Raw genomic sequence first — 57671 nt, 5'->3', positions numbered from 1 at the left:
CTGCAGCGCCAAGGATGGCTGATCGCCGCGATTGAAAGCTATTGCCGCACCGTGGAACTGCTGCGCGATGAGCTCGCCGACACCCCCATGCGTTCTTCGGGTCTGCGCAACTTTGCTGAACACCTCACGGGCTATGTCGATAGCGAGGTTTTCACCACGCTGGTCGCCGAAACCCAGACGATGCGCGAGCAGCTGCACACCGTGCGCTACCTGGTGCACATCGAGGGCCTGCAGGTACACGTCGAAAAGTTCGACGAACAAACGGATTACAGCTCCGCCATCGCTGAAACGTTCGAACGTTTCGCCACCGAGGTCAGCAAGGACTATCGAGTGGCCCTTCCCGAATTCAACGACATGAACCACATCGAGGAGCAGATCCTCGAATGTGTGGCCAAACTGCATCCGGAGGCCTTTTCCGCGCTGGATCACTTCAGCCGGCGACACGAACACTTTATCGAACCGACCATCGCACGGTTTGAGCACGAGATTCACTTCTATCTGTCCTATCTGGCCTTCATCGGCCGCTTCCGCGCGGTCGGGCTTCGGTTTTGTTACCCGGAGCTGACCGACGATCCCGGCGTGATGGACGTCGCCGATGCGTTCGACGTGGCGCTCGCCATCAACGCCGTGCAAGAGGATGATCGCCCCGTCACCAACGACTTCTATCTGTCGGGATCCGAGCGCATCTTTGTTGTGACCGGCCCAAACCAGGGCGGTAAAACAACTCTTGCCCGAACCATCGGCCAAAACGCCTACCTGGCCTCGCTGGGCTGCCCGGTCCCTGCCAGTAACGCCAGGCTGACCTTGCCCGACCAGATCTTCACTCACTTTGAGCGACAAGAAGACCTCTCGACACTTCATGGAAAGCTCGACGATGAGCTGGTCCGCATTCATGACATCCTCTCGCGCGCAACCGATGCCAGCATCATCGTCATGAATGAAAGCTTCTCGTCGACGACCGTCAACGATGCCCTGTTGATTGGTCGAGAGGTACTCGAACGAATCATCGCGCTGCGCTGCATCGCGGTCTATGTCAGTTTCCTCGATGAGCTTTCCGCACTGGATCCGGTGTGCGTGAGTATGGTAGGCGACGTCGCGCAAGACGATCCAACGCAGCGAACGTTTAAGTTCACCCGCCGCCCCGCGGACGGTCTGGCGTATGCCGCAGCGCTCGCCGACAAATATGGGCTAAGCTATGACGCCCTGGGGCGAAGGATCAGCCAATGAGAGTACGACTTCTCCACCCACTCCACGACCCCGATCTCTCTCCACGACTTCCGTGGCGATTGCAAGACCTCGTCGATGACGACTTGGAGCTGCGGCGCGTCTACCAAGCCATGGCTGGCGGTGATGAATTCTTACTTGACACCGCGAAAAAGATCGTGCCGCTTGCGGTTACCGATCCCGACGTCATCGTCTACCGTCAACAAGTCCTGGCTGACTGCCTGGCTAATCGCGCTGTGGTGCAGCAGATGTACGATGTCGCCGTCGACGGCGTCGAGGTTCGGCGCAAGGTGTTCCTCGGCGGGTTGATGTCGCGTGACCCGCAAGTTATCCTGCGCCGCTCGGTCAGAATCCTGGAACTGCTGGTAGAGAACCTGCGGCAGATGCGGGCTCTGTGCGACGAACACGGCGACAGATTTAGCTCGCCGGGGTTTCGGCAGCTGCTGGACATGATTGCCACTCAGATCTGCAACGAGTACCTCGACCAGCTCGATGCCGACCTTCGGGAGTTGCATCTACCACGCGGCGTGATGCTCAGCGCTGCACTGGGGCCGGGCAATAAGGGCACCGGCTACCTCCTGCACCAGCCGCCCCGCCGCAATTGGTGGGACAAATTAACCGGAAGTCACAGTGGCAGTTGTGGGTTCGTCGTTGACGACCGTGACGAGAACGGCGCCAAAGCGCTCACCGAGTTGGCCGGACGCGCCATCAACGATATCGCCAACACCGTCACTCGATCCGCCGATCACGTCGAGGGATTCTTCGGCCGGCTACGCACCGAACTGGGCTTCTATTTGGCATGCAGCAACCTCTACGAAAAGCTCACGACAGCGGGTGCGCCTACCTGCTTTCCGATTCCCACACCCGTGGTCCCGGCGCAGTTCTGCTGCCGCGACCTGCGCGACGTGGCGTTGTGCTTGACCGCCGCGCAACCGGTGATCGGAAACGATATCGAGGCGCAAGGGAAAGCATTGATCGTGATCACTGGGGCCAATGAAGGCGGAAAGTCGACGTTTCTGCGCAGCGTCGGCGCTGCGCAGGTGATGATGCAAGCCGGCATGTTCGTCACCGCCACCTCCTTTCAGGCCAACATTCGTGACGCCGTCTTCACGCACTTCAAGCGCGAAGAAGACGACACCCATGCCCACGGCAAGCTCGACGAGGAACTTGCCCGCATGAGCGACATCGCCGACGTGGTGGGCTCGACATCACTGCTGTTATGCAATGAGTCCTTCGCCTCGACCAATGAGCGAGAAGGGTCGCAGATCGCGCGAGATGTCATCCGCGCCATGGTGGAAAGCGGAGTTAAGGTCGTGTTCGTGACCCACCTCTACGATCTCGCGCACCAGCTCAGCTCACAAGACAACCCGAGCTATCTTTTCTTGCGTGCCCAACGCCGCGACGACGGGCAGCGGACCTTCCAGGTCGCGCCGGGACAACCGGAGCCCACCAGCTATGGCCAGGACTCATTTCTCCGGGTATTCGGCGACACCGCGGGCCGCAACATCCGTCACCAAACCGTATCGTCCGGCTGACTCCTTTGCGTCAGGAACGCGACGGGCGCAACATACCCGCAACCACGACGGCGAGCACCATCCACACGGCGGCATACACGAAGGCAGCTTCTGCGCTCACCACGGTGTAAAGCACCCCGGCCACGACTGTCGCCACCACGTCGCCCACCGCTTGAACAGCCCCAAGCACGCCGAATCCCGAGCCGCGCAGATGATCTGGAAGGAGCTGGGAAACGACGGCTGACTGCGTCGGTTCGGCCAGCCCGATACCGGCACCGGCCAACGAAAAGGCCAGCCCCACGACGAGCGCACTGTGTGACCCGACCGCAAACATCAGATAGGAAACCACGTAAACTCCTGCACCCGCGGCAAAGACCGTGCGCGGCCCAGTCCTGTCATACCATCTGCCCGCCGCCAGCGATGCTCCCGTGGCCACGATGTTGTGGGCGGCATAAACCAGAATTGCCAGCGACGCCGCGGCGGTGATGGTGCGTTGCGGCGAGCTCAATAATTGGGTGGCGCGAAGGATCAGCAGCGTGGCCGTGAGGTTCCCGAACTCAAACACCGCCACTGGCAACAGCGCCCGCAGCATCCCGGCGTCGCGTAAAGCGGCGAACTCCAATCGTCGCCCGGCGGAACGACTGCCCGAAGAGATTGTCCGCCGAGATTGCCGGGCGGCCACCGTGATCGCCACGGCGGCAAACAAACCGGGAATAGCGGCGAGAAAAAGCGCCGGCCGTACGCCGAGCCAGGCCACTAACCCCGCGGCCAATAAAGGACCTGCGACCGCACCGAGATTGTCGCCCGCGCGTTCGAGACCAAATGCCCGCCCATGCGCGGACTCTGGGCTCAGCGACGCCAACAGCGCGTCACGCGCCGGGGACCGCAGACCACGAGACAGCCAGGCAAAAGCGCGCAGCACGCCGACCTGCCACACCGTCATGGCCGCCCCGATCGCGCCGGTCGCCAATGCGGTACCGAGGTAACCACCCGAGGCGGCGCGTCCGCGTTTGTCGGGATCGTTCGCGAGTGGGCCACCCACCAATTTCATGATTCCGATTAAGGCGTCACTGATTCCGTCGATGATGCCAAGTGCGGCTGCTGATGCGCCTAGCGTGCCGGTCAGGAAGGCGGGCAGGACCGACGTCGTAATCTCGTGACCGGTGTCGGAGAAGAAGCTGGACGCACCGACCGCACCGACCCCGGCGGTGAGCCAATTTTTTTGGGCTTCGTCGTCTCGTTCACGGCGGCCGTCGTCGGCGTCAGCGGTCATATCTTGCAGGTAAGCATGTTTGGGCCCTCAGGACAACCCGATCGACGGGAGATGCGGGCGGTCGGGCGCTATCGGGTTGTCGCAGCGAAACCTGGCTGCATGGTGGGCGTGCGGCGCTGCGGCCCGTCGGCGTTGTTCGGGGCAGGTTAGTCCCCTCGGGGCGAAGTCGCTTTGGCGCCAATACAATACGGTCGCGTCGAGCATGCATAAAAACCTCATTCGTCCGTGAACAGTGCTTACCAAATCGGGCTAGGCGACATGGGCCACTCCGGCGCGGCCGACGCGACCAGCGATGCTTACCCAGCCGCGGGAACTCCAGCGAGTATGGATGACTGACCCTTTGCCTTGGGTGATGGTCAGATCTCGGCTGAGCTGTTCGCTCAGGCGGATAGCCGCAGTACCCGTGGCTTCGTCTTCCTGAACTCCAAGCTCGGGGGCAAACGATCGCGAGCGCAGCTGCCCGGCGTCGCGGTCGATCCATGCCCACACGTAGTGCGGGAAGTCATCGAAATAGTCACTGGGGTCGGCGTCGATGACGTCCTGAGGTGAAATCAGTTCGTGCATCACAAATTCAGGAGTCCATTCAGCGAAGGCCCGGATCACCGCAAGTTGTGCGGTGTAATCGACTTCGACGACGCCGACTGGGAGCCGCAGGCTTCGAACGGGGGTCTCGCGGTCTCGCAGCCACCATGCGGCCCCCACGACAGGATGGCCAACGAACGGCGATTCAACCGTGGGGGTGAAGATGTGAGCTGTAGCTGTCGGATGCCCCGCCTTAGGCAGATCAACGAAAATGGTCTCGCTGTAGCCTAGTTGGGCAGCAATGCGTTGACGGTCGGCATCTGCCACGCTCGCCGCGTCAACCACGCCGAGTAGGTTGCCGAATTTGCCTTCACTGTCGGTGAATACCCGCAGCACGGTCACGTCGATAGGCATCGGCGCCAGCCTCCTTCCTTCTGTGCTTGCTCTTACCAGCATGCAGTTATTGGGTACCGAGTGCGCCGAGTAGGTAGGCGATCAGCACAACCAGGAATACGTACAGCAGATACACGTTGACGTCGCCCGACTGGATGGGGGTTACCAGATGCGCGCAATACTGCACGGCACGTGTGATGGGGCGATAGAGATAGCGTTGGAATAGCGGAGTGACCTCGGATTCGTAGTGCACTGGCCCGGAGCGCCCGGCAGGTTCGTCGGATGCGCGCTGCACAGTGATGCTGGGTTGATAGAGGCGATCGAATGTCACTCTGACCGGCGCTGCGAATGTCATGGCCGAGTACTGCATTCGTGGCTTGAACGCGATGATCCCGCCGTCCCACACCGGAGTTTGCCGACTGGGCGTTTTAGGACGGCCCGCCGCATGAATTGCCATCGGCACGATCAAGGTGGCGAGTAGGAATGCGGCAAGGTAGGTGGGGGAGGACGCCGAGAAGTTGGTGTTTGCCGGAATAATGGTGAGTTTGCCGATCAGTACGCGGGGCAGTAAGTCCACCGAGGTAACACTGACTACAGCGCTGCCCAGCGCTGTAATCACCAGGGGGGCACCGACTCCGAGCGCCACACAGCCTGACGCCAAAAGCGCCGCGCCGAATACAGGCTGGGCGGATTCGGTGGCGTCGGCCGCGTCCGCGGTCCGGGGCATGCCCAAAAAGGGGATCCCGAAGGCGCGGACGAAAGCGCACACGGCCAGGCCCCCGGTGAGTCCCAGACATGCGGCGGCCACGACAATCAAGATGCCCACAAGGTGACTCGGGATCCGAAAGCCCTGAAACAAGCCTTGAAAAATCAGCCATTCAGAGACAAAACCGTTGAGCGGGGGCAGAGTCGTAATGGCGAGGGTGCCGATCATGCTGAGGATCGCGGTGCGTGGCAGCCGATGGATCAGGCCGCCGAGGCGATCCATGTTGCGGGTGCCGGTGGCGTGCTCGATCACGCCGGCTTCCAAGAACAGCAGCGTTTTGTAAAGGCCATGGTTAACAACGTGATAGAGCGCGGCCAGCAGCAAAAACGCGCCCAAGGCGGTTTGCCCGTAGGAGGTGAACGTCATGCCGGCCCCGACCGCGATGGCAATGACGCCGATGTTCTCAATCGTAGAGTAGGCGAGAAACTTCTTGATATCGCGTTCGGTGAGTGCGTACAGGATGCCCAGGACCGCGGTGAGAGCGCCCAGTCCCGTGGTGACCAGACCCCACCATGGCGGCCCACTTTTAAGTAGCGTGGTGGTAAACAGCAGGATGCCGTAGACGCCCAGTTTGACCACCATTCCGGACAAGAAGCCCGACCCGTCGGCAGGTGCCACCGGATGCGCCTCGGGCAGCCACACATGCAGCGGTACGAGACCGGCTTTGAACCCAAAGCCGGTCAGCGCCAGCATAAATACGGCGTCTCGGATTCCTGGTGAGAGGTGCATTGAAGATGCCGCGATCACGGCGAAATCGGTGCTGCCGGCGTGGGCGGCGAGCAGCAGGAAGGCCGCGACGATCAGTCCGAAACCGATCTCGGAGAGCGCCAGGAACCAGAATGCGCCCGCGGCGACGTCGTCTCGATGGTGATGGCGCAAGACCATCAGGTAGCTCAATAAAGCCATCGATTCCCATGCCACCAGGAACACCACGACCGTGCCGGCGAGCAGTACGGTCAGGGTGGCCAGCAGCGCCAGGTGATAGATCGCGAGATACAGCGAGGTGCCTCGGCCGCGCGGATGGTATCGAGGTACATAGCAGGCGATTGCCATCGCGACGGCGCCGAGCACTACGACGAACACACCTGCCAGCGGGGTTAGTCGCAGCGTCACCGCGCCCACCATGTCGTTGCCGCCCAAGGTCTTCGACACCGACCCGGACTGCAGGAACAACATTCTGACCCCGCCGATGATCGTGGCCAGGCCACCCACACCACCCAACGTGGGCGAAATGCGTCGCGCTCCCGGACCGGAGAACACCGCCGTGATCGCCGCCCCAGCCCACAGCAGGGCGGCTGTGCCGAACATGACCCATGCGGTCATGGCGGATCACCGTCATCCACAAATGACATCGTGGACACCTTGTCGGCGAGCCGACCCACCGCGACCAGCAGCGCGTGGAGCAGTGCCAGGGGACTGGGTGGGCAGCCAGGCACATAGACGTCGACGGGCAGCACGGCATCGAGTGCTCCGTGAACGATCGGATCTGAGGGATAGACGCCGCCGAGGGCGCAGGCGCCGACGGCCATCACGAGCTTGGGCTCAGGCATGGCCTCGTAGGTTTTGTGCAGCGCGACGTCGAATGCGCGCACGGCGGGACCGGTCACCATGAGAATATCGGCGTGGCGCGGGGCAGGGGTAAAGAAAAATCCCAGCCGGTGCAAATCGTAATGCGGTGCGCTCAACAGCCGAATTTCTTGTTCGCACACCGCGCATGAGCCGGTGTCGACGGTCCTGATATGTAAACTGCGGCCAAACATCTCGCGGACACCACGGCGCAGATTCTCCGCGGCCCTACCGATGTCCGCTTCGGTCAGCGGGTCTGGGCCTCCGCTGCGCGTCGGTGCTGCCATGAAAGAGCCTTTCGTGGGTGGCGATCTGCGTTAGGGGATATACGGGATGTACTGGCCGATGGTCCGGGATATTTCGATATAGAGCGGGATTCCGATGGTGACGTTGTAGGAGAACGTCAAACCCAGCGACGCCGCCAAAGGTAGGCTCGGGCTGGCCTCGGGGATCGCCAGTCTCTGGACAGCCGGAACGGCGATATAGGATGCCGCACCACACAGCACCGCGAACAGCACATAGGTGCCAGGTCGAAACTCAGTGTGAGTGAAGTAGGCATACCCCCGGGCGACCACGATACCCAGCGTCGCGAAGATGTTGGGCGCCACGAGACCGAAGAAGACAAAGCCAACACCGGCGGACTTGAGATCCTTCAACGTGCGTGAGGCCGTCATCCCCATCTCCAGCAGGAACAGGCACAGCGCGCCCTGAAAGGCTGACACGAAGAAGGTGTCGTCGTCATGAATGACCTTCTGGCCCTGCAGGCCACTGATGAAGCCGACGATGACGGCGCCGATCAGCAGACACAGCCCCGGGTTGAGCAAAACCTCCCGCAGTGTGGCTCTATTGCTATGTCGCACAGAGTCATCGCCGTCCGGTGGCCCCGCGGGATGATCGCGTCGTCCCAGGGATGTTTCTCGCTCTAGGCCGATCCCGCGTGGCTGCCCGGTCTCCAGGCTTTGGCCCAGGGATGGTTGGGCCGCCGTGCCAGGCCCCGGGCTCACGGGCGCCGGCGTGGTGTAGCCGGCTTCACCGGGCATGTTTCCGTCGGCGTCCATTCCCCGGTTGCGCAGCCGCGCCACCAAATACAGCGCCACCAGGCAGCCGGGAATCTCCATGATGGCCAACATGACTGGCATGTAGGCGTCAAAAGCGATGCCAATGCTGGTGAGCACGGCCACGCAGGTGGCGAAGGTCCCCGCCGAGTCGGACCCGTAATAGCCCGCGACCGTTGCGCGGTCGATCCGGCGCATCCCGGTCAGGTGGTTGAGCAGGAAGTACGCGATGGTTCCGATGAGGAAGTTCAAGATGAAGCCTGCCGCCATGAATCCCGCGATGCGCCCGACGCTCGTGGGGTTGATCTCGGCGAGCTCTTCGCCGCCGTGCCAGCCGATGGCTATCAGCAGGTACATGGTCAGCCCTTGGTAGATCACGTAGGGGAATTCGAACCGCACCTTCAGGATGGGGATCAGAAACCCGAAGTAGAAGAACAACAACAGGGGCTTGAACAGGTTGTGGGTAAAGTTCTGCCAGAACTCGTAAAGCATCGGTTGCTCCTCGTAGCTGCCGTCCTGAACCAGTCATCTGTGGGCGCCGGCGCCGTATGTCACCTCACGGGTCTCCGCGCGGTGCTGGGATCCGGTCGCGGTCACCGCCTACTTCGTGTTGACGGTGCCGATGGCCTGGGCCATGGCCACCGCTATTGCTTATGCGAGGCCGGACCAAGTGGACGTCGGGAATAGGCACAAGGGTGTTTGCCCATCGCAGCGATCCGCGGCGGTCTAGTGGGTGATGGGGGTGGCGGCGCGCGGCGCCTGAGACGGTCATCGCTTCGGTCATGAGAGTTCCTCCCTTACAGCAGGTTTAGGTAACGTAATGCGCTTAACAAGGTGTCCGCGGGCGGTGGCCGACAGTTCGAAAACCCTGCTGGGCTGCACCGCGGCTGGTGCCGCAGTCCAGCAGCGCCCGCAGGCTGTGCAGGCACCGACGTCGTAGATCAGCACCTGTCCGTCACGTCGCAGTGCCGAACTCGGACATAGTTCGACTAGGCGCTCGGCCAGCGCGGTATCCAGCAGCGAGGCGTCAAACACCGGCGGGGTGGGCAGCTCATGTGTCCAGGGTTCTGGCGCGTCGCGCGGATAACGGGTAGTCGCCACCCCACGGCGCAACCCCCGAAGAAACCACAGCGCCATCAGCGTGCCCTGCCGGCTGCGGTAAGCCAGAAGCTGGCCTCGATGATCGGAATATCGGTGAACACGTTTTGGGAGCGCGCGCCATCTCCGAAGGCGCGCCAATTACGCACGGCTGCTGGGCGTAGCCTGCCCCGACGAATCCGTCCGTCCGAATCGAGTTCGACCCACGCCAGTGCCTCACCCCGCGGCGATTCTGCCCAGCCGAGCCCGGATCCCGCGCTCACCGGGATCGCCGCCGGTTGAACATCAAAGCCGCAATCGGGTACAGCGAGGTCCTTGATCAGCCGTACTGCTGCGCTGATCTCAGCCAAAAACACGTGATAGCGGGCCCGCACGTCACCGCTGTCGGCACAGGCAACGTCGACGGGATACTCGTCATAGGGGGGCTGCAGATGATCACAGCGTGTATCTACAGCCAGCCCGCTTGCCCGCGCTACCGGGCCGACGAGGCCCAGCGAACTCGCCTGGGACGTGGTGATGAGACCGGTGGCCTCTAAACGGTCGAGAAAGGAGTTGGTGCTGTTGAGCGCGTCGGTTGCATCCCGTAAATCGGCACACACCGCGCGGGTTTCGGTGCTGAGTCCGCGTAGATCGACTCCGCGGGTAACTCCGCCGATATCGATCACGCCGAACAGATAGCGGTGTCCGAAGAATCGTGCGCCTATCCGCAGGAGCTGTTCGAGGATGACTTCGATCTGTGCTTGGGCCACCGCCAGGCCGGTGGACTGACACAGCGCTGCGATCGCAGCGACGTGGTTGTAGATCCGTTCGAGTTCTACTGCTGCAGCGCGGATTCTGCTGGCAGCGGGTGCGACGGAGATGCGAAGCGCCTTTTCGATGGCAGCCGCGAACGCCCACGCATGAGACGCCGCCGAGAGGCCTTCGGCTCGTTCCACTAGAAATAGCGCTTGGCGTGGCTGCATTCCGCGTATTCGCCATTCGATGCCGCGATATTTGTGCCAGGTGAATAGGTAGAGGTCGACCACTTCTTCACCGCTGGTGACCAAGCCGTAGTACAACGATTCGAAGCCCGCCGCGCGTACCGGCCCGAAGGGGAATTCGAACGCTGCTCCGCCGACGGTATGCGGGGCGCGGATATCTGCGGCTTCGCGGGGGGGCGTTCGACCCAGTCGCGGGAAGTTGGCATCGGCGTGGGGAGGCAGCGCTACTCGGTTCAGCGGTCCGCCATCGGCTGGCCGTAACCCGAATTGCTCGTAAATCTCGCATTCCTCCACGAATGCCGCAGGCTCGACCGAAGACAGCGAAGGATATTCTTCGGTGGGGCAGTAGGTTTCGGTCACTAAGTACCGGTGTGCATCGACATCGAGTGCCCACACCAGACGCACGACTGGATCTGCGTGCGGCTGGTGGTCGGCGAACATGTCGGCCAGCCGGGCACTGGCACCCAGCTGTTGCACGGTGGCGGGGAGTAAATCGATGGGCACAGTGACGCGAACGACCCCGTTTGCCTGCACTACCCGTATTTGGCTGGGCAGGATGGCCTGCCAGGTGGCGCGATCAACATCGGTCATGTCAGGACCCCGATTGATGCAAGAATTGCCGTGTGTAATCCGGCAGGGATCCACAGACCAAGTACCAGCAGGGCACTCGTGCCGGTCACGAGGGGTACTGTCGCCAGCACCCGCTGCTCAGTCCCGCTGTAAGGGGCGCACACCGGAGTTTGTTCCGGCGGCGCTCCGACAACCATGGGCACCGTCCGACGAGCGAAAGCGACGAACGCAAGGACCAGTAACAGCAAGAGTGCCAAGGGAAGCCACGGCGGGCGGCCGACTAGACCCGCACGCAGAATGGTTAACTCGGACAAGAACAGTCCGAACGGGGGTGAACCGAGGATGGCGAAGACGGCAACCATAAGCACGGCTGCAGTCAGCGGTAGCGTCGCGAGCAGCCCGCGGACTTTCGTCGCATCACGGGTGCGATAGCTGAGCACAATGTCGCCGCTGGCAAGAAACAGTACCGCCTTACCAATCGCGTGATTCAGCGTGTGCAGCATGGCGCCATAACAGCCCAGTTGCCCGCCGAACCCCACCGCGATCGCGATGATTCCCATGTGCTCCACCGATGAGTAGGCGAATAGACGCTTGAAGTTCGTTGTGGTTACTAGGAATAGCGCCCCGATCAGGACGGAGGCGAACCCAAACGACAGCATCACCACCTGCACGTAATGGGCGCCCAGGCCGATGCGGGAGATGGCCAAAAAACGAATGATTGCGTACATACCGGTGTTGAGCAACGCCGCTGACAGCATCGCGCTGGTGGGGCTCGGGGCTTCCGAATGCGCGTCGGGTAGCCAGGTATGCATCGGCGCCAGGCCCACCTTGGTGCCGTAGCCGACCACCGCGAGCAGGAACGCCAATCGCAGTGCGGGATGGGATAATTCAGATGCGTGCTGGAATAGGTAAGGCCAGGTCAGCCTGAGGTTGTCGGTGAGCGCCAGGCCGGTGCCGGAGTAGAAAAGAAACATAGTGCCAACCAGGGCGATGGTGACGCCGAGAGAGGAGATGATGATGTACTTCCACGCGGCCTCCAGCGAGCTGGCTTGTGCCTCCAAGCCGACTAGCGCCGCGCTTGCCAGTGTGCTGGCCTCGATGAGTACAAACAGCATGCCCAAGTTGCCCGTACTCAGCGAGGCCAACATCAGCGCTGCGAAGGCTCCGAAGAATCCGAAGTACATGCGCACCTGCAGCGGGCTGAGCTGGCCCGAATTCTCCTGCGCCCGAAGGTAAGCAGCTGATCCGAATGAGGACAGCACCACCACCACCGATACGGTGAACACAAAGAACACGCTCGTGCTATCCAGGTAGACAAATCCCGAGAGGGCAGAAACGACGTGGTGGTGGCTGATCCACCAGAGCAGCCACACCGACAGACCGAACGAACCGCACGTGGCGCCGATAGCGACGTAGCCTGCCAACCTGGCCTTAGCGCCGGCGATAGCGGCTGCTGAGGTCGCCAGCGGTAATGCGGCGAGCAACACCACGATCGCGGTCATCCTCGTAGCTCCCTGAGTTCAGCCGAACTGGCCTCGGCGAGTTGGCGAGTCAGGCCGGAGACAAAGACGACCATGATGAGTACACCCGCGACGATGTCGAGAAAAACGCCGGCTTCGACAATGAACGGGAAGGTGGCCACCAGTGTGATCGCGCCCAGAAAGACTCCGTTTTCTACCAGTAGCCAGCCGATGAGCTGAGCGACGGTGTGGCGGCGCACCACCATGACCTCGCAACCGAGCAAAATCATCGCGGTCGACAGTGGGACCACCGCCGAGGCCACCAGGCCCTGAGGTAGTAACTGGGGTCGAATCACCAAGTAGGAGAAGGCGGTCAGCGCACCACCGAGGATGATGGCCGTGGATAAACCGGTGGACATCGCGACGTCGCGTTGAAGCTCGAGCCGCTCGATGAGGAGCCGTCGTGCGGCTAGCGGGATTCCAATCCCTTTGACGATTAAGGTGATGACCGCCAATACCCACAGTTCAACGCGGCCGAAATTGTACGCGACTACCGCGCAGGCGATCGCCAGCACAAATGATTGCGCGCCGTAATACGTGAGGTAGCGATTGAACAGCTTGGAGCCCAGACATGCGAACGCGCACAACAGCATTACCACGCCACACAGGTCAAGCAGCACACCCGCGCCCGAGGTGGCAGTCAGGCTCTCCACGCTCATGCTCCGATCACATAGGAGGTCGCGATGCCGACCAAAGCCAGCAGAAACGAGGCGCCGAGGAATTCAGCGATCCGGAAGAACCGCAACTTGGCAAACGAGGTATCGATGATGACGATCACCAGACCACACACCGCGAGCTTGGCCAGCAACGCGATAACCGCCAGCAGGCCACTGCTGATCGACTTGGCATCACCGAGGCCCCAAGGAAGCACGAACACGTTCATGAAGATCGTCGACAGCACGAAGAGCTTCATCCAGGAGCCCCACTTCACTAGGGCATAGCGCCGGCCCGAGTATTCGAGCACGCGGCCTTCCTCGATCATCGAGATCTCAATCGAACCTGTCGGGCTGTCGATCGGGATACGTCCGTTTTCCACCAAGACCAGCAAAAAGAAGGCGACCGTGCCCAGTAGATGGGTGGGCAGCACAAGCACATAGGGGGAGTTGGCGACCGCGTGATTCATCAAATACGGGTTGTCCGAGGCGGATACGGCCCCGACGGTAAAGAACACCAGGATCAGCGCGGGCTCGGCCAGGCTGCCAATCCAGCTGGCGCGGCTGGCCCCCAAACCGCCCAGCGGGCTGGCCGTGTCCAAGCCCGCGAGCGAGACAACAAACGATGCCAAGGTGAGGACAAACGCGCCGCCGATCAGGTCGGCGAGAAAGGCAAGGGGCAAAGGCTCATTGGTGATGATCGGAACGATTGCCGAGACCGTGAGGTAACAAGCGAACGCCACAAACGGTGCTCCGCGAAATACCCACGATGCCTGATCACTGACCGCGCTGGACTTGCGTAGCCACTTGGCGAGATCTCGGTAGGGCTGCAGGACGCTGGGACCGCGCTTTGACGCCACCACCGCCTCGGCGCGCGCAAGCGCCCCCGAATACAGCGGTGACAGGGCGAGGACAACCGTGCTCTGCAGGACCTGCAAGAACACAGCGGGACGCATGACCAGCTCCTACCCTGTCGGGGCGGGTTGCGTGTGTCGACAACCCACGGGTAGAAGCCATTAGCGTCATCGGGCCGGCCCAAAAAAGCCGAGCAATGAGCGCGTAGAGCGAGCCCCATCGCTTTATTGCATGTACATCAGACTCTACACACATACCTGAATCGAAAACAGCGAGACGGCCCTATTTGCTGATCGGCGCGTCGCCCGTTCACTGACAGGGGTGTTCGCGATCCTGGCCCTGTGGTGCGTTCTTTGCCCGCGCGGATGGGCGGGACCGTTTGCTGATGTGCTCGCGACGTCTGCGTGTCTCGGTCGCCGCCAACCGAGCCGTCGCACGACGAACAAACACACGACCGTGCGCACGCAAAACTGCTTCGAACAGTGTTTGCGCTGCTGGCCCAGTCGCGGTGTCGCCCAGAGGTTCACGTTTTTGAGGCTGGCCCACCGGTGGTGTTGCTGCTACCGTGAAAGCAGTCGCCATTCGCAGTTGGTGACCGGCGATGAGGCTCGTCGTTATGTGCGCTCTTGAGAGCGTTAATGGCTTCTACCCATAGTGCAGTTGGCTGGCGGGGTCTGCCTTCCAACCAGGCCGGGGGAGGAGCCGCCCGATGGACATCCGTGAGTCGCTGCACACCCGCGCCACCCAAGGTTCCGACCCAGACCGGGGAATAGTTCTCATCTCGCAGCGCCCCGCATGCTGGCGGGCAGTCGGCTCCTCGCACCGCGCGCCTCGGCGGTTGCAGATCGGCACAGCGATTCGGGGAGCAGCCGCTGCGGTCGTCATGCCCGCACCGGCCTTGACCGCTGTAACGGGATCACCACTATGCGGGTCGGGGCGAGTCCGTCGAGACCCACGGCACCAATCACCGTCTCGGTGTTGGCGCGCGACTCTTCCTGCGGTGTGCAGCTGGCTTGTGTTCGGCGGCCGGCGGGCCACCCACGCACCCCCAATGTCGGTGCTTAGTCACCGGCTTCGCCGGACAAGCCTGTTTATGTCGGCGAAATCCACAGAAGGCGAGTCGCTGTCGGCGTTCATCTCGCGGCAGCAGTGCGAGAAGACGTTTGTGCAGTACGCCCGCCGGGCACCGCCGGCATCAGGGCAAGAGCACCGAAATTTGTTGGCCTTCAGCGGATATGTGGGGCAGCCCTTTCGAGGGATGCCACGAAACGACTATCGCAGCTCTAGCAGCTTAGGGTCGATGAACTTTGCGACGGCGCGCGCAAACGACGGGAGACGCGGGCGCCGTGGGTTCTGTCTTGGTGTCGCCGGGGTGAATTGATGTTGTCTTAATGGGAGGGTGCGTCGATGGGAATCGCAGTACATGTTAAGGGCCTGACCAAAGCATTTGGTAGACACCGAATCTGGGAAGATATCACGCTGACCTTGCCCGAAGGCGAAGTCAGCGCGCTATTGGGTCCCTCAGGCACCGGTAAGTCGGTGTTCTTGAAGGCGTTGGTCGGACTGATACATCCCGAGCAAGGCAGCATCCTGATTGATGGGACTGACATCGTGAATTGTTCAGCCAAAGAACTTTACGACATCCGCACCCTATTCGGGGTGATGTTCCAGGACGGTGCGCTGTTTGGTTCGATGACCCTATACGACAACACCGCCTTTCCGCTGCGCGAGCACACCAAGAAAAAGGAAAGTGAGATCCGCAGGATTGCGATGGAAAAGCTGGACATGGTCGGTCTGGCCGGCGATGAACATAAATTTCCGGGCGAGATCTCCGGCGGGATGCGCAAACGAGCGAGCCTGGCCCGCGCACTGGTGCTCGAACCAGAGATCATCCTCGTCGATGAGCCCGACTCGGGCCTAGACCCGGTCCGGACTGCTTACCTAAGCCAGTTACTGATCGACATCAACGCTCAAATCGACTGCACACTGCTGATTGTCACGCATAACGTCAACATTGCCCGGACCATGCCCGATAACATCGGCATGCTCTTTCACCGCAAGCTGGTCATGTTCGGACCCCGCGAGGTGTTGCTGACCAGTGATGACCCCGTGGTGCAGCAGTTCCTCAATGGCCGGCGCATCGGCCCGATTGGAATGTCAGAAGAAAAAGACGCCGCAACAATGGCTGAAGAACAAGCGATGGTTGATGCCGGCCACCCCGACGGCGGCGTCGATGAAGTCCAGGGCGTCCCACCGCAAATCACCGCCACACCGGGCATGCCGCAACGCCAAGCTGTCGCGCGCCACCAGGCGCGCGTTCGCGAGATCCTCCATACGTTGCCCCCACGAGCGCAGCAGGCCATCCGCGAGGACCTTGAGGCCAACCAATTCCCTGCCGAGAGAACCTAATACCTATCCAAGCTCACAGGCCGACGATCGGTGCGCTGTTAAGGCGGCGTGGCGCGCGCGCCCAGTAGCTCGTCGCGAGTAGGCGGCATACCGCTGCCACCGCGCGCTGTGGGCTTCACTGCCAGTACCTGATTGATCCCGATCCGATTGGCCGCGAACGCAAGCGCCGACCCGGCCATGTAGAGGCGCCAGATGCGTGCGCGTCCTGCTGTACTTGCCGCGACGGCGGCGTTCCAGTGGGTTTCCAGATTCGCCACCCATGCCCGCAGGGTGAGCGCGTAGTGCTCCCGCAGGGACTCAACATCGCGAACTTCTAAACCCGCACCCTCGAGCGCCTCGATCATCGTTGCTAGGGGCACGATTTCGCCGTCGGGGAATACGTAGCGATCGATGAAGGAGGTCTTCGAAAAGGATGTGGGTTTACCGGGTCGGCGCGAGATGGCGTGATTGAGTAACCGGCCCTGCGGACGCAATAACGTGTACAGGTGCCCCGCGTAGGTCGGCAGCATCGCAGACCCGACATGCTCGGCCATGCCGATACTGGCGATGGCATCGTAGGGTCCGTCGGCGACGTCGCGATAGTCCTGCACACGAATCTCCACCAGGTCACCGACACCGTCATTAACCATGCGCTTGCCGGCATGGTCGGCCTGCTCACGGGAGAGCGTGACACCAACCACCTGTACTCCGTAGTGACGGGCGGCGTGGGCGGCGAAAGTCCCCCAGCCGCAGCCGACATCGAGAACCCGCATGCCCGCGCTCAGGCCTAACTTGCGGGCCACCAGATCACACTTGGCATATTGAGCGGTGTGCAGATCGCCATCTGGTCGCGCCCAATACCCGCACGAATACGTCATGGTTTCACCTAACACCAGCCGATAGAAGTCGTTTCCGACGTCGTAATGGTGCCGGATCGCGGCGGCGTCACGCCGCTTGCCATGCCGCCGCCCACCTGCCAGCCTGGCTTCCTCGGGAGGTGATTTCGGTGGCAGACCGATGATTCCGAGCCGCAGTGCCGCTTTGACCAGAGCGGTTTTCATCTCGGAATCGACACGCACCCCAGGGCCACGGGCAGGGTCTGACAGCTGCTCGAGGATGGTCAGGCCGGCGAGCAGATCTCCGACGATTTCGATATCACCCGCGACGTAGGCGCGTGCGAAACCGAGCTCGTTGGGCGCCCACAACAACCGCCGTAAGCCTCGTCGGTTGTTGATCTTCAACCCCCACTGTGCATCCGCGTGCCCCGCGCGGCTGCCATCCCACCCTTGCACTGCCACGGGCGCCTCCGTCCCCAAAACCGCACGCACCAAAGGCATCACAGTGTCGGCGACCGTCACGACCGTCCCCTCTGTTCGACGTGGCTCATTGCACACTCAAGCAGCACGTGACCGCAAATCAATGACAACCGCATTCGGCCCCTGTACTCGTTGCCGATGGCGGTAACAACGATGGTTGGCCGATGAATTGGGAAAACTCGCTCACGACCCGTTTGGCCAAAGCCGCGCCCACGGTAAAGGTGTGCGCCGCTTCGGCGTCTATACACAGGTGGGGCCCTGTCGCGCTGAGGGCGCGCAGGTTCCTTCGCGGAACGGCAAGGATATCGTTGCCGACCTCAGCCACTGGCGGGACCGCAGACCCACGCAACACCAGCAATTCACGATCGTTGACTGCCACCGTGCGCCACACCCGGTGCCTGGCATGCTGCCACCTCGTTCGCGTCGAACGTCCACATGCACTCAACGACAACATCGCTCGCGAGCTATGACGCCCCACCGGTAGCCAGGCTGCCTCCCGTGCGCAGGGATCGCTACCGTCTCCTCCAAAGTCTTTCGATAGCCCGGCTGCGCCGAGCCGAATCCGCACCAACAGGTCCGTGAGGCGCTGGTGCGAGCTCGGCCGCCACCGGCGTCGGTAATGCACCGTAAACCGACGAGTGGCACCGATCACCGTCAGGCGCGCGGACTCGGTATCGCAGGCGTGCTCGACCATACGGATGTCACGGTAGGCAAAGATGGCAGCCACCCTGTCATACGGCAGGTCATCTACCCATAAGGCGACCCCGCGTTCACCGGCAGCCAATACCTGTGCCGGCCAGTAGACGTCGGCGCCCTGCACTCGACGCAGGCGAGAAGGAACCACGAGCAAGTCATGCGGTTGGCTGACCGATACCAGCTCGCTAAGCGCCTGTGTCGCCGCGTCAGGGGCCAGCCCCCATCGGGAAGGGACATAGGCCTCTCCGTCGTCGCCCCACGGGTCCAGGTGTACCGCTAGGTCATGATCGAGAGGTATCTCCCACGGGCAAATCGGGTCTGGAAGGCCCGCGCCCTGTTGCAGATCGCGCTGGGGGTCATCACGCAGATTCGTCAAGAACCGTGGGCGCTGCATTACCATGTCCTCCCTACCTTTCAGCCGTCCCGAAAGGTAGGGACCGTTGGCGGATACGCCCGCGATTTCGTTGGCGAGCCCCTCCGCCACGCGTCTGTTTATCACTGTACCGCGGCGCGCTGGCAGGCGAACGCTCAGGGAGGCCAATCCTGGTCGTAAATCGGGGGCGGTGGCACTGTTGCGCGCTGGCGGGACATCGGCTTATCCGCCGATTACAGGGATGTTGATTCGGACACGTTACGCGGGGTCGGCGCCGATCAATGGCGCCGCAGCGCAGCCGCGCCGTAGGGCGCCCGGGATCGGGTTGTGCCGCTGTAGAAGATGCAGTTACACCGATTTGCCGCCATTCCGCAGACGGTGGTCGCCTCGTTCGAGTTCTCAACCGCGTCGCGCTAACCATTGCATGCCCAAGCGCCCATATCGGCTACGGTAACTATCGGCGATGGATGTCCGCCTGGGTGAACACTCGTCCGAACCGCCTCGTATCGAGGCTGATGGCTCCTGCTGCATTTGACGAGGAGACTTTGATGTTCGCAGTTGGTAAGCGGCCACGGCCACTGTGCATCCGCCACAGTCTTCGTCGCCGGCGGATCGACGCCCGAAGTACTGCACGCAAACGCGTGTGGTTCTGCTCGGGTGACGTCGTTATCACCGTGCAGGCACGGTCATCACGAAGTTCGCGTCCGCGTGAGGGTCTCCGCGACGTGACGGCAGCCGAGGCGCCGCGACGCGGAATCGGGTTTCGTCAGCCTCACCGTGGCATGCGCGCATCATCGGGACGAGAAGCCCTTCAGGCGCGCTACTCGGGACACCCAACGCTCATGGGGTGGGTGGCCGAGAGCACCCCATGCTAGGACACGACCGCCGCGAACTGGCTGCCATTTTCGTTGGCGGAGGTTTAGGCACGGTGATCCGCGCGGCATTGTCCACCGTCTTGCCTGCCGTCAACCCCGGCGATTGGCCGTGGGCTACTTTTATCGTAAACATCGTCGGCGCGTTCCTGTTGGGCTACTTCACCACTCGACTGCTCGAACGACTGCCCGTGTCGTCATACATGCGGCCGGCCCTTGGTACTGGACTGTGTGGGGGTTTGACGACGTTTTCGACTATGCAGGTCGATATACTGAAAATGCTTGAGAGCCACCACTATAGGCTGGCGTTGGAATACACGATCGCCAGTGTGGTGGGCGGGCTGGTCGGGATCTTTGTGGCCGCTGCCGTTGTGAGGCGCGTGCGAGCCGCAGCGTGAACGTCCTGACGTGGACAGCGGTCCTTCTCATTGGTGGTAGCGGTTCGGTGCTGCGCTTCCTTGTCGATCGTGCGGTCGGCGAACGCTTCGCCCGTTCCTTTCCGCTGGGCACCCTGACGGTGAACCTGTCGGGCGCAGGGGTGCTCGGCATCATTACCGGTCTGACGTTGAAGGGCGATGCCGCTTTGCTTGCGGGTACCGCAGCGGTCGGTTCCTACACCACCTTCTCGACATGGATGCTCGAAACGCGGTCGCTAACCTCGGAGCGACAATGGTGGAGCGCGGTAGCTAATGTCGTATTCAGCCTGATCCTGGGCGTCAGCGCCGCTGGCTTCGGTCAGGCCCTCATCGAACGTCTGTGATGCCAACGCGGCGATTCTGGCGCGCAAAACGAGGTTCACCCCTTGAGCGACACCGAACCTGCCGCCGAGGCGGAAACCCCATGCTGCATATGGAGTACTGGAGCTTTTCTCGGGTCGCGGTCGACCGATTCGTGACTTGTCGTGGGTTGGGTGTGACTGTTGCGCGGCGGCGTAGGTCGGTGGTGTTGATACCTGCCGACATCAACAATTCACTGCAGCGAGGGTGCTGACCTCGTGCCGTGATCGCTGAAACGCCACTGGTGCATACGAACTATTGAGCTGGTGGTTTCGGCTTCCTCAGTGTTGGGTGGTGCGAAATCGGTCGAAGGAGCGCTGCACCTCGGCTTCGGCGGCTTGCAGGCCCACCCAATCGCCCGCCTCGACATACTTTCCTGGCTCCAGGTCCTTGTAATGGACGAAAAAGTGCTTGACGGCATCCAGTTCGAACGACGACACATCGGTGACGTCAGTGATGTGGTCGTAGCGCAGATCCCCTGCTGGCGCGCAGAGGACCTTGTCGTCGCCTCCGGCCTCGTCGGTCATGTGCAGCATCCCCACTGGTCGTGCGGTGACGATGACGCCGGGCAACACCGGTTCGGGTAGCAGCAGCAGCGCGTCGAGTGGGTCGCCGTCCTCGCCGAGGGTGTCTTCGATGAAGCCGTAGTCGATGGGATATCCCATCGAGGTATACAGGTAGCGGTCCAGGCGGATGCGTCCGCTGTCGTGGTCGATCTGGTATTTGTTCCGTTGCCCTTTCGGGATTTCTATGGTCACGTCCACATGCATGGTCATTTGCTTCCCTCATCTTTGTTTCGCCGTCTTCGCCGAGCTATGGGGGGGTTGGTTTCACGGGTGGCGATCGAGTGCCGTTGGGGGCGCCGCCGCGGGGCAATCTGCGGAATTGGAGGTAGCGCAGCCGGGCCATCGTTATGCAATGTCTGTATCAGCTGCACCGCCGATTGGGCTAGCCGTCGTTCATCGGCGAATGCAAGCCGCGACGACAGCGTCTCGAGTGGCACCCATGCCACGTCGGTGACCTCGTGGTCATCGGCGGCGGTTGCCTGACCGTCGCGGAATCGCAGCAGGTAATGGTGAACGGTCTTGTGCACCATGACAGCATCGGCGCGAAACCAGTAATCGATGGTGTCCAGTGGGGCCAGCACGGCGCCGCGGATGCCGGTCTCTTCGGCGATCTCGCGGACCGCGGTCTGTTCGGGTCGTTCACCGATTTCGATGTGTCCCTTGGGTAACGACCACTGGGTGCGACCGCGACGATCGACCCGCGCGATGATGACCGCGAACTGTCGCGCGGCGCCGATGCCGCGGATGACCAGTCCACCAGCAGAGAACTCACGCACTGTGGGTAACCGCCTGGACGCGGCGTCGGTTCCGCTCCCACTCGGGCGGTCGTGTCCTCTTGACCGGGGTGGCTGTGCGTCGGAGTTACTCATTGGAGGTGCTCTCTGCCGCGATGCGGGCGACATGATCTGCGGCTTGAGCGCCCTCGTAGGCGCCGACGACGTCTTCGACGCTGCCGGTCATCTGGATTTCGCCGTGGTCGATCCAGATCGCGGTCGTGCACAGCCGCGCGAGGAAGTCGTTCGAGTGGCTCGCCAGGACGAGGATGCCTGCTCGTTCGACGAGCTTGTGCAACTGGTCCATTGCTTTGCGCAGAAAGTCGGTATCGACTGCGCCGATGGCCTCGTCGAGCAGCAGGATTTGGGGATCGATACTGGTGAGCACTGCGATCGCCAGACGCACCCGCATACCGGTGGAATACGTGCGTAGCGGCATGGCCAAGTAGTCGCCGAGTTCGCTGAACGCGGCGATCTCGTGGGTTTTGGCCCGCATTGCCTGGCGGGTCTCCCCGAGGAACAGTCCCCGGATGACGATATTTTCATAGCCCGAGATCTCGGGGTCCATACCGACGCCGAGATCGAAAATCGGTGCGATGCGACCGTGGATAGTGGCCGTACCGCGGGTCGGTTCATAGATACCCGATAGCAGCCGCAGCAGCGTCGACTTGCCGGCCCCATTGTGCCCGACGATCCCCACGCGGTCACCGACGTTGAGTGAGAGCGTGATGCCACGCAGCGCTTCGATGACGGGTACCGTGGACGCGCTGCGTCCGACGGCGCCGCCGGCATTGCTCAGGAAGGTCTTTTTCAGCGACCGTGTCTTGGCGTCGAAGATCGGAAACTCCACCCAGGCGTCGCGGATCCGGACACTCACCGGCGACATCAAATGTATTGAGCCGCAGGGTATGCGCCGGTTGCTTAGCCAGCTCGATATGGGCACTATGTCCTCACCTGACTATGAATGCGGTGTCGTTCAAGCGGTTCGGCGTGTACAAGCGAAACTCTTTCCCTGACCTAATGAGTTCAGCCGATCCGTGACGTGTCAGGGCCGAGCAGCTCAAGCAGGCGACCACATGGCCACCGCGCTCGGCGGCGCATCGTCTCTTCCAGGGTTTCCTCCAGGCTGAGGCGATAGTCATCGGGTTCGCTCCACCGTCCACAGTGCGCGTAGAGCGGACAGTTGCTGCTCGGCGGTCGGCCCCGCGGTGCACAGCCGGGCGTCTTGCCCGAGCGAAACTGCCGCAGGGCGCGCCACAGCAGCAACACTTCGGACTCGTTGACACCGGGCATCAGCACGTCCCCATTCGCCAGTCGTGACGCCGATGCCCACCCGCGGCCACCTGCCCAGCAAGCGCCGTGGCGCTGCATTTCACCGCGGTCGGAGCCACGAGGACGCGAGTGGGGCCGTCGACGACTCGAATCCCCCCTACCCCGGGAATGCGGCGCGGGCTGCGAGCCTTGAGCCGGGCTGGCGCGACGCCGCCGATGGCGACCGGCTGATGCGTCCATTCCCGTGACGACCTGTGTGCATCGGGCCGAGTCGCAGCACGCATTCCGGGCGCTAGCCTTAGCCCCTTTTGTCGGGAGCGGATATACGTGGCATCTTTGATCGCTTCGGTATCAACGGGATTGCGGAAATCCATGGCTTCTCCCTCGCGTCAAGCACAGAAGAGATCTGCGCACAGCATCGTCGTGCGGGGTAGAAGCCATCAGCGTCAGATGACGCGAAGGGGGCGGAGCCTCATCGCCGACCGCTAAACCAGTGATTTCGCGGCTGGGTTTGACACTAGCAGACCCGCAGTGCGCCCGTACTCGACGCCGTGAGCCGCACATATCGGTACCGTCTGCCGTCGTAAAGCTGAAACCGACGGGTAATCAGGCCTCGCAGACAGGTCGGTCTAGTGAAGAGGTGGCAGGGGCTCGGCCGCAGACGCCTCAATCCCTAAACGGCCAATGGTCACCATGAGATGGTGCAGCATCGCCGCGAAAGTCACCGCCCACACTGCTAGCGCGACCCAACTTTCCACCGCGCCAATAGCCTCGACGATGGGCAAGTGATCGGCCTGCCCAAGGTAGTCGCTGCCAACCCCGTACATGCCCAGCGGGAACACCACGCTCCACAGCGGCGCTTCATAACGTAGCGGCACCCGATGAATCGCATGGCGCCAGATTCCGGCCCCCAGCAACGGCGCCAGCAACCAGGTGCCGAAAGCCCAGAACACCACTGATGTTCCGGCGACTACACCCCGAGTATCAGCGACCATCGGCGCGTTAGCCATCTCGACGATCCGGGCGCCGGCGAGCACGGTGATCGCGGTGGCGCCCATGGCGACCCAGTAGGGCGGGGTGAGGTCCTGCGGGGCCAGCGGGTAGATCAGTAATCGGGCAGCGACCAAGATGCCGACAACTGCGTAGAGAAACACGCCCACCGACCAGGAGAACACGGCGAGCAAGGCCAGCTCCCGACGCCCTTGCTCGAGCGCGGGTTCCAATGTGGCGGCGAGCACGGCGATCGATTGGCTGGCGACAACCCAGATGAACCAGGTTCCGTTCGCCCGTCGTAACGCGGGCCGCTGCGGAGTCTTCAGGGCCGCCGTCCACGGCACGAGATAGCCCAGGACTAACCAGGTGAGCCAGGCGATCGCCAGCAAGGCGAACGCAACGGCCCAGTGGGTGTCGGTGGCTAGTCGGGTGCCCAGCACATCGGCAGCGGCCACAAAAGTGAACGTGCCAAACGCACGACTGGGATCGACCAAGTCGCGCGCAAACTCGTCGTGAAAAACGGCTATCCGTATGACGGTCAAACAGAGCAACACCACGAACGCCACACCGGCAAGCCAGAGCAGCCCGACGGAAAGCACATAGGCGCGTTGGTGATACATCGCCGTCGAGAGGATTCCGGTGGCCATCACCAGCGCGAAATAGCCGGGATTGAGGGTCGCCACCGCGTCCAGTCGACGTGGACCACATCGCTGCATCCCGGCTGGGGTGGAGTTCTTCCTCAACTGGATGCCGCCGGACGCGGGTTTCGTTGTCTGGTCCGATCGCCGGTCACGGCCGGCCTGGCACCGGCGGCTGCGCACGCACTCGCGGCCTGGTGGGACGGCGACGGTAACGTATGCCGACCGGAACTATCGCAGTGCCCGCCACCTAAGCACCGCGTCGGTTCGCCATGCGCGTGCAATAGCTTGTTGCCGTTACAGTTTGGCGGCGTGGGTGCCTCTGGACTCTGTCGCCAAGGCCTCGACTGCGGCGCGAAAGGTACCGCAATCGGCGACCGGGCCCCGTTGCCCGACCCCGGTAGCGATCCACCGAGTGCGGTGGCGTCTGACTTGCCCTATCACGGCGCCGTTGATGGCGACCACCTGAATAACGGGGCTGTCGGGGAAGAGCCGAGTCCATGCCAGCGACGACGTGTGTGCGAGCTGCTGGGCTGCACGTTCCTCGTGGATCCGCCACTTTTCGCGGTAGAGGATGCGCTCGGCATCCTTGATGACCTCGATGTCGGGGGTGCGACGAGTATCCATGGCTTCTCCCTCGCGTCAAGCACAGACAAGAGCCTGCGCACAGTGTGTGGTGCGGGGTAGAAGCCATCAGCGTCGGGCGACGCGTAACGGGCGGAGCCTCATCGCCGACCGCGAAAAACTGCTATCGCGGCTAGTTTTGACGCTAGCAGAACATGGGCGCGACCGACTAGGCTTCGGCAGAAGTTGGCGGTCGGACTCGGCTCTTGAGCGCGGTTCACAGATGGTGGGCGGCTGCCAGTGGTTCCTGAAAACGAGCATCGGCTCGTAGCAGGGGTGGTGTCTCCCAGACAATCACGAATCGCATTACGGTTGCGCAAGTGTTGGTGGGCCGCCCATTGGGATGCGTGAATGGGTTGTTCGACGTTACGTCGATGGCGTGGGCCCTGCTGACGCCCCGCGGATCCGGCGGTGGCATCAGCGCACCACCTCGCGAGATTCCTTCCAGCACAAGTACTTTCGATAACGACCGGGGTGCGGAAGAACCCGTCACATGCAGACCGCTGTTTTCTCAGCTACAGGGTCGCTGTTTAGGAACTTCGGGATGCTCGGTGTACCAGCGGTCGGCGATCCTTCGTATCCGACGGTGTTCGGCCGCCAGCCACGCCAGGCCGATCACCGTAACCACAACCGCCGCCACCGCGGCGGCCGTGCCTTCATGGTGATGCCCGGTCCCAAAGGCTGCGAGGCTGCCCACAACACCGAACACTTCGGCTAAGACCATTATGTAGCCGGGCCAGTGCAGTACATCGATCAGTGATTCCCCGGCCAGTGGTCGCGTGGTCCTGAAATGATCGATGGGATCGCGATAAGTGTCCCCCATGGCTACTCCATAGCTATGATCGCTGGCACGATACCGAAGCGGCGCCGGCAGTCGGATGGCAGCACTTGTATCGGGATATGTAAGCGGCGTCACTTTTTCTAACCAGATAGTGAAACGCAGTGTTTACCCCCGCGAGCAACGCACAGCAGCGTACATACAGGAAACTGTCAGCTGGCTGATTGCGCCTTTGCAGGTTTTGTCGCACGGCGTGAGCTGAGCACGCGACATGGCACACGCCGTCTCGGCCTGTGCCACCCAAACCTAGGAGGTTGCGCCGTTGCTCACCTCGCCTTGGCGGGCGCCAGAGTTAATTCCCAGTGCCAGAAGGCAAGTGCGTCGTCCGTCGTTTCGGCATCGACGGATCTTGACTCGCCGGCCGCAAACCCCGCTAGCGCGCACAGTTGCGGCCACTGGCAGGAGATCGGCGCGACCGGTTAGGCTTAAGGCAAACGTTGGCGGTGGGACTCGCCACCTAACCGCGGTCACCGGGATCAGTGGCCGCCGATGGTCCCTGCACATGCAGCATCAACCTGCGGCAGGAGGCCATTGTGGAGTGGATCTATCAACTCAATCGGGCCCGTGTGGTGCGTGGCGACAAGGTGATCCTCGATGATGTGACGTTGTCGTTTTTGCGGGCCGCCAAAATCGGTGTTGTCGGCCCTAACGGAGCGGGTAAATCGACGCTGCTGGCAGTGATGGGTGGATTCGAGCAGCCGTCGAACGGCGACGCGCGGCCGGCGCCCGATGTTTCGGTAGGACTACTCGCACAGGAGCCGGTACTCGACGACACCCAGGATGTGCTGGGCAATATTCGGGCGGCAGTTGCTGGCACCGAGGCGTTACTGGCTCGCTTTGGCGACATCACTGCCCGGTTGGCCGATGAGTTTAGTGACGAGTTGATGGCTGAAATGGGTGCGCTGCAGGAACAATTGGACCTCCTTGATGCCTGGGATCTCGATGCTCGTCTCGAACAGGCCATGGATGCGCTACGGTGCCCCCCGCCCGAGGTCAGCGTGAACGAGTTGTCCGGCGGAGAGCGGCGCAGAGTGGCGTTGTGCCGCTTGCTATTACAGAAACCTGACCTGCTGTTGCTTGACGAGCCGACCAACCATCTTGACGCCGAGAGCGTGCAATGGCTCGAACAGCATTTGGCCGCCTACCCAGGAACGGTCGTGGCAGTCACGCATGACCGCTACTTCCTGGATAACGTCGCCGAGTGGATTCTCGAGCTTGACCGCGGCCGCGCTTACCCATATGAGGGTAACTACACAACCTATCTGGACACCAAGGCCGCCCGCCTGCAGGTGGAGGGCCGCAAAGATGCCAAACAGCTGCGCCAGTTGCAGCGCGAACTGGAGTGGGTGCGCTCAGGCGTCAAGGCGCGTCAGGCCAAAAGCAGCGCGCGGCTGACTCGCTATGAAGAGATGGCCGCCGCAGCGGCCAAAACCCGTCGCCTGGACTTTGAGGAGATTCACATTCCGCCCGGCCCACGGCTGGGCAGTCTGGTCATCGAAGTCGAACACCTGAGCAAGGGCTTCGCCGACCGCGAGCTCTTTGATGATTTGTCGTTTTCGTTGCCGCGCAACGGTATTGTGGGCGTGATCGGGCCAAATGGTGTGGGTAAGACCACTTTGTTTCAGATGCTTACCGGCCAGGAGGAGCCCGATGGCGGCGCAATCCGTATCGGTGAGACGGTGCGGATTTCCTACGTGGATCAGAACCGCGCTCACATCGATCCTCAACAGACTGCCTGGGAAGTCGTCTCCGGCGGCGATGATGTTTTGCAAATCGGATCGGTGCAGGTGCCCTCGCGCGCCTACCTCGCCGCCTTCGGTTTCAAGGGTGCCGATCAGCAGAAACCTGCGCGTCTGTTCTCTGGCGGTGAACGCAACCGACTCAACTTGGCGCTCACTCTCAAGCAGGGCGGCAACGTGCTGCTGCTCGACGAACCGACCAACGATTTAGATACCGAAACCCTTGCGTCACTGGAGAACGCCATCACGGAATTTCCGGGTTGTGTCGTCGTCACTGCACATGATCGGTGGTTTCTCGATCGCGTTGCCACCCACATCCTTGCCTGGGAAGGCACTGAAACACCTGGCGCGCAGTGGTATTGGTTCGAGGGAAACTACGCCGGGTACGAACAACACAAAATCGTGCGCCTCGGTCCGGAGGCGGCCCGCCCCCACCGCGTCACCCATCGTCGGCTCACTCGCGACTGACCAAAGGTAATCAGAGATATGTCGGACCTGAACGTGCACAACCACTACCGAACCATGACCCGTCAGGAGGTGGCGGCCGAACTGCGTCAGCTGGCTATCCAACTGGAATCCCGCGGCCACATCCCCTACGCAACGGGCACCATCACTGTTCCCGACCCTGTCGAGCGGGAGTTCGTAATTGACGCAAGCGGTGACAACACCACATGTGCCTTCGCGTACAAACTCAAATGGCGGGCCGGCGAGGATCCGTTTTAGGACGCAACCAGCGGCCGCGGCGCATAGGGCACCGACATCGGCGACACCGCGCAGCGGGAGCCGAGTGTGTGCTGTGTGTGCTGATCTTGATTGGGGCTCTGGCGGGTGGCCGGACCGATATTTTGTCGTGCCATCGACTGCGACTCAACAATTGCCCGGCGTACCCACTTTTCGGGTCCTCAAGGATCGCGACATCGCTGGCCCTCACGTGGCCTCAGCTCGACGCTCACGTGCGGCGTGAGGCCTAACGCACAAGCAGCCGTGATGCTGAGCGAGACAAACATCACACCGCGTGTGCCAAAGTCAATCCGTGGCGACATGGACCGCTGAATAACCTGAAAGCTACTGTGCCTCAGTAGGTGTGGGTTCATGAGCCACAGAAGTTGGTGTCTGCCTCTCGGGCCATGAGCACAGTTGTTGCAGCCACATGTTCTGCAACACCGTAAGATGGTTACCGCGTGGTGGCGGTGGGGCTCGCCATAATCTGCGCGTCATACGCTGACGGCCAACGGTCCCTGCGGAACACATCGTTATGCGGCTGGACGATGGGTGCAGCCGATGTGACGCGGAGGAACATACGTGGCCACTGTTTTGACAGCGCTACCAACTGTCGCCATCTTTAATCCGCACCGCCCTGCGCGCCCGACGAAATCGACACCCTGGGCCAATGGCCGGTCGATGCGCGGGAATCCCCAGCTGCGAGGTCATCACACGAGTCAGCGCTGCGAGGGCCACCTCGAGTCCGATGCAGGGACTGCATACATCGACTACTGCTGCTGCGGCGGTCAAACGCGCCGGCGGACATGTGTGGTCGCCCTGTCCCGGTCAGCGTCAAGGGCTGCTGGCCACGACAAAGGCTTCCTGACGGTAGAAGGACCAAACCGATGATCGCGTCCACCACCGAAGGTCGACTTCGTCGCTGCCTCAAGGGTCTTCGATTTCCCGCAAACAGGGAGGATTTGGTAGCCGCGGCGATCGACAATGGTTGCGACCAGCGCACCGTCGATGCCCTGCGCGACATGGCGCCGGTGACGTACGTGAACCTCAGGCAAGTCCTTGCCTCGATCACCATTGTCGATACACCAGCCGGCGATGCCAGCGTGCTGAGTCGCGACGACGGGGACGCAGATGACACAGTCAACTGAAAGCCGGCGCATCGGGCGGTGGACGTGAACAGGCCACCGGTCGACGCCGCCTCAAAGGCTCGCATGAGTGAACATGTTGTCCTGCACGGTAATTGGGTCGTGGCCCGCTGGATTGCGGCTTTAGCCCTGGTGGGCGCGGCAGGCTGGCTCACCACCGTCCTTGCCCGCTACTACCGTGACCCGCACTGGCATGACTCCGGCCGGATTGGCTGGTCTGTGACCGCCGTGGCGGCAGCGGCGTTGATCGCGCGCGGCGTCTATCTGGGTCGCCCAGTGTCGGTCCCGCACGCAACCGTTGCGGGCTTCTGGCTGTTGGCGGGACTGAGTGCGCACACGCTGTCTTGGGGCCTTCTCGGCAAGGTGCTGGTCATCGCGTCGGGGCTAGCGCTGATGTGGCCGACCTCGGCGCGCCCGCGACCCGAAGATTTACCCCAGGTGTGGGCCTTGATCCATGCGACCAGCGACGACCCGCTGGCGCCGTTCGCCATGCAAACAGGCAAGTGCTATCACTTCAGTGCCGACGGTCGTGCTGGTCTGGCGTATCGGACCAGGCTGGGATTTGCTGCTGTTAGCGCAGATCCCATTGGTGATGAAGCAAAATTCGCCGAGCTGGTCGCCGACTTTGCCGGGATGTGTCATGCCCGCGGCTGGCGAATCGCGGTGGTGGGATGCAGCGAGCGGCGACTCGAGCTGTGGACCGACTCCACGGTGATCGGTCAGTCGTTGCGGGCCATCCCGATCGGCCGCGATGTCGTGGTCGACGTGTCCGGATTCACCATGACGGGACGCAAGTTCCGCAACTTACGTCAGGCGGTGCAGCGCACCCACAACGCCGGCATCACCACCGAGATCGTGGCAGAGCAGCAGCTGACCGATGATCTTTTTGCCGAACTAACCGACGTGGTGCGCGCCTCCCCAAGTGGGGCTCACACCGATCGCGGCTTCTATATGAACCTTGACGGCGTCCTAGAGGGCCGGTTCCCCGGCATCGAGCTGATCATTGCCCGCGACGCCTCGGGCCGCATCCAGGGCTTCCATCGCTACGCGATTGCGGGAGGCGGAACTGATATCAGTCTCGACGTCCCGTGGCGTCGACGCGGGGCCTCTAACGGGATCGATGAACGACTAAGCGTCGACATGATCCGGGCCGCTAAAAACGCTGGCGCACAACGAGTATCGCTATCGTTTGCGGCGTTCCCCGAGATCTTCGACGAGAAGCATCGTGGTTGGCGCCAGCGAGTATTCTACCGGCTGATCCACATCCTAGACCCGTTGATCGCACTAGAGTCACTGTACAGGTACGTGCGCAAGTTCCACGCATTGAACGCCCGCCGCTACGCATTAATTTCGATGACTCAGCTTATTCCGTTGGTATTTGTGCTAGTGACGCTGGAATTCATGCCCCGGAGACGATCCGCGGCTAAAGCCGCCAAAGCCCGCTGGAACCAGAGCCGATAGCGACACTGTGCGGTTGTCCGTGTGCGGGTTTGACCATATTGAACTTCAGGCAAGGAGTCGCAATTATCAAACCACGGCCAGACCAGCAGAGGAGTTGCAATGAACATCCGTCGTATGCAATTGGACGTCGACAAGGCCATTACAAGACCAGATCTGTTGGAATTGGCCGCAGCAATCGACGAGGTTTCTGGCGTGGAGGCGCTCAACATTACCGTCGCCGAGATTGACCTGGAAACGGTCGGACTTGAGGTCACGGTCGAAGGCGAATCCATCGACGCGGCGCAATTGATGAAGCAGATCGAAAAGGCCGGCGCGGCAGTACACAGCATCGATGAGCTCGTTGTGGGCGAGCGCATCATCGAGCGAGTACCGCGTACCCGGTGAATACACGAAGGCGCCGCCAGCCGACGCGCCTGCGGCGCACGGGAAGGCTTGTTTTCGCAGCGGCGCTGGGAATCTCGGATGGAATCCTCAATGCACTTACTCTGGCAGCGGCATCGGTGCTCCACGGTGTCGGGCTGAGCCTGCGCTTGAGCCTACGCGTCGGCATTGTCGCCTTCGTCTCAGCAACAGTGACGCTATTCGTCGCCGAATACACGCAAAGTCGGTTGGAGTTATTGCGGGCTGAACGTCAGCTGATGTTTACCCAGTCCGGTCGATTGGCGGCCACCAGCCTGGGTAGGGCGGTCTTTCGCGAATCGACTGTCGCCGCCGCAGTGGCGGGGGTGTCCAGCTTCGTCGGTGCCGCACTTCCGTTGGTCATCGGGACACTTGCGCCGCGACTGTCCTGGGTTGCGCTGGTCGTTTCTATCACTGCGTTAGGGGGCCTTGGTGTGGTCCTAGGAACTCATGTGGGCGGTCGCCGAATCGTGTGGGTCGTCGCTCTCGTCCTCGCCGGCATCGTGGTAACGATCATCGGCGTGCAGGTTGACCTTGTCTGAACACTGCCTAGTAGCCCCTTCACCACAGGCCCGGCTCGCTGAGGGGAAGCAATGACTCCGGCGGTGCGGGTCTGGCGAGAAACGCTAAGACCACACATTACTTAGGGCTAAATACCGAGCCCAAAAAGGGGTGGCCGCGAAACCCTTTGGGCTGGAAGGGGCCGAGGCCATCCTCTTTCGACCCTAACTGCTTCGCCTCTGCTGCGTAAGCGATCTCGCCCGCGGCGGCTCAGCCCGATTGGTTACACCGCCACATCGGGCCCGCGTTAGCCCTGTTTGGGCGCTTCTCGTAAAACCTCCGACCCGCACGATCTGGCGCAGCGAGTCGTTGCGCTGCTACCATGACGACGACCGCACGTTTTCCCGCGGCTGGCGATGAGGCTCGCCACTCTCGCGTCTATGGCGCTAATGGCTTCTACCCCGCACCACATGCACTGCGCAGATCCATGTCTGCTTGCAGGCGAGGGAGGAAGCCGTGGACACTCGCAACCCTGTACTGGCGAGGCCGACAAAAACACCTCACGCAGTCCGCAGCGTCAATGGCGGCAGGGGAGGAGGCCCTGCGCGCGCTCCAGAAGCAAAACTGCTCGAGGATTTGAACTTTCCTGGCTCCAAACATTCCTACCACGTCAGCGGCGTGCGCCTGGCTAGCGGTACAGACTTGTCGCGCGCGCCTTTGCCGACACCAACCAGCGTCGGCAAACCCGCAGAGTGGCCGACGTGTTCGCTGCGATCACCAATCCCGATTCCGCGATGGTGTTGTCCGGCTCCGGTTTTGGGGCAGGAGTACGGCCATGGATGATCGGTTACCCAATAATCGGTCGCAGGACCTCTCACGGCGAGTGCTGTCGGCGATCGGCCGTCAACAGTGGATGGATCGACCCAGTTATCGTTTGGAACACCTTCTCAGCTTCGGCTACAACGGGCTAGGCCGGGCGCGTAACGGCATCACGAACGCCCTCAACGGTGTGTGGCTCGGTCATCCGGTCCATCCGCCGCTGGCGTCGCTGACGAGCGGAGCGCTGGCCACAACGGTCCTTCTGGACGCTACGAGTTTGCTGCCGGCCCAGCCGGTTACCGAGGCGCGCGACGCATCGCGATTTGCTTCTCGCGCGCTCGGGGTGGGGATCCTGGCCAGCGTCTGCTCAGCTCTGACCGGCGCCACCGATTGGCAGCACACCCACCAGGAGCAGCGCCGGGTGGGACTGGTGCACGGAATAGTGAACGTGGCTGCCACAGCCTTATACATGCGGTCATGGTGGGACCGCCGCCGTGGACATCGCGGCCGCGGAATCGCCCTGACTGCGTTGGGCTATGGCCTCACCGCCGGCGGCAGCTACCTCGGCGGAGTCCTGGTGTTCGACTCGGGTATCGGGACGGATCGGTCGGGTCGACGGTTGCACAGCACTGAGTGGACACCGGTATTGTCCGAGAACTCACTGAACGGCAAGCCGATTCGGGTTGAGGTCGACGGAGTGGGACTAGTGGTGTGTCAGTCCGAGGCCGGGGAGGTGTTCGCCTTCGGTGAGTTTTGCCCACACATGGCGGCACCGATGGCCGACGGCTGGCTCGATCGAGGCCGACTGGTGTGCCCATGGCACGGTTCGTGGTTCGCGGCCGAAACCGGCCAGGTCCTACGCGGCCCCTCGACCGCGCCACTGCCGTGCTACCAGGCCAGATTGGTCAACGGGATGGTCGAAATCCGCAATGGCGAGCAGTGCGGCGAACGGCAAGGAGGAGCGAAGTGAACGCATATGACGTGTTGAAAGAACACCACGTGGTGATCAAGGGGCTGGGCCGCAAGGTTAGTGAGGCACCGGTGAATACCGAAGAGCGGCAGGCACTCTTCGATGAAATGCTGATCGAACTCGATGTTCATTTCCGCATCGAGGACGACTTGTACTACCCGGCGCTAAGCGCGGCTAGCTAGCTGATCGCCGTTGCCCACGCCGAGCACCGTCAGGTCATCGACCAACTGTCGGTCCTACTCAAAACCCCGCAGAACGCACCAGGATACGAACAGGAATGGAACTCGTTCAAAACCGTGCTCGAGGCGCACGCGGACGAAGAAGAGCGCGACCTGATCCCCGCTCCTCCCGAAGTCAAGATCAGCGAAGCTGAGCTTGAGGAGCTGGGCAACAAGATGACCGCCGAGATCGAGCAGCACCGCGGCTCTGCGTTGTACAAGTTGCGCACCAAGGGCCGCGCCGCAGTGGTGAGGTCGCTATGAGCACCGCAACACCTTTTGCAGCCGGTGCCGAGCACCGAAACGCAGCGCTCTTGGGGGCAACGACCTTGACAACAATATCCCACCTTGGTGAAGCGCTTGAGGAGCCACCCGACGTAGCTGCCCCAACAGCGTCAAGCAGATCATCTGCCAATATTTTCGTCTGGTGTGGAAAGCATTGGATGGCAAGGTTTTCTCGCGCCTAGGGCGCGAGTAAGGCTGCAAGAGGCGCACTTTGATCCACCTAACTTTGCTCGAGATCTTTTGGGACAACACGCCCTACGTTGTCCTCGCGATCGCGTCGGTCGGCATCTGGTGGCGCTACCGTTACGACAAATTCGGGTGGACCAGCCGTTCCTCGCAGATCTACGAGTCGAAGCTGTTGTCGATCGCCAGTCCGCTATTTCACTTCGGCAGCCTGATGGTCATCATGGGCCACCTCACCGGCCTGTTTGTTCCGGCTTCGTGGACCGATGCGTTGGGAATGAGCGATCACCTGTATCACTTGCAGGCGCTGCTGCTCGGCGCGCCGGCCGGTTTTGCCGCTCTGCTCGGGATCGGACTACTGATCTACCGGCGGTGCACACACAGGGTTGTCTTCCTAGCTACAACCCGCAACGACAAACTCATGTATGTGGTGCTCGTTTGCGCCATCGTGGCCGGTTTGAGCTGCACCCTGATGGGGGCTACGCCCTACGGTGAAGCACACGACTACCGCCAAACGGTGTCCGTCTGGTTCCGGTCCATCTGGATCCTGGAGCCCCGAGGGGACCTGATGGCACACGCAGCGATGTATTACCAAATACACGCGCTCATTGCGCTTGGCTTGTTTGCGCTGTGGCCATTCACCCGGCTGGTCCACGCTTTTAGCGCCCCGATCGCCTATCTGTTCAGGCCCTACATCGTCTACCGCAGCCGCGAGGTGGCAAGTAAGGATCAATTGGTCGGCTCAGCGCCCCGCCGTCGTGGGTGGTAATAACCAGTAGATGCTGTGCAGCAGTTGGCATTACAAAACCGAATCCCCACTCGACCACACCGTTACGTCCTGAGGAGGGTCGCAGATAAAATGTATGTCTTGACCATCACGAATTTCGCGGACACCTGTACGGGCCGATCGCGCACCATCTCGGTCTATGAAAGCTACGAGGCCGCGCTTGCGGCTGCTCGAGGGTCTGCTGCCGTAGACAATCTAAAGGTTGACACACGACGCCGGTCGAGTGTGGGCTCGGACATGATCTTCGCTGATGGTGTATTCAGCGATGTTGATGGGGTGGCGCTGTTCGGGTTTCGTATCATGTGTGAGGCGTGAATTGCCGACGCAAGAGGCGCCGATAACCGCGCCATATAATCCGTCGTCTCCGAAGGCCGACGTACCGATGTGGGTACAGCACAACATGTTCACTGTCGGTTGGTGGCGATGGTGTCAAATTCGGCTTTGACAATGTCGTAACATTCGCAGGCCGCATCGTGGAGTCGTTGACGATCTACGATGCTGATCGTTCCTCGACGATATCGGATGAGGCCCTGGGCCTGGATTTTTTGGGCGATCTCGGAGACCGTGGGCCGGTGCACTCCAAGCATTTGAGCGAGGAATTCTTGGGTGAGCGCGAATTTGTCGCGGCCGCCGACGCGGTCTTGGGTCATCAGTAGCCAGCGCGCCATGCGCATTTCGGCGGGATGGCTACGGTTGCACACCACATTTTGGCAGACCTGCACCATTGTGGCTTGGGTGAAGCGGTTCAGCAGTGCGTGCAGGGCACCGTCACGGGACAGGGCGTGGCGGAAACGCTCGGTGGTGAGATGGGCGGTCTCGCCGGGGATTTGGCAAAATGCCGTTTGCGGGCTGCTTGTCGCTCCCAGATACACCGGAAGTCCGACAAAGCCTTCCTTGCCGATGGTGGCCACCTCAACCGCCATTCCGCGGTCGGTTCCAGCCACGAGCGAATACACCGCCGATAACGGAAAGTACACATCGTTGATGGCGCCACCTGGCCGGTAGGCGGTTTGTTTCATGTCCGCATGCTCGAGCTGCAGGTGTGGCCTCAGCTGGGCGTACTCACCATCAGGCAGCTGTTGAAGGATGGCGTTGCGTCGAAACGGGTCCTCACTCATCTGTCGGTTCCTCGTGCTCGTGTTATCGAATGCGAATGATTAAGGGTTATTCGGCCCCTCGCTGACCCCGCAGCCTGGGCCTGAGGTGCTGACTACCCTGATCGCCGCGCTTTATGTCAGCAACCCGACGCAGCGCGGTTACCCTGGTCCTATGTCTGCTACCCGACGGAACAGTCTCGCGGGACCGTTCGGGTGGGTGGTGCTGGTGGCCTCCCAGGGGGGCATGAAAGCTCTTTCGACCGTGGTGGCTGGTCTGCCAGCCAGTTTTCCGCTCCCCGTGGTGGTCGCACAGCATCGCCGGGCCGCGCCAAATGCCCCCGATGTGCTAGCTGAGGTGGTGGCCCGCCGCTCGAAGCTGCCGGTGCGGGTCGCTATCCACGGCGACGCGACGGAGAGACCAGGTGTGGCGGTCGTGCCTGCTGGCATGCTCGCGACGATCGGCGTAGGCGGCGGGTGGTCGCTGACCGCACCGACATCCAATGTCGGTGTCGGAGATGCTTTTTTGATGAGTTCGGCTAAGTCGGCTCCCACCATCGCGGTCGTCCTAACCGGCCGGTTGACTGACGGCGCTGCAGGCTGCCGGGCGGTCAAACTCGCCGGCGGGCGCGTGCTGGTGCAAGACCCGTTCACCGCTGAGGCCCCGAGCATGCCAGCCACCGCGATCGCCACCGGTTGCGTTGATTTCGTCTTGCCGCTGGATCGGCTTGCCACGGCGATCTTGGCGCTGAGCACCGCACCCGGTGCCGCCGAACTGCTCACCGTTCCAGTCCCACCCTGGGCCGCCCTGACCCACTAGTCGGCCCGGAGGCCACGACCAAGGAAGGTTCCGTATGCCTGCCCAACAGCTGCACAGGCCGCGAAGGTGACATGTCAGAGCCGATAGAGCGCGACGATGCCCTCGCTCAGCTCGATCGTGTGGTGGGACTCGGTGAGCCCCAGCGGGTGGGCTGGTTCCGGTTCTTACTGGACGGCCAGCGCTGGGAATGGTCCGATGCGGTGGCCCGCATGCACGGCTACGAACCCGGAACCGTCGTTCCCGACACCGATTTGCTGATCAGGCATAAACATCCCGACGACCGCGAGCGGGCCATTGATGGGATCAAGCGAGTGCTCGCCGGGGAACCATTCAGCAGCCGCCACCGCATCATCGACACCGCGGGGCACACACACTGGGTAATCGTCGTCGGGGGCCGCATGCTCGATGAGACCGGAACCGTCATCGGAACCCGCGGATTCTTTGTCGATGTCACCGAGACCCTGCAATCCGACATCACCCACGCCGTCACCCAAGTCGCGGCCGCGCGCGCCGACATCGAACAAGCCAAAGGCGTCCTCATGGTCACCTACGGCATCACCGCTGAACGAGCATTCGACATCTTGGTTTGGCGCTCCCAGCAAACCAACATCAGAGTCCGTGAATTCGCCCAACGGTTTTTGGCCGCCATGGCCGGCAACATGCCACACGAAACAACCAGCCAGGTCGACCACATCCTGCTCACGACCGAATAACTCTATGCGGCGACAGAACACGGCCTCTCGCGCCACCGGCGCATTCGCCTCACACAACCAAATCTACTCATTTCAATGCTCGCCGCCGCCCCGTGCCGCCCAGGTAACTGCCCGTCGACCTTGACACAGATTTCGCCGACTTCATGAAATCGACAGTTGTTATGCGCCGTCAAACGGCGGCGCAAAGGGCATGGAAAGTGCGCGTTCTGGACAACGTGTGATTGCCCAAACAGCCCGCATGCGAGCTGATCTCGCTGAGGTGAGGACGCCCGAAGATCTGGTCGTGGTGCTTGACAGCCCACCGACTATTGAACAGATGTCATGGCTGATTCGGCGCGCGGCATCAACCGGCTGCGGTCACTATTGGGCTCGATTTTCCCTGGCTTGGAAGCGCCGTTCGACTACGTCACCTGTACACCGTTGATTCTGGTGGCCGGGCCCGGCGCCCAGCCGAGATCCGAGCCGGTGGCGGGCCGGCGTCACGGCTCACCTGCAGGCCCATAGGGGCGTGGGCATCTCGGGTCGGGCAGGGCCGCGGCCACCGCCGTGGCTCTGGCGAACGCGCAGGAGCTGGCATATCCAGCGGCGATACCCGTAGGGCTGCTCTGGTGAAGCGGATGGCGGCCAAGCTGTTCGGCCTCGACTTTGAGATCAAGGACCTTGACAAGACGATCGCCGAGCGTCTCCGCGACTACCCTTATGCCCGGATCATCGAATCGCTGCCCCAGTTTGGCCCCAACCTGGGGGCTGTGTTCTTGGTCGTCATCCGGGGTGATCCGGCGTCGTTCACGATGGCGGGACGGTCGGCATCCTACGCGGGAGTGTTCCTGTGCCAGGCGGATTCGGGTCGGGCCTGCGGCAAACTACGCCGGCCGAAGCGCTCCAATGGCGGCCTACGACGGGCGTTCTATCTGGCCGCGTTGTCGAGCCTGCGCACCGGCGGACCGTCTCGACAGTTCTATGACCGCGAATGCATTGAACGCCTCGTGCACGGCCAAGCCCTGCTCGCACTGGCCCGCGCCCCGTCGACTTACTGTGGGCCTTGCCACGCGACGGGCGAGAGTTCACCGCAGTCAAGCCCATAACAATCGCGGCTTGAGCTAGCTCCAACGCCGTCACCCGTCAGGGTTCGCTGGGCCTTCACGTCGGCTCATCATGCTGAAGGCGGCCGACGGTCAATGACACGCAACACCTGGCTGGGCTGGTGCCCGGGCCAGAATGAGTGCAAAGCCCACGTGGCTCCCGCGGACGCCAACGTTCCCGAAAGCGTGCTGCTGGACTACGGCAAGAACACCGCGCGCGCCTGCTGGGGCGACTTGGACGACGTGTTTTGGTGGGCGCAGGCGCGTGAGAAGGACGCCCTGAAGCTATCTACAAAAGACCTTCGTCAGTACGTGGCTTTGTTGCGTGGACGAAAGTACAGCGAAAGCACGATCCGCCGTCGCGTGACGCCCTTCGCAAGTTCTATGACGAACTCGTCGCTCGCCGAGTGAATGAGTCGAATCCAGCCGCCGCAGTGGTGATTCGGCGTGCGCGGACCTAGCGAACGCCGAACTAGGAGGGCAGCAGCCAATTCCCTAATTGGGTCTATCGGTGGCGGCAGTCACGCTCGGCGCTGCCGAGGCATTCCTATGCTGGCTGATTCATCGCGGCCAGTTTCCGCGTTCCGACCCGGGCATCGTGATGATCGGCGAGATCGACTCCGGACTCGAATCCATCACCGCCGCCACGGACAACGGCACCGTCACCCTCAGCACCGTCGATGATTGACCAGGAACAAACAATGAGGAGGATTTACTAATGAACCCGACCGATGAATTCTCCGGCCGCGTGGCCTTCGTCACCGGCGCCACCAGCGGCATCGGCCAAGCAACCGCGGTCGCGTTCGGCGCCCGTGGCGCCGCCGTGGTCGTCGCCGACATCTCCGCAGACGGGTGCCGCGAAACTGCAGAAATGATCAACCGAGTCGGTGGACGGGCGGTGGCGGTGACCTGCGACGTGACCAAGACTCGCGACGTGCAGGCGGCGCTGAGCACGACCGTCGAGACCTTCGGCCGTCTGGACTTCGCGTTCAACAACGCCGGCGTGGAACAACCGGTCACACCTCTCGTCGAGGTTTCCGACGACGAATGGAACCGGGTGGTCGATATCAACCTGCGCGGGGTGTTTCTGTGCATGAAGCACGAGATCCCGTTGATGTTGGACAGCGGTGGCGGCGCGATCGTGAACACCTCTTCGGGCGCCGGTGTCAGCGGCTTCGCCGGCCAGGCCGCTTACGCGGCAAGCAAACACGGCGTCATCGGGATGACCAAGTCTGCTGCCTTGGACTACGCCAAATCCAACATCCGGATTAACGCGGTGTGTCCCGGCATCATCGAGACCCCCATGATGGACCGCTTCTCCGGCGGCACACCCGAAGGACGCCAGCGCGCCATCGACCAAGAACCGGTTGGGCGTATGGGCCGCCCCGAGGAAATCGCCTCCGCGGTCCTATGGCTCTGTTCAGACAACGCCGCATTCACCATCGGTCACGCCCTCGTCGTGGACGGCGGACAAACCGTCGGCTGAGCAGCACACAAGCCACCCAATTGAGAAACGTAACTAGATCGCGGGCTACATACGACCTCAAAGACCAAGGTGTGTCTCAATTTTCGTACACCTTGTACTCTGGGCGAGCGCTAATTCGCTGAGTGCTGGGCGAGGATGAACTGCGCCGTCTCCTCGCGGACCTCGGGGGCGAAAGCGTGGCGGACGTGGCTACCCGTGTGCCAAGAGGCGGGGCCACCACAGTGGTTGTGCAGCTGCCGGGCTGGACGCTCGAAAGGCGTATCTCGACGCACCGTCGTAAGCGGCATGATGAGTGCCCAGCTGTGCACCGCACTGCAACTTCCGATCTCAAAGCCGTTAGGCGGGAGCCAGAAATGATGGATAATCACGATTACCCGCAACAGCATCAAATTTATCGGCGCACAGCCGCTTTCGTTATCGCCAACAGCCGCATGACGTATTCGGGTGTTATCAGTGGCGAACTGCGGCGTCGTCGTCGTAACGGCATATCCGCGGACGCTCAGCCGTTTAATCGTCCACCAAGAGACCCGGACCTCAAACGCGGGTCCGCCAGCGCGTGCGGGATCGTCCCAATGGCCAGACGTCGCAGACCGACTTGTGTGGGGTTGACTTCCGGTCAAGGGTCACCGACTCCGCCGCTGTCATAAGGCTGGGCGTCTCCGGTGATGGGGAACCGGATGTTGCCGTTTGTCTGTTGTAGCCACATCACCCCATGGACGTGAAGCGCAATTTCCTGGGGGGCGTGGTCCGATGAGGTTGCGTCGAGCACTGCCTCGCCCACGACGCAGGGCTTTCCTGCTTTGCGTAGCTGTCGGTCGATGGCCTCCACAACCCATATGAATCGCGGCAGGCGGGCCAGGCGGTATTCGGTTTGGATCGTTGCGGATATGCCCCTGGCGGCGAGTTTGGCTTTGAAGTCGTTGGAACGTATGGCGTACGTACGCAGGGCAAGCTGCTTGAGGTTAATGAGATCCTGCAGCGGTGTGAAGGGGAGGGGATCGCCTGCGGCGCTTGCTATTTGGTTGGAGGCGTTGAGGAGGAACTGCCCGCCTTTTCGCTCGGCCGCTTCGGGAGCCAGCCAGAGCTTGTCGGGTACAGGCACATGCATAGTGCGCCAGTGCCCGTAGGTCTTGCCCGTACGTTGGTCGACGTCATTGAGGACATCGTGGACGACGAGATAGGGGCCGGCTTGGTCGTCGTGGCGAATAAACTCGATCCAGCCGGGCTGCGGTCGGTCGGCTCGGCGATAGCCACACAGAATGAAGGCGTGATTGTGAGTACCGACCAAGATGGGGTTTCCGGAGTTTAGGTGCCGGCATGCGACGGCGACGATCCGATGGTCCCAAGTTCCAGCCAGTTGAGGCGGGCCGGTGGGATCGGGTGACTGCCAGGGCAGTTGTGGGCTGGGTAAGTCGCCCACGAGGTAGTACATCGCTGGAACTTCGAATGTGCGAAATAGTTCGCTGAGTTGGGTCACTGTGAGTCCGCCACTAGGGAGGGCGCGGTTCGGTTGCAAGCTGGCGTCGGCCTTCAGTGAGAAGTCGGCTTTCGTCCGCCTGGACGTGTCACCGCGCAGAAACGCAGTGAAGTGGCACATCCATGCAGCTGCCTGCGCGCAGGCGCCAAGTTGGGCGTCTTGTTGTGCGAACGGCACTCCGCGAACCGGCAGTTGCTGCCCGAAGAAGTTCACGTGTTCGGTTACCGACGTGCGGACCGCTGACTCAATGTCCGGTGGGGGCGGCAGGAGGGCTCGCGAGACCAAGCCCGTCGCTGCAGGACGCACGACCACGTAGCCGATGTAGTGGTGTTCGGCGTCCAGTTGCCAAAGCGACTGTGATTCAAGGTGTTTGCCGAAGAAGTGTAAGCGGTGGGCTGAGTCAGGAACGTCGGCGAACTGGCGTGAGTAGTACGCGGAAAATTCGCTGCGGTAATCGAAGTCCAAGTATCTGGTTTCGATCACGAGGGTCGCGGCTCCGTGCGCGCGTGCGACCTCGACGCAGCGCTGTAGGGGGGCGTCGTTGAGCGATCTCAGGTAGCGGGATAGTGCCGCGTCCCATTCGGCATCTGTGGTCGGGTGATGGACCTCGGCTGGATCGGGGTCGTTCCAGCCCGTCTGCTGCACAGTTGGTCCTCGGTCAGGCTAATCGCAAACTTGCCGAGGCGGTTTCGGCATCGCGTCGAAGGTCAGCGAGCTTCGCGAGATCCTCAGTGAGCTTGTTCTTCTCGCTGGCACTGAGCAGATCGTTCGGATCAGAGGGCAGCTGAGCGGTCGTGTCATTGGTGGACAGTTGCGGTAGCACTGCTTTGGACATCGGTTTCCTTCTCCGGCTTACGTTGTTCGAGCGTACGGCATGTAATCACGTGGGGCTGACATCTTTGTGGCCGTCGGATCCGTCGCTGGGGTGAGCTGTGGAACTAGATTGATCGGGCGATGGCGTAACCTCGCCACTTCAGCCCACCACAAGACGTGGCCGAGCCCGGTGGCGTGCGATGAACGATTCCTTACTCGGCAGCCAGAGCAGCACGAATACCCGGTAGGTGTTGCTAAACGACTGAACCTTCACCGTCGTCATCTCGGCATTGCAGTCATGCAGGCCCCAGGAGAGGTTAATGTCAGTCGACCCCGGCAGCCCCAGGGGAGCCAAGAATCCATGCCTGCTTGAATCCATCCGTGCGGGAAACCGGTTGGGCCCGTAGCGTCGCGTCCACGACTCGGATTCGACCAGTTCGTAGCGGCGGTATGTCGGCGGAGTATCGATCAAGGGTTTGGGATCGATCGCTAGCCCGCACACGGGGCTGGCGGAGCTTTCGACCCAGCGCCGAAAAGTCGCGTGGATTGAGGCGCCGAATAGGGCGGATAATTGCACGGGGGTCGAGATGTCGATCGGATAGTCGCGCGCCACTCGTGTCAGCAGATCGAGCTGAAACAAGAGTTCAGCGCCACCCTGGTTGGCTTCGCGCTCGAAGGTGAACTCGATATCGGGAGCCAGTGTGCGTTTGGTGTCGCCCAGGACCAGCAGATCGCGTTGCCAAGGGAGCGCATCGTGCATCGCCTCGTGGCATCGCACGAACTGTCGTTGCGCTGGATGGTCAACCGATGGGCTGACGTGTAGCACTCGTTCCCGCCGGTCGAGCGCCCCGCGGATCTTTCGTCCTGCCGCGCGCAGTATCTTGCGTAGTTCGCGAGGGGCTTGCGCGATCTTGCTCTCCGACAACACGTAGTCATCCGACTCGAGCAGTCCGCAGCTGGCGATGATGTCGTTTACCGGCGTCGGGAGTCGTTCGGCTATATCCGCTTTGCGCAGCACCGTTTGCGCGACGCCACGAATGTCATCGAGGTTCTCCAGCGGCCTGATCATGGTCCTCCAGTACTCACTAGCGTTGGTCCCGCAGGAGATTGATGAACGCGGCGACGGCCTTACGTTCTTCATCGCTCAGGTCTGAGCTGCTCAGTGCGTGGTCAAAGGTGTTGGCCGCCAGCAATCCGTCTGCCTCCGGCACGACGTAGCCGGCCAGCTCCATGAGCAGGGCATAAGGCACGTCGAGGACCGCCGCGAGGCGGTAGAGCACGTTTGGATTGGGCTGTTGAACGTCGCCGCCCTCAAGTTTCTGCAGATAGGCGATCGAGATCTTCGCCGGCTCGGCGACTGCTTTTAGCGACAACCCGCGAACTCGTCGGACCTCGCGCAACCGGTCGCCCAGCGGATTTCCCATCTCAACCACCCTTTCTTTATACCACTATAGTGGAGCACCACCACAGTGTTGACAGAAACCGCAGCCTTCCACTACGGTTTAGTTCAGATACCAGAGTAGACGATCTGCTCACGAAGAAAGGCCATCAGCATGACTGCGCACGACACCCGGATGCGGTTCACGCTCGATAATCGACAGTTCACGACCGTCGACGGCGACCAGGAAGCCGCCGCCCTGTTGCGACTGGCCGGGCGCGACCCATCGCATTTCGACCTCGCCCGAGTCGATGACGAAGGCGACGAGACGTTCTTCCGCGACAACGACATAGTGCGGATCCGCCCCGACGACGCCTTCGTCAGTCGACCGCTCCTGCCCTTCACGATCGACGGCATGGGGTACAGCACCCACGACGAAGACCAGGAGGTTGCGGCGCTGCTGAGGATGGCCGGAGTTGATCCGGAGAAGCACTTCCTGGCTCGAGTCGGCGCGTCCACGCACCTCGATCCCGCCGAACTGGTGACGATCCACGCTGGTGATGAGTTCGTCACCGTTCGTCGCGACAGCCCGGTGGCATAGCAGTGACCGTTGCCCGCCACGGCCCCGACCGGTTCCTGGCAGACCTCGCAGCCGCGGGAGTGCCAGGACACCGGGACGGACCGGCCATCGTCTACACCGTCGTACCGGCGACCGGAACGCTAGCCGGGGACGAGATCGACACTGCGGTCAGCATCAGCGAGCTGCAGTCGTGGCCCACCGTGGTCCCGCACTGGCTGCACTTCCGCGAAGCAATCAGGTTTCCGCACACCAACACCGACATCAACGACTGCCTGCCCGGCTGGCTGCGGCACTCGCGTGACATCGGGCAGTGGGACACCTCAGCTCCACCCGCCCGGGCGTGGTTAGCCCACGTGCGGGGAGTGCTTGGTACGGCGACGACACAGAAGCAGGTGTAAGCCCATGAGGTACGCCGTAGCGATGACCGAGGCGGTAGCCGAACAGGCACGCCAACACCTGTTACGGCCGGACGGACAAGAGGACGTCTGCCTGGCCACGTACACCGTCTCGACCGGGCAGCACCGCACGACATACCTGGTGACCGCACTGGTGTTTCCCGAGGCGGGCGACCGCCGAATCCATGGCAACGCATCGTTCACCGGCTCCTACCTGCTGCGTGGTGCCGCGCACGCCGCCCAACACGACTGCGGTCTGGTCATGTTGCATTCGCATCCGGTCGGCACGGGCTGGCAGCGGCTCAGTTCCATCGACCACGACACCGAACTCGGCTATGCGCACATCGCCCACCAGTACACCGGAAGTGCGCTGCTCGGGATGACGCTGGCTGGCATCGACAACGCCTGGTCCGCGCGACTATGGGTACCGGAGGAGACATCGCCGCGGTGGGCCGAGGCCGTTCGCGTTGTCGGCACCATGCTGGAGGTGTCCTGGAACGACGACCTTCGGCCGCCGCCAACCCGAACAGCCGCGCAGGTGCGAACCGTATCCGCGTGGCCGGCATCCCAGGACTCGATTGCCCGCCTACGTGTCCTCGTCGTCGGCGTAGGCAGTGTCGGATTGGACGTCGCCCAACGGCTCGCCGCCACCGGCATCCCCGACATCGGCGTCATGGACTACGACGTCGTCAAAGAACTGAACCGCGACCGGATGATCGGCGCCACACAATCGGACGCCCGTCGACGTCGACGCAAGGTCGACGTCGCCTATCGCCAGATGACCATGGCGGCAACGGCGCAACGACCACGGTTCAAGCGCTACCCCATGAGCATCTGCACCCGCCAGGGTCTAGCCCACGCGCTGGACTACGACGTCATCTTCTCGTGCGTGGACCGGCCATGGCCGCGCGCAGTGCTGAATACCGTTGCTTACGCCGACCTGATCCCGGTGATAGACGGCGGTCTCACACTCGCAGTCTTCCCTGATGGACATATGCGCTCGGGTAGTTGGCGCGCGCATACCCTGGTTCCAGACCGCCCCTGTTTGGTGTGCACCGGGCAGCTCAACCCCACTGACATCCAGCTCGATCGACAAGGCCTCCTCGATGACCCGAACTACATCGAGCAGTCGGGCCGCGAGCCTGCCGCCGGTGCACCGAATGTCGCCGCCTACTCCGCGTCGGTCAGTGCGGCGCTGCTCGCGCAGTTCGTCAGCTTGACCGCGCACCCCGGCCGCCGAGGTGTCCCCTCACCCTTGAGGTACCTGCTCTCAACCCACAGCTTGCAAAACCTAACGAACACCACCGGACCTTTCTGTCAGTACGAACTCGACACAGCAATCGGCGATGGCCGAACTCCCTTGGCACTGTCTGAAGCACCGCCCCCACAGGACAGCGCAATACGACGACGGCGGCATCCACCCCTTGCCTTCGGGTTGCGTTGCGGAGGTCCGGACTCGTCTTCATCGGCCTTATTCCGACGAGCTAATCGAGTTCTGAGCGCTTTGCTCATCCCTATGGCACGTGCTTTCAGCCGTGGAAGGTGGACTCGCCCACACTTCTAGATTCGCGCGGACAACTGCCTATTGGATGATGCCCGAACTCTATGTGGCGCAGTGCATTCATAACTGTCGCAACGTGTTTGGCGAAAACGGTGAATGTCGAAGGCGAATATGGATGCTGTTGACGTTGAAAATCGACTGCAGCGCCTTCTGCGACGAACAACCGCACCGCGTTGGAGCGGGATCCAGCGACCACCGCCATGCTCGACCAACTACACGGTTCTGAACTGCACTTTTGCAACGAAGATTAGCAAACGGACATGATTGTTTAACAAGCTGAGCGGTCGCTGCTGCGAGGGCTCGCATGATCTGCTCCTGCAGGTCAGCCGGTTATTCACCGCCAGCAATCGCGATGGTGACCCGCCGAGGCTGCTCGCTGACTCCGTCTCTGCTAAAGATTGGTGGCCCTTTTCTGCGAGTACAACAGCAGCAAGTTCACGACTCGGACGGCCTTGTGACCAGGATTGGTCCAAGGCGCAGCATTCGCTGTGACGGCTCGAAGGCTCGCTTCCCGGGTGGCGCCGGTTCAGGGCGAGGCAATCGATTCTTGGCTTGAGGTACTGGCGATTCGCATGCAAATGTCACTCGGCGCGATGGCACGCCACCTCGGACTATCAACCGAGCCGGGTCCGTTATGGCGAAATCTATTGTCGCAGAAGCAATGTGACACGCTTGCTGCAGCGACCGGAGTTCCACCAGACGTACTTTGCGGAATGACGCTGAGTGCCTACGACGGCACGGCGCTGCGGCTTGATCCCGACTCGAAGCGTCCGGACACGACCTTTCCTTTCGGACCGCCGTTGCGGGGTGGATCCGGAGCCTTCGGATTCGGTCGAGGGTCTTCCGGCCCTTCCGTTCGTCAGACTCACGGCGACGCGGCTCTTGGTACACGAGGACGGGGGCTATGAATGTATAGGCGTGGGAGCCGACAGGCGCGGACGATAGGTTCGCCGCGCGGTCGATAAGAATGCCGAAACCGTCCAGCTAAAGTGCGTGCCATCCGTTACGCAGTGTGAGCACCTACCGCCTCACTCCGTGAATACCCGGGAAAATGTCGTACCTCGGGGCCATCATTGGTCACGCAGGCAGTGAAGGGCAGCAGCGGGAGAGAAATCATGGAGCGTGACCGCGCATCGGGGTGGGTCGTCGGCTGAGGCCGTGGGAAGCCAGGAACGAGATGACGGAAGCTTTGGGGCATGGCTCAGCTGAGCTGTTCGCTGTGAACGAACAGTTGCAGGAATCGCCATCTGTCCGGCTCTTGGCCGCCAACAATCTCGCGGCCTACGTAACGCTGATGGAGCGCCATCTCGACCACGTCGCCAAGATCACCGAATCCGAACTCCTCCCAAGACTCGAGCAAGACATGGACTCGGTTGGTCTAGGCGATCTGACGGCGTTGGCCTTGATCAAACGCTGGTCCCGCGACGGCTTTCTCAACCGTGTGTCAGTGGGCACTGGGCCGGCAGCGCAGAACTACTGCTCCCTGAGCGAGAACGCCCGCGATGTGCTGGCTTTCCTGCGCGGCCTCCGGCGCGCGGCATCGGTGGCCACCGGTGGTTCTATGGAACGGATTTCGAGTGGGCTGAAGAAGGTTGCCTCCCAACTCGACGACGATCCCCAACGGGTCCGCGAAGACATCGAGGCCCAGATCGAAGACCTCTACCGACTCCTCGAGGAACTGGACGAGGGGCGCCGGCCGGAGCCTGACATGCTCAACCTCACCGACGAGGCGCAGTCGATCGCGCTGCAGATGGAGCAGATCGTCAACGACGTCGTTCGGTACGGCAGTAGACAGAATGAGATCACCACAGGGTTGATCAGCGGGACTGATGAGTCCGACCGCGAGTTCCGCGCCCGCTCCGCGCGAATGTTCTCCGACTACAACGACTTGTTCAACTCGCGGGAACGTGCCTCCTACATGGCGTTCGCCCACACAGTGCAGGACCCCGACAAGCGAGCGCGACTCAAGGCCGACATCGACCTGATCACCGATTGTCTACCCGATCTGCATCCGGGCCTACGCGATGTCATGCGCAGTTTCTTCAAACTCGTCAATGCCCAAATCGGCGAAGTCGCCCGCGTTGAACAGCGCTGCGCCCAACGGATTAATCGATTCTTCCGGTCAGGGACTGCAGAGCAGGCCCGAGGCCTGGCCCGCCAGGTCAATGAGGCGATCGCCAGCGCCCAGTTCCTGCTGGAGGAGTCGATCGTCGATTCACCCACCAAAGTCGACTTTCCGATCGGGGCACTAGCTGCCACCTCAATCGATCAGCTCGCCTTCAACATCCAGGACCCGACTCCGCCGCGAGCGGCGCGGGAAGCCGCCCCGCCGGCGGATCTGAGCGGCTTCAGCGCGCTGGCCGCGCAGGTCGACATGGTGGCGCTGACCGAACTGGTCAACACCGCGGTGGCCGTCGGGCCGGTATCGCTACCGGAAGTGGTCGGCATGGTCAAGACACCGTTTCTCAGCGACGTGATGGTCCTGTGGTCCATGGCATCCAGACAAAACAGTGGCCAGAAGCGGGCGACTCGGCCCGTGCGCTTTCGCTCCATCGCTGGCGGCGAGTGCGTGATGGAGGTCCCCGAACTCTACTTTCATGAGCCATTTCCAGATGCGGAGCGTCAATGACCCTGAGCGACTTCAACTTTGACAAGCTGCCGGAGGTTCAGCAGACGACGACCGCGGCATCACGGCTCCCACGCTTCGAGGGCGACTCGGGCGAGCTTCCTAGCCAAGCCTGCTGGGCGCTGCAGAATCTGTTGACGCGCCGCTTTATCAGCAAGGACGCCCATCCGGACCTGTGGGGCTGGGTGATTGACCACCGCCGGGCGCTGGCCTCGCGTCTGTGCGAGCTGGATCTCAAACTCCGGATCCACGAAGACCTCGAAGTGGCCTACGCCGAACAGGCACAACCCGACACCCAGTACCCTCGAGCGCGCAAGCTACTCCGGCGCGAACCCATGGGAACCTACGCCTCCATCCTGGCGCTGCAGCTTGCACGCATCGCGCGCACCAGCCGTGCGGACCAGTTGATCGGCCGTGACGACATCCACGAGTTGTTCATCGGGATCCGCCACAAAAAGGACCGCGACGAAGCCATGCTCCGCGGCCGCGTCGAAGACGCCATCACTAAGATGATCAAGGTCAAGATCCTGCTGCCCAGCGGCGAAGACCCGGACAGTTTCTCCATCAGCCCGGCGATCTTGGCCGTCATGAGCGGACAGATGGTCGACGAATTATCAAGGGAATTCGAGCGGCTGCGGCGCGATAGCGACGGCAGCGTCACCGACAGCAGCGCCGAAGTCAATCTCGACACCGAGGATGACGACGCCGGGGAGTGGACCGGCGCCGAGGACGAGGCATCCGATGACGACTAACGGCAGCGTGGTTCACTTGCCCCGCCAGCACTGGCTGTCGCGCATGCAGGTCATCAACTGGGGAGTGTTCGACGGTTATCACGACATCCCGTACACCCGCACGGGGACTCTTCTGACTGGATCCTCGGGTGCTGGGAAATCCTCGTTGCTCGATGCCCTGTCCGTGGCGTTCCTGTCTCAGCGGCGCCGCAACTTCAACGCCTCCAGCGACAAATCGGGCGGGCACGCGCCACAGTCGAGTCAGCGCAGCGTCGACAAGTACATCCGCGGCATGGTCGGCGACGTCCAGAACCCCGGTGAACGGGTGCGGAAGAAGTTCCTACGTCCGGATGGCGCGGCGTGGTCGGCGATCGCCGTGACTTACAGCGGCAGCACTGGATCGGTTATCACCGGACTCGTGCTCAAGTGGTTGCAAGCCGGCCAGGAATCGAATGCCTCCAGCTTGTACGCCATCATCAACGCCGATGTCGACATCAAAGACGCCTGTGACGCGTGGGCGGTCAGCGGTTTCTCGAAATCGGTTTTCGAGAAGGCGGGCTGGCAGTGTCGCCGCAAAGACGAAGGGTGGTATCTCGACACCCTCTACGGCGCGATCGGCCTGACCGGTGCCTCGGCGGCACTTGATCTTCTGGGTAAAGCAAAATCACTCAAAAGTGTTGGAGGGCTTGAAGATTTCGTACGCGAGTACATGCTCGACGAGCCGGAATCCCTCAAGGAACTCAACACCGCGTTGGAACAGATCAACCCCTTGGTGCAGGCCCGCGACGCGCTAAGCGTGGCGCGCCGGAAGCTGGAGCGACTGCGCAACATTGAAGAAAACCACACGAACTATGTCAGTGAATCTGCGCAACTGGCGACGATCCACCTGCTTGAGCGTCACACTGTCGTGGCGTGGATGGACCAGCAGCGCCTAGCTCAGATACCGCCGGAGATCGAGCGCCTGGACGCCGAGATCGACCGCATCGGTGGGGAAACCCAAGAGCTCGCCGATAGGCAGACCCTCCTGGATGCCCGCCGGCGTGAAGTCTTCAACGTCATTGCGAGTATCAACAGCGATCTCGCGCCGCTGCAGAGCGCTCTGAACAGTGCACGCGCTCGTACCCAGGAAGTCAGCGCGGCCCGCACCGTCTATGACGAAGTTCTTTGGGACCTGGAGTTTCCACCGGCGGAGACCGCTGAGGACTTCGAGTCGTTGAGGGTCGAAAGCCTCGCCGCCATTGGCAACATCACTGCTCAACTGACTGTGCTGCAAACCCGCATGATCGACGTTCTCGCCCCGGCCAAGAGCGCGGCCGGCGACCAGTTGCGCGCCGCCACCGAGGAACTCAAACGCGTCGAGGCTAGGGGCTCCACGGTTCCCCGGGACGCTGACCGGATGCGCGGCGAGATTGCCCAAGCGCTCGGCCTCAACCCCAGCCAGTTGCCGTATGTGTGTGAACTGATGGACCTCAGGCCCGACCGAGCCCGGTGGCGCAAGGCCGTCGAAAGGGTGCTGCGCGGGACAGGTCTGGCGTTGCTGGTTCCCGAGCGGCATCACCGCGCTGCGCTGCGTTACGCCAACGACCACAACATGCGCGGCTACCTGTGGATCGAGAAGGTCACCTCCGACCTCCCGGCCAGTGAGCCTCCCCGGAACACCCTCGCCGGCTGCTTGCAGCTCATCGACCCCCGCCACGAGGGCGCCCGGACCGCTGCGCACCTGATCGCTCAAAAAGGCGACTACACCCTCGTTGACAGCACCGAGGAGTTCGCCCACCACCGACGAGCCGTCACCGACCAGGGGCTCCGTAAGGAGAGCGAGAAGCGCAGCATCAAAGATGACCGAGGCGACCTGAGTCCGTCGGCCTACATCTTCCAGGGCAATATCGCCGAGAAGATCGCAGCACTGCGCGAGGAGCTGGACGAGGCGCGGGAGCGCTTCGACCAGGCCGAGAAGGCCCTGGCGGAGATCGACGCCAAGGTGGCCGGACTGCGCACGAAGAGCGCTCTGTGGGAAAAGCTGAGCCAGTTCGACCGCTTCAGAAAGGTCGATCTGGTCAGTGCCGAAGCAGAAGAGCAGGCCTTGCAACGACAGCTCGATGCATTGATGGCCGAGAATCCCGACCTGTCCGCGCTGGAGGCCGAGGCCGAAAAGTACAAGGACGACATCACAGCCCTGAGCAACCGACAAGCGCGCCTGGAACTCGAATCGGAGGACCACGACACACGGCGCACCAAACTGCTCAACTTGCAGGAAACGCTGCAGCCCGCCGCGGTGGGAGAGCACTCCAGGAAGGCCATCGAGACCTACCTACCGCAGCTGTCACACACTCTGGATCTGCTCGACCCCGGTCCCTATGTCACCGAGCTGTGGCGAATCATCTCCACTGATCAACAGCGCTTGGAGGTCAACGTCAACCGCCTCCGTAGAGACCTCGAAACCATCATCCGCAACTTCGACATCGACTTTCCCGAGGCCATCCCCAACGACAGCTCAGATCTGGACGAGAAGGTCCACGACTACGTGGCTCTGTGGCGCCGCATCAAAGACCGAGAAGTCGCCGAAGCCGAGGAGCAGATGCTGCTACTCATCACCGAGCAGGCACCCCACGCCATCCTTCGGCTCTACCAGCTCGCCGACGACGAGGCGCAGCGGATCCAGGACCAGATCAACCGGGTCAATGTGGGCTTGGCGTCGGTCGATTTCGCGCCGGGCACCATCCTGAAGCTGTGCGCAGAGGACAAACAGTTGACCGCGGCAATGCAATTCAATGAGATTGCCCGCCGAATTTCCGCGCGGATCCCGGCGGTGTCGAACCGCAATGAGAAAGCCATATTCGAGCAGTACCAGGACATTTTGGAGCTCCGGAACAGGTTGGCGTCCGAGCAGAGCGAGGATGGCAGGTGGAAGGCCGACGCACTCGATGTCCGCAACAGGTTCATCTTCTACTGCGCCGAGTACGACAAAGACGACCTACTGACGCCACAAGCGACCTACACCAACGCCACCGCGAAGTCTGGCGGCGAACAGGAAAAGCTCATGGCCTTCTGCCTTGCCGGCGCGCTGAGCTACAACCTCGCCGACCACGACAGTGGAGACAGCCGGCCGGTGTTCGCGCAGTTGATGATCGACGAGGCATTCTCTAAGTCCGATCCCGACTTCGCGCGCCAATCCTTATCTGCGTTCAGGCGCTTCGGCTTCCAACTCGTCATCGTCGCGACGGTGCAGAACACCACTGTGATCCAACCCTATGTCGACAGCGTTGTGATGGTCAGCAAGAACACAGACGAGCGGGCATCAGCCCAAACGGTAACCGTGCAGCGGCTCACCGAACTTCGCAAGGAAGCCGCAGCAGCCGCCGCCAGTCAGCCGGCCGGTTGATATGCGCTCCGTCGAGGACGCTGTCGAACACATCAAGCAAGTCTGCCAAGACAACTGGGTGAAATGGGCCCTCGGCAGAGGAAATTGGCCACTGAGAATCACTCTCGGTGCGCCGCGCGGAGCGCAGTTCAACCACACCATCACCGCTGCCCAGTTATGGGCCGCGTCCTGGGATGCAGCCCGCGCAAGAAGTCTTCCAGGATCTATCAACACCGAATCGCGCCGTGCCCGCGGGCTCGGAACACACGAACTACCAACGTCGTGGACGCTCAACGACCCGCTCGAAGCCCTCGAACTGTCTCCCGATATCGCGCAACAGTTCATCGCTGCCCGCGAGCGGTTTGCCTTAGCGATCGATATGCCAGAGGTGGTCTGGAATAGCGCCGAGTCCATCCCGCTCACGAGCGCCAAGGCGATCGCCAAACTCAGCGATGGTGACTGGCTCAACGCCATTGCGACCGTCGCGCGCATCGCCGATGGTCCAGGCGACGCGCTCATCCTCCGGCAACTCGCGGTCCCCGGCGTGCACACCAAATGGATCGAGAAAAACGCCGCTCTGCTGAGCGCAATGCTCGGCGCATCCGGCCCAGGTGACCCGCAGTCACGGCTGGAGACGCACATCGGCCTGCTAGCCGAGAAGGCTCCTATCCACGTCTATCTGCCCTGCCACCAGTTGCGTGCAGCAACCGCCGGCATGGACCGATTTGTCGCATCTCTGGCGACCCTCAACGCCAGTTCCCTTGCTCCCAAGGCAATTCTGATCGTCGAGAACCGCAAGTTCGGCAACACACTGGACTTTTACGCCGCCGACCTTGCCGTGGTCTACGGGCTGGGATACGGCGCTACCGCTCTCGGTGATCTGCGGTGGGCCGCTACGGCGAAGAAGCTCATTTACTGGGGCGACATCGACCGCGCCGGCCTTGCGATCCTCGCGTCGCTCCGGCGTGCCGGAATAGACGTGCAATCCTTCCTGATGGACGAACAAACCTGGGACCGCTACCCCGACTACCAGCATGACAGCGTCCGCGATCAGGGTCTCAATGAGACCGAGGTACCTGAGGGACTCCGCGAACCTGAGCGGAAGCTCTACGAGCGTCTCAATGATGAACACCGCCGCGACGGCAAGGACCGCCAGCTCGAACAGGAACACGTCCCCCTTGTGGAAGTCTTTGCCTCCCTCAGCGCGGCAATAGGCGCAGCGGTCACGCAGCGGAACCCCTGAGTGGTACCACCGAAGTCCGCGACGATCTCACCTGATGGACAGGCGACGACGAATCTGACTGTGGGTAGGCAATTGGACTACGGCCAGACTTCACTCGAAAGGTTTACATGAGTCGGAAAAGGGGCAAGGCGCGGGCAAGATCACGACGTCGTGCAAAACAACTACGCACGCCCGCTCAGGCGGCTGAAACAAGTAAAGAGCTTGAAGTCTCGATCCCAAACGAGTACTTCCACGAAGTCAAGATCGATGTCTTCTATGAGTCCGAGAAGCCCACAGACGACATCCTCAAGAAGGAACCTTGGTACTTCGGAACTGGGTTCTTCTATCGCGTGGACGGACAAGACTTCCTAGTAACTGCGAGGCACATTCTTTCTGCGCGCACTTGGCGTGAGAACGCTTGGAGGAATGATCACCAGGTTGCGCCCAACTACATACGTATCGGTGTGCGAGGGAAGACCGTCGATGGTGGGTTCAACGCGGATAGCCTTCCGGTTTACGACATCGTGCTACCACTCCTAGACGCCGACGAGAAGCCACTTTGGCTCGAACATCCGACGCGGCGACAGCACGTGGACGTCGCGGCCCTCCCCCTTGCTGGGTTGGTCAAGACCGACAGTTTCCACTACCTGCCAATCGAACCGGAACCACCTCTGAAAGAGCCACGATTCTGGGTCACCCAAGATGTCTTCGTTGTCGGCTATCCCCTGGGCCTCGGACACGGTTATCTCTGGCCGCTCTGGATACGTGGCACTGTTGCCTCGGAGCCCGCGATGTACTTCACTTTCAAAAACGACGAGTACCCCATGTTTCTCGTCGATGCCCGAACCAGAAGTGGCCAGTCGGGCTCGCCAGTCTTCCTAATGCGCCGACACTTTGCAGATGACCGAGGTAATCACGCTTTGCCGCGGTCACGCTTCGTCGGCGTCTACTCGGGGCGCGCGAATGACGAAGCCGCTAACCCGTCGAACCCGTTGCCAGCAGACCTTGGATTTGTCTGGCATGCAGGCGAAGTGGACCGCATCTGCCAAGGAAATGTTCGAGCGAATAGGGACGGCGCGGTGTAGCTGTGTGCCTGTCCTCTTCGTCCATCCATCTAGCTGAGCATGCGTATTTAGACTCCTCGATCCCGCGAGCAGCAGCGATGCAGAACAGGAACGTGCAAAGGATCAAGAAACGTCTCGCGGCGAAAACGGCACTAAGACGGCCTGGCCGGGTGCCAGCAGCGGTCAAGGGTGCGCCGCAGATTAGATCCGCTAACGGCGGAAGTTCAACAGCGCGGCTGCTTGTAAGCAACAAGCGGCTGACCTGCACTTTTGCAACGCAGATTAACAAGCTCTCGCGACACGCCCGAGACTTGTCAAAGTACCCAGGCGTGTCCTGTCAATCTTCGCTGCATCTCGACATCTTCTTCTTCTTCTTCTTCTTCTTGTCTGTCGGTGGGCGACGGTAGTGTCACTGGTGTTGGGGCAAGCCATTGGGGCGGGCTCACTTGTTTCGGAAGGGGAACATCATGGCGGTTTATGGCGACGGTGAATGCTTGGCTGGGCCGGACGGCTGCGAGGGCGAGGTCTTCGCGCGCTCGACGCTCTCTGGGAGTGGGGATGCCTATTACCGGTGCGATCACCACTATGAGGCGTATGCCGTCCGGCTTCAGCCGGTGATGGATGACATTAACCGGCGATATCCGGCGATGGCGCCGGCTGATTGGGACCCCTATTACGCGGGTGAGGCCTGGGACGAGGACGGCTGGTAAGCCGTGGTGGTTCCGAAATAGTTGCTGCGCGTTTTGGTTTCGTCGTATGGGTGTCGGTGTTCGGCGGTAAAATCGCAGTTGTGGGGCTGGTCATTCGGACTGGTCCACGATTCCCAGGGAAAGGGGAAAGCAGTGACTGCTGTCGTTGAGGGTTCGGTAGCCGCGGTGTCGCGGTCGGTCGCGGAGGCGTTGGCGGCCGGCGTCGAGTCGGGCGCGGTGGTGTTCGCGCCGCTAGTCGATGGACCGGTGCCAGGGTGGTTGGTAATCGAGGACTCCGCGGTGGGTGACGCGGAGCGCCAGTGTGCGGTCGTACGGCTCGACGGTTGCGCGGTGGTGGTGGTCGGCGCGGTGTCGGAGGTTCAGGTGTCCGGTGATCCGGTGCCGGCGGAGGAAGAGATGCCGGCGTGGGCCTCGGCGCTCGCCGGCGCGTTCTGGGCAGCTCGGCGGGCTCGAGGGGAGGCGCAGGCGGCACGCTTGGCGCTCACCGAGCATCAGGCGCGGCTGGAGCGCATCGTCGACGCAGCGCACGAGTACGCGAACGATAACGACCTGTGCGAACGGTTTGACCGGTTCATGCTGTCTCAGGGCTTGCGGCCGCGGTTGCGGGAGTGGGTGTGTGAGGTGGACGCAACCATCCGGCTTCGCATCCCTGTGTCGTCCCACAGCGCCGACGCGGCTGCGGGAGAGGTGACCGATCAGATGGTGCAGCAAGCGATCGCGGAGCTGCGCGGTCCGCTGTTGGCAAACGCGATCCAGGAGCACGACGTAGTGGACGTCGAGGAGAGCTAGCGCCCTGTCGGATAGTGGTGGCCGGCCCGTGACACGGTCGGCCACCACTATGCGTCGACCGTGTCAGCCTCCACCCGGCACAGGGGTGGGGTGTGGTCGAAACAGGTTCGCAGCACCCACTTTTCTTGTTGTCGATATGCAGTGAAGATTGACAAGGTGGCCAGTGTTGTTTAACAACAGGTCGCGCAGGTATGCCGAGCGGTAATTGCTCCGGGGGAGTGGCGATTTCGGCGGGCAGCTAGTTTGACACCGGTACGCGACACGCCGGGTATCTGTCAAAGTACCTCGGCGATTCTGGTCAATCTTCGCTGCATCTCCTCAGGTTTCGTTCGAGGGCTCTCGGCAAGCAACTTGAGTTCCTAACGAGAGTCAAGCGGCTTCGGTGGAGTTAAGCGACTTCGGTGGGTTTTATCCTGGGATGGACGGGC

The 57671-nt window shown here is 62.0% G+C and carries 53 protein-coding genes, 1 pseudogene and 1 riboswitch (1 of these 55 running past the window's edge); of the genes and pseudogenes, 32 read left to right on the top strand and 22 right to left on the bottom strand.

Going from position 1 to position 57671, the window contains the following annotated elements; all coding sequences use genetic code 11:
- Both ACYQ8K_RS13755 and ACYQ8K_RS13750 read left to right on the top strand, forming a co-directional pair.
- Window positions 1-1227, top strand: partial view of a MutS-related protein gene (locus ACYQ8K_RS13755; RefSeq protein WP_459969756.1) — the 3' portion only. 306 nt of this gene lie to the left of the window's left edge; only the last 1227 of its 1533 coding nucleotides appear in the window; its start codon lies off the left edge, out of view; the stop codon is at window positions 1225-1227.
- Window positions 1224-2759 (top strand): MutS-related protein, encoded by a 1536-nt coding sequence (locus tag ACYQ8K_RS13750; protein ID WP_459969754.1) that lies wholly within the window; start codon window positions 1224-1226, stop codon window positions 2757-2759. The genes ACYQ8K_RS13755 and ACYQ8K_RS13750 overlap by 4 nt, the downstream gene beginning before the upstream one ends.
- A 10-nt stretch (window positions 2760-2769) precedes the next feature.
- On the opposite strand, the gene ACYQ8K_RS13745 is transcribed toward ACYQ8K_RS13750, so the two are convergent.
- From ACYQ8K_RS13745 to ACYQ8K_RS13705, 9 genes are all read right to left on the bottom strand, one after another.
- Window positions 2770-4011 (bottom strand): MFS transporter, encoded by a 1242-nt coding sequence (locus ACYQ8K_RS13745; protein ID WP_459969752.1) that lies wholly within the window; start codon window positions 4009-4011, stop codon window positions 2770-2772.
- Window positions 4012-4260: 249 nt separating this feature from the next.
- On the bottom strand, window positions 4261-4947 hold the full coding sequence (locus ACYQ8K_RS13740; RefSeq protein ID WP_459969750.1) for a PhzF family phenazine biosynthesis protein: 687 nt from the start codon (window positions 4945-4947) through the stop codon (window positions 4261-4263).
- Window positions 4948-4993: 46 nt separating this feature from the next.
- The gene (locus tag ACYQ8K_RS13735; protein ID WP_459969749.1) at window positions 4994-7015 is read right to left on the bottom strand and encodes a proton-conducting transporter transmembrane domain-containing protein; all 2022 of its coding nucleotides are present in this window, start codon (window positions 7013-7015) and stop codon (window positions 4994-4996) included.
- Complete coding sequence (locus ACYQ8K_RS13730; protein WP_459969747.1) at window positions 7012-7545, bottom strand: NADH-quinone oxidoreductase subunit B family protein; 534 nt, start codon at window positions 7543-7545, stop codon at window positions 7012-7014. Before ACYQ8K_RS13730 ends, ACYQ8K_RS13735 begins: the two co-directional genes overlap by 4 nt.
- Window positions 7546-7575: 30 nt before the next feature.
- Entirely contained in the window at window positions 7576-8805 is a 1230-nt protein-coding gene (locus ACYQ8K_RS13725) for a sodium-dependent bicarbonate transport family permease (protein ID WP_459969745.1), read from the bottom strand.
- Between the two features lie 644 nt (window positions 8806-9449).
- On the bottom strand, window positions 9450-10982 hold the full coding sequence (locus tag ACYQ8K_RS13720) for a hydrogenase large subunit (RefSeq protein ID WP_459969744.1): 1533 nt from the start codon (window positions 10980-10982) through the stop codon (window positions 9450-9452).
- The gene (locus ACYQ8K_RS13715; RefSeq protein ID WP_459969742.1) at window positions 10979-12463 is read right to left on the bottom strand and encodes a proton-conducting transporter transmembrane domain-containing protein; all 1485 of its coding nucleotides are present in this window, start codon (window positions 12461-12463) and stop codon (window positions 10979-10981) included. Before ACYQ8K_RS13715 ends, ACYQ8K_RS13720 begins: the two co-directional genes overlap by 4 nt.
- Window positions 12460-13140: a hypothetical protein gene (locus ACYQ8K_RS13710; RefSeq protein WP_459969740.1), complete on the bottom strand. Its 681-nt coding sequence runs from the start codon at window positions 13138-13140 to the stop codon at window positions 12460-12462. Before ACYQ8K_RS13710 ends, ACYQ8K_RS13715 begins: the two co-directional genes overlap by 4 nt.
- Window positions 13137-14090, bottom strand: coding sequence for a respiratory chain complex I subunit 1 family protein (locus ACYQ8K_RS13705; RefSeq protein ID WP_459969738.1), 954 nt, complete (start codon window positions 14088-14090; stop codon window positions 13137-13139). The genes ACYQ8K_RS13710 and ACYQ8K_RS13705 overlap by 4 nt, the downstream gene beginning before the upstream one ends.
- 1306 nt (window positions 14091-15396) lie before the next feature.
- Between ACYQ8K_RS13705 and ACYQ8K_RS13700 the strand changes: the two genes are divergently transcribed.
- On the top strand, window positions 15397-16398 hold the full coding sequence (locus tag ACYQ8K_RS13700; protein WP_459969736.1) for an ABC transporter ATP-binding protein: 1002 nt from the start codon (window positions 15397-15399) through the stop codon (window positions 16396-16398).
- A gap of 38 nt (window positions 16399-16436) precedes the next feature.
- Here ACYQ8K_RS13700 and ACYQ8K_RS13695 read toward each other — a convergent pair whose 3' ends face one another.
- Window positions 16437-17735, bottom strand: coding sequence for a class I SAM-dependent methyltransferase (locus ACYQ8K_RS13695; protein WP_459969734.1), 1299 nt, complete (start codon window positions 17733-17735; stop codon window positions 16437-16439).
- A 1477-nt stretch (window positions 17736-19212) separates the two neighbouring features.
- Window positions 19213-19294, top strand: a riboswitch (Fluoride riboswitch).
- Window positions 19295-19630: 336 nt separating this feature from the next.
- Between ACYQ8K_RS13695 and crcB (ACYQ8K_RS13690) the strand changes: the two genes are divergently transcribed.
- Complete coding sequence (gene crcB / locus ACYQ8K_RS13690) at window positions 19631-20032, top strand: fluoride efflux transporter CrcB (protein WP_459969733.1); 402 nt, start codon at window positions 19631-19633, stop codon at window positions 20030-20032.
- Entirely contained in the window at window positions 20029-20394 is a 366-nt protein-coding gene (crcB, locus tag ACYQ8K_RS13685; protein WP_069401113.1) for a fluoride efflux transporter CrcB, read from the top strand. Before crcB (ACYQ8K_RS13690) ends, crcB (ACYQ8K_RS13685) begins: the two co-directional genes overlap by 4 nt.
- Window positions 20395-20691: 297 nt before the next feature.
- Here crcB (ACYQ8K_RS13685) and ACYQ8K_RS13680 read toward each other — a convergent pair whose 3' ends face one another.
- The 7 genes from ACYQ8K_RS13680 to usfY all read right to left on the bottom strand — a co-directional run bounded on the left by ACYQ8K_RS13680 (window position 20692) and on the right by usfY (window position 26099).
- Window positions 20692-21180, bottom strand: coding sequence for an inorganic diphosphatase (locus ACYQ8K_RS13680; RefSeq protein WP_459969819.1), 489 nt, complete (start codon window positions 21178-21180; stop codon window positions 20692-20694).
- Window positions 21181-21182: 2 nt separating this feature from the next.
- Complete coding sequence (locus tag ACYQ8K_RS13675) at window positions 21183-21752, bottom strand: NUDIX hydrolase (RefSeq protein WP_459969731.1); 570 nt, start codon at window positions 21750-21752, stop codon at window positions 21183-21185.
- 85 nt (window positions 21753-21837) lie between these two features.
- Window positions 21838-22626: a galactan export ABC transporter ATP-binding subunit Wzt/RfbE gene (gene wzt, locus ACYQ8K_RS13670; RefSeq protein ID WP_415858665.1), complete on the bottom strand. Its 789-nt coding sequence runs from the start codon at window positions 22624-22626 to the stop codon at window positions 21838-21840.
- Between the two features lie 149 nt (window positions 22627-22775).
- The gene (locus tag ACYQ8K_RS13665; RefSeq protein WP_157118328.1) at window positions 22776-23042 is read right to left on the bottom strand and encodes a hypothetical protein; all 267 of its coding nucleotides are present in this window, start codon (window positions 23040-23042) and stop codon (window positions 22776-22778) included.
- A 608-nt stretch (window positions 23043-23650) separates the two neighbouring features.
- Entirely contained in the window at window positions 23651-24730 is a 1080-nt protein-coding gene (locus ACYQ8K_RS13660) for a tellurite resistance/C4-dicarboxylate transporter family protein (protein WP_459969817.1), read from the bottom strand.
- Window positions 24731-24949: 219 nt separating this feature from the next.
- Window positions 24950-25279, bottom strand: a complete 330-nt coding sequence (locus ACYQ8K_RS13655; protein WP_459969728.1) for a hypothetical protein — start codon at window positions 25277-25279, stop codon at window positions 24950-24952.
- A 508-nt stretch (window positions 25280-25787) separates the two neighbouring features.
- Window positions 25788-26099 (bottom strand): protein UsfY, encoded by a 312-nt coding sequence (usfY, locus tag ACYQ8K_RS13650; RefSeq protein WP_459969726.1) that lies wholly within the window; start codon window positions 26097-26099, stop codon window positions 25788-25790.
- Window positions 26100-26644: 545 nt separating this feature from the next.
- On the opposite strand from usfY, the gene ettA reads away from it, so the two are divergent.
- The 10 genes and pseudogenes from ettA (at window position 26645) to ACYQ8K_RS13600 (ending at window position 35656) form a co-directional block, all read left to right on the top strand.
- On the top strand, window positions 26645-28321 hold the full coding sequence (gene ettA / locus ACYQ8K_RS13645; protein ID WP_459969815.1) for an energy-dependent translational throttle protein EttA: 1677 nt from the start codon (window positions 26645-26647) through the stop codon (window positions 28319-28321).
- Between the two features lie 18 nt (window positions 28322-28339).
- On the top strand, window positions 28340-28576 hold the full coding sequence (locus ACYQ8K_RS13640; RefSeq protein WP_459969724.1) for a hypothetical protein: 237 nt from the start codon (window positions 28340-28342) through the stop codon (window positions 28574-28576).
- An 884-nt stretch (window positions 28577-29460) separates the two neighbouring features.
- On the top strand, window positions 29461-29721 hold the full coding sequence (locus tag ACYQ8K_RS13635) for a DUF2795 domain-containing protein (RefSeq protein WP_459969722.1): 261 nt from the start codon (window positions 29461-29463) through the stop codon (window positions 29719-29721).
- 63 nt (window positions 29722-29784) lie between these two features.
- Entirely contained in the window at window positions 29785-31179 is a 1395-nt protein-coding gene (locus ACYQ8K_RS13630; protein WP_459969720.1) for a bifunctional lysylphosphatidylglycerol flippase/synthetase MprF, read from the top strand.
- 99 nt (window positions 31180-31278) lie between these two features.
- Window positions 31279-31563 (top strand): DUF211 domain-containing protein, encoded by a 285-nt coding sequence (locus ACYQ8K_RS13625; protein WP_459969719.1) that lies wholly within the window; start codon window positions 31279-31281, stop codon window positions 31561-31563.
- On the top strand, window positions 31560-32120 hold the full coding sequence (locus ACYQ8K_RS13620; protein ID WP_459969717.1) for a hypothetical protein: 561 nt from the start codon (window positions 31560-31562) through the stop codon (window positions 32118-32120). The genes ACYQ8K_RS13625 and ACYQ8K_RS13620 overlap by 4 nt, the downstream gene beginning before the upstream one ends.
- Before the next feature lie 794 nt (window positions 32121-32914).
- Window positions 32915-33868 carry a Rieske (2Fe-2S) protein gene (locus tag ACYQ8K_RS13615; RefSeq protein ID WP_459969715.1) on the top strand — a complete coding sequence of 318 codons (954 nt, stop codon included), beginning with the start codon at window positions 32915-32917 and terminating at the stop codon, window positions 33866-33868.
- Window positions 33865-34350, top strand: a pseudogene (locus tag ACYQ8K_RS13610) (hemerythrin domain-containing protein). Before ACYQ8K_RS13615 ends, ACYQ8K_RS13610 begins: the two are co-directional and overlap by 4 nt.
- A gap of 232 nt (window positions 34351-34582) precedes the next feature.
- The gene (gene narI, locus ACYQ8K_RS13605; protein WP_069401125.1) at window positions 34583-35323 is read left to right on the top strand and encodes a respiratory nitrate reductase subunit gamma; all 741 of its coding nucleotides are present in this window, start codon (window positions 34583-34585) and stop codon (window positions 35321-35323) included.
- A gap of 99 nt (window positions 35324-35422) precedes the next feature.
- Window positions 35423-35656: a hypothetical protein gene (locus ACYQ8K_RS13600; protein ID WP_459969712.1), complete on the top strand. Its 234-nt coding sequence runs from the start codon at window positions 35423-35425 to the stop codon at window positions 35654-35656.
- 89 nt (window positions 35657-35745) lie between these two features.
- Here the strand turns inward: ACYQ8K_RS13600 and ACYQ8K_RS13595 are convergent, their stop codons facing one another.
- Window positions 35746-36459, bottom strand: a complete 714-nt coding sequence (locus ACYQ8K_RS13595) for a Crp/Fnr family transcriptional regulator (protein WP_459969710.1) — start codon at window positions 36457-36459, stop codon at window positions 35746-35748.
- 196 nt (window positions 36460-36655) lie between these two features.
- Between ACYQ8K_RS13595 and ACYQ8K_RS13590 the strand changes: the two genes are divergently transcribed.
- The 6 genes from ACYQ8K_RS13590 to ACYQ8K_RS13565 all read left to right on the top strand — a co-directional run bounded on the left by ACYQ8K_RS13590 (window position 36656) and on the right by ACYQ8K_RS13565 (window position 40536).
- The gene (locus tag ACYQ8K_RS13590; protein WP_232327104.1) at window positions 36656-37255 is read left to right on the top strand and encodes a chemotaxis protein CheB; all 600 of its coding nucleotides are present in this window, start codon (window positions 36656-36658) and stop codon (window positions 37253-37255) included.
- Window positions 37256-37326: 71 nt separating this feature from the next.
- Window positions 37327-37968 (top strand): PAS and ANTAR domain-containing protein, encoded by a 642-nt coding sequence (locus ACYQ8K_RS13585; protein ID WP_069401127.1) that lies wholly within the window; start codon window positions 37327-37329, stop codon window positions 37966-37968.
- Between the two features lie 617 nt (window positions 37969-38585).
- Window positions 38586-39053, top strand: a complete 468-nt coding sequence (locus tag ACYQ8K_RS13580; RefSeq protein WP_459969707.1) for a transposase — start codon at window positions 38586-38588, stop codon at window positions 39051-39053.
- A gap of 93 nt (window positions 39054-39146) precedes the next feature.
- On the top strand, window positions 39147-39461 hold the full coding sequence (locus tag ACYQ8K_RS13575; RefSeq protein WP_459969705.1) for a site-specific integrase: 315 nt from the start codon (window positions 39147-39149) through the stop codon (window positions 39459-39461).
- Between the two features lie 100 nt (window positions 39462-39561).
- Complete coding sequence (locus tag ACYQ8K_RS13570; RefSeq protein ID WP_459969703.1) at window positions 39562-39738, top strand: hypothetical protein; 177 nt, start codon at window positions 39562-39564, stop codon at window positions 39736-39738.
- 30 nt (window positions 39739-39768) lie between these two features.
- Window positions 39769-40536 carry an SDR family oxidoreductase gene (locus ACYQ8K_RS13565; RefSeq protein ID WP_459969701.1) on the top strand — a complete coding sequence of 256 codons (768 nt, stop codon included), beginning with the start codon at window positions 39769-39771 and terminating at the stop codon, window positions 40534-40536.
- A 616-nt stretch (window positions 40537-41152) separates the two neighbouring features.
- On the opposite strand, the gene ACYQ8K_RS13560 is transcribed toward ACYQ8K_RS13565, so the two are convergent.
- The 4 genes from ACYQ8K_RS13560 to ACYQ8K_RS13545 form a co-directional block, all read right to left on the bottom strand.
- On the bottom strand, window positions 41153-42658 hold the full coding sequence (locus tag ACYQ8K_RS13560; RefSeq protein ID WP_459969699.1) for a hypothetical protein: 1506 nt from the start codon (window positions 42656-42658) through the stop codon (window positions 41153-41155).
- Window positions 42659-42671: 13 nt separating this feature from the next.
- Window positions 42672-42848 (bottom strand): hypothetical protein, encoded by a 177-nt coding sequence (locus ACYQ8K_RS13555; protein WP_459969697.1) that lies wholly within the window; start codon window positions 42846-42848, stop codon window positions 42672-42674.
- Between the two features lie 138 nt (window positions 42849-42986).
- The gene (locus ACYQ8K_RS13550; protein ID WP_459969695.1) at window positions 42987-43895 is read right to left on the bottom strand and encodes a M78 family metallopeptidase domain-containing protein; all 909 of its coding nucleotides are present in this window, start codon (window positions 43893-43895) and stop codon (window positions 42987-42989) included.
- A gap of 16 nt (window positions 43896-43911) precedes the next feature.
- A complete protein-coding gene (locus ACYQ8K_RS13545; RefSeq protein WP_459969693.1) occupies window positions 43912-44250 on the bottom strand; it encodes a helix-turn-helix domain-containing protein in 339 nt (112 codons plus the stop codon).
- Window positions 44251-44379: 129 nt separating this feature from the next.
- Between ACYQ8K_RS13545 and ACYQ8K_RS13540 the strand changes: the two genes are divergently transcribed.
- The 11 genes from ACYQ8K_RS13540 (at window position 44380) to ACYQ8K_RS13490 (ending at window position 57243) form a co-directional block, all read left to right on the top strand.
- Window positions 44380-44805, top strand: a complete 426-nt coding sequence (locus tag ACYQ8K_RS13540; RefSeq protein ID WP_459969691.1) for a hypothetical protein — start codon at window positions 44380-44382, stop codon at window positions 44803-44805.
- 2 nt (window positions 44806-44807) lie between these two features.
- A complete protein-coding gene (locus ACYQ8K_RS13535) occupies window positions 44808-45182 on the top strand; it encodes a hypothetical protein (RefSeq protein WP_459969689.1) in 375 nt (124 codons plus the stop codon).
- A 4-nt stretch (window positions 45183-45186) separates the two neighbouring features.
- A complete protein-coding gene (locus tag ACYQ8K_RS13530) occupies window positions 45187-46743 on the top strand; it encodes a ThiF family adenylyltransferase (RefSeq protein WP_459969687.1) in 1557 nt (518 codons plus the stop codon).
- 485 nt (window positions 46744-47228) lie between these two features.
- Window positions 47229-47648, top strand: coding sequence for a TniQ family protein (locus tag ACYQ8K_RS13525; RefSeq protein WP_459969686.1), 420 nt, complete (start codon window positions 47229-47231; stop codon window positions 47646-47648).
- A gap of 230 nt (window positions 47649-47878) precedes the next feature.
- Window positions 47879-49369, top strand: a complete 1491-nt coding sequence (locus ACYQ8K_RS13520) for a DUF3375 family protein (protein ID WP_459969684.1) — start codon at window positions 47879-47881, stop codon at window positions 49367-49369.
- Window positions 49366-50118, top strand: coding sequence for a DUF4194 domain-containing protein (locus ACYQ8K_RS13515; RefSeq protein ID WP_459969682.1), 753 nt, complete (start codon window positions 49366-49368; stop codon window positions 50116-50118). Before ACYQ8K_RS13520 ends, ACYQ8K_RS13515 begins: the two co-directional genes overlap by 4 nt.
- A complete protein-coding gene (locus ACYQ8K_RS13510; RefSeq protein ID WP_459969680.1) occupies window positions 50108-53479 on the top strand; it encodes an ATP-binding protein in 3372 nt (1123 codons plus the stop codon). The genes ACYQ8K_RS13515 and ACYQ8K_RS13510 overlap by 11 nt, the downstream gene beginning before the upstream one ends.
- Window position 53480: 1 nt before the next feature.
- Window positions 53481-54701, top strand: coding sequence for a Wadjet anti-phage system protein JetD domain-containing protein (locus ACYQ8K_RS13505; protein WP_459969678.1), 1221 nt, complete (start codon window positions 53481-53483; stop codon window positions 54699-54701).
- Window positions 54702-54808: 107 nt separating this feature from the next.
- Window positions 54809-55765 (top strand): S1 family peptidase, encoded by a 957-nt coding sequence (locus tag ACYQ8K_RS13500; RefSeq protein ID WP_459969676.1) that lies wholly within the window; start codon window positions 54809-54811, stop codon window positions 55763-55765.
- A gap of 446 nt (window positions 55766-56211) precedes the next feature.
- Window positions 56212-56454, top strand: coding sequence for a hypothetical protein (locus ACYQ8K_RS13495; RefSeq protein ID WP_051641717.1), 243 nt, complete (start codon window positions 56212-56214; stop codon window positions 56452-56454).
- Window positions 56455-56586: 132 nt separating this feature from the next.
- Window positions 56587-57243 carry a hypothetical protein gene (locus ACYQ8K_RS13490; RefSeq protein WP_064943295.1) on the top strand — a complete coding sequence of 219 codons (657 nt, stop codon included), beginning with the start codon at window positions 56587-56589 and terminating at the stop codon, window positions 57241-57243.
- Window positions 57244-57671 lie beyond the last annotated feature (428 nt).

The organism is Mycobacterium sp. MUNTM1 (assembly GCF_054660795.1).
This window is presented reverse-complemented; position numbering and strand designations above follow the sequence as displayed.

What these genes read in the sequence shown, in the direction of transcription:
- ACYQ8K_RS13745 (WP_459969752.1), bottom strand. Translation starts at nt 4,011, where the DNA reads ATGACCGCTGACGCCGACGACGGCCGCCGTGAACGAGACGACGAAGCC.
- crcB (WP_459969733.1), top strand. Translation starts at nt 19,631, where the DNA reads ATGCTAGGACACGACCGCCGCGAACTGGCTGCCATTTTCGTTGGCGGA.
- ACYQ8K_RS13580 (WP_459969707.1), top strand. Translation starts at nt 38,586, where the DNA reads ATGGCGGCCAAGCTGTTCGGCCTCGACTTTGAGATCAAGGACCTTGAC.
- ACYQ8K_RS13660 (WP_459969817.1), bottom strand. Translation starts at nt 24,730, where the DNA reads ATGCAGCGATGTGGTCCACGTCGACTGGACGCGGTGGCGACCCTCAAT.
- ACYQ8K_RS13500 (WP_459969676.1), top strand. Translation starts at nt 54,809, where the DNA reads ATGAGTCGGAAAAGGGGCAAGGCGCGGGCAAGATCACGACGTCGTGCA.
- ACYQ8K_RS13635 (WP_459969722.1), top strand. Translation starts at nt 29,461, where the DNA reads ATGATCGCGTCCACCACCGAAGGTCGACTTCGTCGCTGCCTCAAGGGT.
- ACYQ8K_RS13530 (WP_459969687.1), top strand. Translation starts at nt 45,187, where the DNA reads ATGAGGTACGCCGTAGCGATGACCGAGGCGGTAGCCGAACAGGCACGC.
- ACYQ8K_RS13495 (WP_051641717.1), top strand. Translation starts at nt 56,212, where the DNA reads ATGGCGGTTTATGGCGACGGTGAATGCTTGGCTGGGCCGGACGGCTGC.
- ACYQ8K_RS13735 (WP_459969749.1), bottom strand. Translation starts at nt 7,015, where the DNA reads ATGACCGCATGGGTCATGTTCGGCACAGCCGCCCTGCTGTGGGCTGGG.
- ACYQ8K_RS13640 (WP_459969724.1), top strand. Translation starts at nt 28,340, where the DNA reads ATGTCGGACCTGAACGTGCACAACCACTACCGAACCATGACCCGTCAG.
- ACYQ8K_RS13550 (WP_459969695.1), bottom strand. Translation starts at nt 43,895, where the DNA reads ATGATCAGGCCGCTGGAGAACCTCGATGACATTCGTGGCGTCGCGCAA.
- ACYQ8K_RS13510 (WP_459969680.1), top strand. Translation starts at nt 50,108, where the DNA reads ATGACGACTAACGGCAGCGTGGTTCACTTGCCCCGCCAGCACTGGCTG.
- ACYQ8K_RS13720 (WP_459969744.1), bottom strand. Translation starts at nt 10,982, where the DNA reads ATGACCGATGTTGATCGCGCCACCTGGCAGGCCATCCTGCCCAGCCAA.
- ACYQ8K_RS13585 (WP_069401127.1), top strand. Translation starts at nt 37,327, where the DNA reads ATGTCAGAGCCGATAGAGCGCGACGATGCCCTCGCTCAGCTCGATCGT.
- ACYQ8K_RS13625 (WP_459969719.1), top strand. Translation starts at nt 31,279, where the DNA reads ATGAACATCCGTCGTATGCAATTGGACGTCGACAAGGCCATTACAAGA.
- ACYQ8K_RS13710 (WP_459969740.1), bottom strand. Translation starts at nt 13,140, where the DNA reads ATGAGCGTGGAGAGCCTGACTGCCACCTCGGGCGCGGGTGTGCTGCTT.
- ACYQ8K_RS13730 (WP_459969747.1), bottom strand. Translation starts at nt 7,545, where the DNA reads ATGGCAGCACCGACGCGCAGCGGAGGCCCAGACCCGCTGACCGAAGCG.
- ACYQ8K_RS13575 (WP_459969705.1), top strand. Translation starts at nt 39,147, where the DNA reads ATGACACGCAACACCTGGCTGGGCTGGTGCCCGGGCCAGAATGAGTGC.
- ACYQ8K_RS13505 (WP_459969678.1), top strand. Translation starts at nt 53,481, where the DNA reads ATGCGCTCCGTCGAGGACGCTGTCGAACACATCAAGCAAGTCTGCCAA.
- ACYQ8K_RS13705 (WP_459969738.1), bottom strand. Translation starts at nt 14,090, where the DNA reads ATGCGTCCCGCTGTGTTCTTGCAGGTCCTGCAGAGCACGGTTGTCCTC.
- ACYQ8K_RS13515 (WP_459969682.1), top strand. Translation starts at nt 49,366, where the DNA reads ATGACCCTGAGCGACTTCAACTTTGACAAGCTGCCGGAGGTTCAGCAG.
- ACYQ8K_RS13565 (WP_459969701.1), top strand. Translation starts at nt 39,769, where the DNA reads ATGAACCCGACCGATGAATTCTCCGGCCGCGTGGCCTTCGTCACCGGC.
- ACYQ8K_RS13540 (WP_459969691.1), top strand. Translation starts at nt 44,380, where the DNA reads ATGACTGCGCACGACACCCGGATGCGGTTCACGCTCGATAATCGACAG.
- usfY (WP_459969726.1), bottom strand. Translation starts at nt 26,099, where the DNA reads ATGGGGGACACTTATCGCGATCCCATCGATCATTTCAGGACCACGCGA.
- ACYQ8K_RS13750 (WP_459969754.1), top strand. Translation starts at nt 1,224, where the DNA reads ATGAGAGTACGACTTCTCCACCCACTCCACGACCCCGATCTCTCTCCA.
- ACYQ8K_RS13680 (WP_459969819.1), bottom strand. Translation starts at nt 21,180, where the DNA reads ATGCATGTGGACGTGACCATAGAAATCCCGAAAGGGCAACGGAACAAA.
- ACYQ8K_RS13555 (WP_459969697.1), bottom strand. Translation starts at nt 42,848, where the DNA reads ATGTCCAAAGCAGTGCTACCGCAACTGTCCACCAATGACACGACCGCT.
- ACYQ8K_RS13545 (WP_459969693.1), bottom strand. Translation starts at nt 44,250, where the DNA reads ATGGGAAATCCGCTGGGCGACCGGTTGCGCGAGGTCCGACGAGTTCGC.
- ACYQ8K_RS13595 (WP_459969710.1), bottom strand. Translation starts at nt 36,459, where the DNA reads ATGAGTGAGGACCCGTTTCGACGCAACGCCATCCTTCAACAGCTGCCT.
- ACYQ8K_RS13655 (WP_459969728.1), bottom strand. Translation starts at nt 25,279, where the DNA reads ATGGATACTCGTCGCACCCCCGACATCGAGGTCATCAAGGATGCCGAG.
- ACYQ8K_RS13615 (WP_459969715.1), top strand. Translation starts at nt 32,915, where the DNA reads ATGGATGATCGGTTACCCAATAATCGGTCGCAGGACCTCTCACGGCGA.
- ACYQ8K_RS13665 (WP_157118328.1), bottom strand. Translation starts at nt 23,042, where the DNA reads ATGCCCGGTGTCAACGAGTCCGAAGTGTTGCTGCTGTGGCGCGCCCTG.
- ACYQ8K_RS13725 (WP_459969745.1), bottom strand. Translation starts at nt 8,805, where the DNA reads ATGCTTTACGAGTTCTGGCAGAACTTTACCCACAACCTGTTCAAGCCC.
- ACYQ8K_RS13700 (WP_459969736.1), top strand. Translation starts at nt 15,397, where the DNA reads ATGGGAATCGCAGTACATGTTAAGGGCCTGACCAAAGCATTTGGTAGA.
- ACYQ8K_RS13715 (WP_459969742.1), bottom strand. Translation starts at nt 12,463, where the DNA reads ATGACCGCGATCGTGGTGTTGCTCGCCGCATTACCGCTGGCGACCTCA.
- ACYQ8K_RS13740 (WP_459969750.1), bottom strand. Translation starts at nt 4,947, where the DNA reads ATGCCTATCGACGTGACCGTGCTGCGGGTATTCACCGACAGTGAAGGC.
- ACYQ8K_RS13630 (WP_459969720.1), top strand. Translation starts at nt 29,785, where the DNA reads ATGAGTGAACATGTTGTCCTGCACGGTAATTGGGTCGTGGCCCGCTGG.